This window comes from Cohnella kolymensis (assembly GCF_000829465.1).
Classification (GTDB): domain Bacteria; phylum Bacillota; class Bacilli; order Paenibacillales; family Paenibacillaceae; genus Cohnella; species Cohnella kolymensis.
Genome location: NZ_JXAL01000020.1, coordinates 1 through 57,671 on the forward strand (window position 1 = coordinate 1; position 57,671 = coordinate 57,671).

Genomic DNA, 57,671 nt, shown 5'->3' on the forward strand with positions numbered 1-57,671 from the left:
CTACGCATCGTCGCCTTGGTGGGCCGTTACCTCACCAACTAGCTAATGCGCCGCAGGCCCATCCGCAAGTGACAGATTGCTCCGTCTTTCCCAGCCCTCTCATGCGAGAGCACTGTTTATCCGGTCTTAGCATTCGTTTCCGAATGTTATCCCGATCTTGTGGGCAGGTTGCCTACGTGTTACTCACCCGTCCGCCGCTAAGCATCAGAGAAGCAAGCTTCTCATCAACTCCGCTCGACTTGCATGTATTAGGCACGCCGCCAGCGTTCGTCCTGAGCCAGGATCAAACTCTCCATAATAGAGAGCCATGAAGGCTCAAAATGCTGACTTAAAAAAGTAAATCCTTGTCTATCGTCCCAAAGGACGACAGGAACCGTATTACGCTCGATGTTCAGTTTTCAAAGAACAATGTTGTTTTTCTTGTCTGCCTCGTTTTCCGCGGCAGGAGTTATATCATATCGCGTATTGCCATCTCGTTCAACCCTCAATATTTTCCATTCCCATGAATTCCATTGAAATGTTTGATCTCAGGTACTTAACGCGCCCCGCCGTTTCAGCGGCAGGAGTTATATCATACCGCGATCGACCATCATTAGCAATCCTCAATATTTTCCAACTTTCATCGTTTCGTCCCTTATAAAAACTTACTGTTTGCCAAAGAAAATGGATTACTGTGGTACCGTTCCGGATGTCTCGCGTATTTTTGCCTGGAATGTTGTTTGATTGGCCTCCCGCTGGCAAAGCAAGCATAACTCCACTGTTTGTTACGATACTTATCCCATTGATGTTGATTCAATGTATGAACATAATCTTTACTCATGACGTCATATGGCGCACCTGACTCAGACATGGATCGGATGATTTCTTTCAAATAGGAATCCACTTGTGAAAAGTGGAAAAATCGCAACGGTCGATCATTTACGCAGTAACTTCCGTCAGGCAGCTTCCTAACCGTTCTCTCATACAAATTCCAAAATGCCACATTATAGCCGGGGTGTTTCAAAAAATATACGTCAAAATAGCATGGCGCTAAATCCAGCCACCGCTGATCGTCAAACAAACCTTCCTTTATGTCTTTGTAACAATAGCGTGCGAGTCTGTTTTTCCACCATTGGATAAAAGCAGTCGAATTGCCGTTTCTTTTCAGAGCAAAAAAACCGGCGTTGAACAGTCCGGTTTTCAGAATCCCAAGCTCTTTCCATCGGATGCTTTGGTATTTATTTACCGACGAAGAGACAGGATGAATTAACGGATAGATAGAGTGAGGAGTTAGTAGGATGGAATTTGTCTCTAACGTTTCGGCGATCTCGTCAAACGGAGAAAACAGTCGAGTGTCGGTATCCAGATAAACAAACATATCGTTGTGCTTATATGTCGTTAACAAATATTCCATGAGTACGGGTTTTAACGAGCAAGTCGCTTGAAGCGCATCATATTTGAATACATATCGATCAAAATCCTCGAACCCCATATCTTTTGCGAGCACCACTTCATCAAAAACAGGGCAATGCTTGAGCGGCTCATGCATTTTTCGTTCCACCAAGCAGAGAACCACTTTGGCATGCGGCATATGTTCTTTGATGGATTCAGCCATGACCAGGGCCTTAGGCAAGTGACTTTTGGTCGCTATTGTTCCAATGATCATGAGCGCCCCGCCTCCTCATGGAGAAATATCCTTATCCAATTGCTTTCTGGCAGCTGTTTCTGAGAAATAGCGCTCGATATAGACCTTTGAGCGGTCAGATCTTTCATTCCAACATCCTTTACTGCTGTAAAGGTCGATCACTTTGTCGGCAAACTCCTCCGATTCATCTGAAATCGAGATGAAGTTCTCAATTTCGGGCATACCTTCCGCTCCGATCGAAGTCGTAACTACAGGTATTCGGTAAAATAAGGCCTCCACGATTTTCCCTTTCACACCAGCGCCGAATCGCAGCGGAGCGACAACCAATTTGCACTCTGAGTAATAGCGTTGAAGTTCATGATCGGATATATAGCCGGTGATCACGACATGGTCAGAATGCAACCCTTTGATTTCCGGTGTGGGATTGGAGCCGATAATATACAATTTGATTTCGGGAAATTGTTTTAAAATTCTGGGGAATATGTCCCGGGTAAACCACATCACTCCGTCGATGTTCGGTTTATGCGTAAAAGCACCCACAAACAGAAGGTCTTTCCTGCGATCAAATGGTGCGATTTCAACATGCTGCTTTTCATCATATACATAAACTGGAATTTGCCTGATTCTTTTGGCCGGTAAAGCTTCGGCAAGGATTTTCCGTTCAAACATACTTACCACATGAATGGCATCCGCTTTTTCAAACAATTTGAACTCGCGATCCTTCCACCGTTGGGAGATTTCAGCAGCGCTCTATCCCCTGTTACTTCATAATTTCTTCGTTCACGCAGATAAAAAAGGTCGCTGGCATTATATATGGTCTTTGCGTTTGTATATTTTTCTAAGTGACCCATGTACTGTTCTGCAATAAAGGGGAAAATCAGGTATGCGTAGTTGATGTATTTGCCGTTCTTTTCTATCCATTGCTTAAGGGTCTTCTTTTGGTCCTGCTCATACAGCACCTGGATACCGGCTTGCTCAAGCATGGATGCATAAGGCTCAAACCGGCGGAAATAACCTGAATAGACGACGTGCAGCCCCATAGACACAAATAATTTTAAATAATGATACGTCATTCTGTTCGCAGTGGATTGGTCGAAAGCGGGCCCTTCCAAGCCGATTACCAAAATCGTTTTTTTGTCGCGGCTCCTGTCCCTCGCCCAGAACTTATCGCGGTATTTCTCCATATGCTCCGTGTTTAGGGTTTCTCCCCATTGTTCTCTGAATCGTAGTTCATCCTCTTGGGGTTGAGTTAGCTTTCTCGCGGAATGAGCTTTGACGCGATGATATTCAACAACAGAAGCTGGCTGATACATTACTTTGAATCCTTCTTTTCTGACTTTAAACGCAAGATCAATCACTTGGCGGGATCGTGAAACATATCGCGGATCAAAGCCGCCGGCCAAGCTCCATAACTCGGGACGAATAATGAAGCATGCGGAGCAGATGAAATCAACTTCTTTAACATAATTGTATTTTGACCGATTGGGATCGTCGCCCTCTCCATAGTTCAATCCATCCCCGTTATTCCAAATGACTCCGCCTGCTTGATACAGCTTCCCGTTTGGGCTTACAACTTTCGGCCCCCCCATACCGGTCGTCGGATGACGTTCCATAAGCTGCACTAGTTGTTGCAGCCAGTTATTCTGAACGATCGTATCCCGTCTCAAAAAGACGAAGTATTTACTGCGTTTTATTTCATCCCATTTCATGTCTATATACACATTGGGATCCTCACCGGCGAAATAAATTTGGTAGGACAGACTCTGGGTGTGCTTTCTCACGGATTGCTCGCATTGATCCGTAAGCTTCTTATCCTTATCGGCAAGGATGATGATGGAAACCTCGGGTACACGGAGCGACATTCTCATACCTCCTCAAAGGCAGCTTAGACGTCCGCTACGGCTTGTCCCTAGTGCATTGTACAAGTCAGTCAGCTGTTCGTTTTAATAAGCTCTTCTCCATTATATGTACGAAATACCTAAAGCGTTTGTATAAGTCGCTAACTCCTCCATGCCTTTTTTAAGCAAATAATGATGTCCATTCGAGGGAAGAATATACGAGGTGAGGAGGCTGGAGAAGTGGAATCCCAGTGCAGCGATTTATCCCCGCAGATCAGTGAAGTAAAAAAACAATTTACGAATGTCTACGAGAGTTTAGCCCAATTCACATCCTCTTTGGATCAAGAAGGAATTGACATGCTGAACGATCTCAAGAGCATTTCCAAAAAAATTACGGATGCAGGCAAGTTAGCGTCCGCTTATCATTTGAGTCGTCTACTCGTACCGTATACAAACAAATGCCACGAAATTTTCAACTCGGTGCGGCAGCTAAGCACTAAACGTAAAGGAGCACTCATTGTCGTCCAAAGAGAGGATCCGATTGATGATTGGATCACCAAAGGCACTCCTATATTTGCGGAAATTTCAAGCTCGCTTTTAGACTCCATATTTCATGTAGGAAGCCCTTTGCATGACGGTGCGGTATGGATCCAAAACGATATCATTGTTTCAGCCGCAAATATCCTCCCGCTCACCAAAAAAACCTATAAAAATAAAAAGTTGGGCACACGCCATCGGGCAGCAATCGGGTTGAGCGAGCTAACGGACGCATTAGTATTCGTAGTATCCGAGGAAACCGGGAAAGAATCGTTTTCCTTCAATGGATCCCTCTATCCGTTTCAGATGATCATCCAAAAATAAAGATCATATCGGAGAGAAACATATGAACGAAATTACTTGTGAGAGCGATTTTACTCATCTGCGTACGGAGATGACAAAGAAGCTTGCGGTAATTGCCAAAAAGCTTGAGCACGATATTTTGACAATCGACCAAAACAATATTCAAATCCTCAACGACATCGAAGAGATATCAAAAGGACTTGCCGATCTGGAATCGAGAACATCAACCTACTTTTTGAATTGTCTGCTGGCTGAGTACACGGAATATAGCGCAGAATTATCTCGAACAATACATAAATTGAGTCTAAACAGGCACGGAGCTCTGATTGTCATCGAAAAAAATGACCCCGTATCTCCTTTAATCAACGGAGGAACATCCATACAGGCTCGAGTTTCCAGCCAGCTGTTAGAATCCATTTTCCATCCGGAAAGTCCGCTGCATAAGGGAGCGGTTCTGCTCCAATCGGACCTGATCATTTCAGCCGCTAATCAACTGCCCTTTACCCAACAAATTTTTTGGGATCGGAGCTTTGACCCCCGTGAAATGGCGGCCGTCGGTTTATCCGAACAATGCGACGCGTTAATCTTACTTGTCTCCGATAAAGGATCCACCTCATTTTGTGTGGGTGGAAGACTGTATCCTTTCTCGGCAAAATAAACATTCCTCGACCTTGCCTCTATTCCTGCCGATTACGATTGCATCCGTCATATTTACAAATAAACCGTTCTCCACAACCCCAGGTATCCTATTCAATTCGAGATTTAAACCATTCGCATCATGAATTTCATCAAATCCGCAATCCAATATGAAATTTCCGTTATCCGTAATATACGGAGCTCGACCAGCAGTCCGTAATTTGGATTCACAACCCAATCCATCAATCCTGTTTCTTGTCATTTGCCAACCGAAGGGTACGATCTCAACCGGCAGCGGGAAGCTCCCCAAAGTCTTAACACACTTCGTCTCATCGACAACGACCAAGAACCGCTCTGCGAGTGAAGCAATCATTTTTTCGCGCAGCAAAGCACCCCCTCCGCCTTTAATCAAGTTGAATTCGGCGTCGACTTCATCTGCACCATCGATCGCTAAATCAATTTTCTTCGCATTGTTAATGTCGATTAAAGGGATGCCAAGACTCCGTGCAAGCTCTTCTGTTTTCGTCGAGGTCGGTACTCCTTTCATCTTCAATCCGTTCTTCACGAGCTGACCAAGCTTAACGATCGTCCAATAAACGGTGGAGCCTGTGCCAAGGCCTACCACCATCTCATCCTTCACATATTCCGCAGCTTTTTCACCTGCGATTTGTTTGGCATCCATAGACTGAGTTCCTGCCTTCAAAAGTATATTCAACGCACATAGTAAAAAAATAGGCTAATCCCAACAGGGGATTAACCTATGTTGTGGTGCAATTTACTTACCCCTGCATCCCTTTTCGAACCCAATCCGCGACGGTAACAACTCTTTTGGCTTGGTGAATGACTGCAGACCGGATGTCATTTTCATTTTCGCGAATTTTATTGTTTTGATCAACACTAACGCTGGTACCGTACGGGTTGCCTCCGGCTGCGAACAGTACCGGATCCGTATACCCCGGCGCCACGACAATCGCACCCCAATGGTACATCGTCGTGTAGAGATTCAGTATCGTTGCTTCCTGACCGCCATGGCTATTTTGTGCGGAAGTCATTGCACTGACAACTTTATTTACTGTTTTGCCCTGGAACCATATGCCGCCCGTCGTGTCCAGGAATTGTTTCATTTGAGACGCAATATTCCCGAATCGTGTAGGGGTGCTGAAGATGATTGCATCCGCTGCAACAATATCGTCAGGTGTAACAACGGGAATGTTTTTTGTTGTTTCTGCATGAGCCTTCATAGCCTTATCGCCTTCAATTACGCTTTCCGGAAGGATCTCCTGCACCTTGTAGATCGTGACATCCGCACCTGCTTCCTTTCCTCCCTCTTCAGCCCATCGTGCGAGCTGGTAGTTCGTCCCGGTCGAACTGTAATATACGACAGCTAATTTAACCTTAGACATTCTCGTTGATCATTCCTTTCCTCAAATTGCATCGGATTCCATGAATTCAACGCTTAGGGTTATAATTTGCTTTATAAAACAAAAAAAATCCCTTGCAAAGGCAAGAGATTTCAACTTTATGTATGGTGGAGTCAAGGGGGATAACGAAATCCAGATTTAACTTGCTGCCGAAGATTGATCGACGAAGCAGATCGCAGCGGTATATTTCGATGCCGTGCTCGTCCGCCTCCGGCTCCCTGCGCGCGGAACGCCCCCCGATTCGGGGTTCTCTCCCAACCCTAGTCCACCATACAAAAAACCACGTCAATTGACGTGGTTCGTTACGTATGTATGGTGGAGTCAAGGGGGATCGAACCCCTGACCTCATCGCTGCCAGCGATGCGCTCTCCCACCGGCGACTGTAATGAGGGACAATTCCTTCGCGATGTAAGGCAATTACTTATTGATCTGACTGTCAAAAGAAAATGTGTGTATTTAGAACTTGATGAGTAGCTTATCCAAGAAAATTCAAGAATCTCACTAAACTAAAAGTAAAACCAGAAGAAGGTTAATTGAATACTGTCTGCTCTTTTTGACCAAAATATTCTGTATATAACTTGACAGGAGGAGTTTGGGTGAGCAGAGTGCTTTTATTTTCCTTATTCATGATAATATCGCTATTTACATCAACTAACCCATTTGTGACCGCCAGCGAGTTGGATAATAATTCAGCGGCGTTACAACGGTTAGCTAAGAATAGTGGCGGTACACTGAAAGTCATATGGAATGAGCAAACAAACACTCCCTCAATACTAACCGGTACATTGTCGGTTCCTTCCATGCACTCACCTCAGTGGATCGCTTATGAATTTCTAAAGCAAGCAAAGTCAATCTATGGTCTCCATAATCCCGAAAGGGATATGAAGATCATCGATATTGAACGAAGCCAAGACAAGATTAATGTCCGTCTTCAACATCTGCTATTTGAAACACCTGTATGGGGAAATTGCCTTGTAATTGACATGGATATCGACGGTGTCATTCGACGTGTAGAGGGCACTGTGCACCCTAATTTGGAGAAACAATTGTTTAACCGCCCGATGCATGCAGCAATTACAAAAAATGAAGCCATTGCAACAGCTAAAGCAACTACTCAGGGACAACTTGCAAACGAACCAACAGTTTACAGTTATTACCTGCCCTCAAGAACTGGAACTCCGCTTATTTATGTCGTACAACTTCAATACAGCAATCCGGAAATTGCGACAACTACTTTAATACACTCTCTCACAGGACGAGTGTTAGAGCAATATAAAAAATAGTGAAAAGGCTGCTTTTTGCGGCTTTTTCACTACATTTTTCATACTGACGTTATTGACTTAAATCTAAACCCATTCGACGCTCCTCAATATCTGGCGTTCCATGAGCGCTAATATAAATTCAACGTAATAGTCCTTACGCACAATGACTTTATATTTATGATCCTCATATGCATAAAATAACACATCGGTATAGACACTGTTCTCCTCGAATTTCTTCTGTACTTCTTTTATCCCCTTTAACAAAATTCCATTTTGCAAAATCTTGATTTCGAATTCAATATCCGCACCATCTGCTGCTTCACGGATTTGTACACACTCCTGATCAAATCGATAAGTAAGCTGCATTTCTGTTACACTCCTTCTGGTTACATCAAATATCTGAAATAAACGTAAAAGCTCGAAAGAACAATTGACAGCAACATAAGTGGGAACCCGTATTTTAGGAACTGCACAAATTTTATCGGATGTCCTTCTTTACCCGACATACCCGCAACGATAAGGTTCGCGCTTGCACCGATCAAAGAGCCATTTCCGCCTAAACACGCACCGAGGGCAAGACTCCACCACAACGGCTCCAAATCACTTACACCCATATTACCCATTTCCTGAATCATGGGGATCATTGTCGCGACAAACGGAATATTGTCTAGAAATGCAGACGCAATAGCACTAAGCCATAAGATAAGTAAGGAAGTAGCGACTACGTCACCATTAGTCAACTCAATTGCTTGTGCCGCGAGCTTTGCGATTACCCCCGTTTCAATAAGACCCGAGACAAGAACGAACAAGCCTACGAAGAAGAATATCGTCGTCCATTCGACTTTAGTAAAGGCTTCCTCCATCATATGCTCACCAGTAAGGAGGAGGAGAACAAATGCCCCTGCCAGTGCAACGGTTGCCGACTCCAAGTGCAATGATTGATGAAGGAAGAATCCAAGGATAGTCAGACCTAGCACAGTCAAACACTTACGAAGCAATTTGTGATTAGTAATAAGCTCCTTTTCATCCAGATCCATAATACTTTTCGTCAATTCAGGTGTGGTTTGAATCTGTTTGCGAAAAAGTAGGACAAAAATGGGTATATAAATAACCATAACTAAAGCCGCGATAGGAGCCAGATTGTTGATGAAAGCCATGAACGTCAATTCTTTAACCGCGCTGCCTATCATGATGTTTGGAGGATCTCCGATCAGCGTTGCTGTGCCACCGACATTAGATGCAATAATTTGAGTAATTAAGAATGGTATAGGAGGCACTCGTAACTGACGTGTAATACTAAAAGTGACGGGTACCATTAGAAGCACTGTTGTAACGTTATCTAAAAATGCAGATCCTATTGCGGTAATAAGGGCTAGTGCAATCAGAATGCGAACAGGATTGCCTTTAGACTTCTTGGCCGCCCATACTGCAATAAATTTGAACAGCCCTGTGTCAGCTGTTATGCTTACAATGATCATCATACCTATAAGAAGACCGAGCGTGTTGAAGTCAATATGATGTAATGCCGTTTCTTGATCCACGATACCTAGCGCAACCATGAGTAACCCGCCGATCATGGCTACAATCGTGCGATGAACCTTTTCTGAAATAATAAGTGCGTAGATAACAAGAAAAATTCCGATTGCCCAGATGGCTTGTTGCTCCATTAGTTATTCCTCCGATTTCAGCTGCAGTTGACATTATTAATTTCCCCTTTAATACTTACACATAAACTCTGAACACACATGGTTCACTTTCTCAGCCCCCTTTCCAAGCCAAATTAGATGTCCCCATGAATCAAGTAGGCAGAGTTCTGACTTATGAATATTTTGATGCGCATGATATGCGTGATCAATAGGTACTGCGTTATCGTTCTTGGAATGCATAACCAGAGTGGGGCAGTGGATGGTTTGTAAGTCGATTGAATTGATTGTCTTTGTCTGGGAAACATCGATCAGAAAACCATGCCCAGAGCGCTGCCGATTTAACATCCTCCGAAACTTTTCGATATCTTCGGCATCAATATGAGTCCGTAACTCTTTAAAGGATAACTTGCTAAATGATAACGCCATTTTATTGAAGATAAATTCGGGGGTCACATTACTCATCCATTTGAGTGTTGACCATATAAATTTCTCTAACGAAGGACGAAATAATATTTGCGCTGCTATATATTCCCTGTTCTTAGGTGTAAGCCATTCTGTTGAAACAGCAGATTGTAAGATGAGACAACGTACCCGATCAGGAAAACGAGAAGCAAAATAAATCCCACTTGGACCACCAGCAGAAATTGCTATAACGTGAACTTTGTCAATTTGCAGATGATCTAATAAAGCTACATAAGCTTTGCATGCAGAATCTATGCTTGTGCCAATCAAGTGAGAAGTGCCTCCATAACCTGCTCTCGAAGGAGTAATCAACGAGTAACCATTCTTAGTTAAATCATCATACCCAAACTCCTCGTCACAATTTGAATGTCCTCCATGCATAACAAGAACAGGAACCCCTTCACCGACAATTGAATACTCGATAGGTACTTCTTTCTTGTAATAGAAGATATGTTTGCGTCTCATAGTACACCTCCTCTAACTTAGACTTTTTTATTGAATGACCTAAAAAAAACAAAAAAAGAGCCCTTGGTGCAGGCTCCTCCATTTTGTACAGATATTTAATTTTTCATGTAAACAATTGAACAACATGTGCAACTAATTTGCCACTCTGATAAGAGTACAATGTTCGTTAAAGTAAGTCAAGAAGCTTTGAAAAAAATGCCTCTGCCGAGAGTGGCCAGAAGCATACAGGGGAACTATTGATTAGCCGCAATTGCGCTATGGAATAATTTCTTATTGGTTTGATAGTCAATCTGACTTATAACATCCGATAAAATATCGGCTTGTGGCACTTCGTTAGAGTTCAGCATAACATTCCTCCGATTATGTATATTTTATGAAAGCTGCATAATCAAAAAAAATAAACGGCATCTCTGCCGTTTTCGTAGAAAGTGTTGGTGGAGAATAGGGGGCTCGAACCCCTGACCTCTTCGCTGCCAGCGAAGCGCTCTCCCAGACTGAGCTAATTCCCCGAGTTAAATCTTAAAGGTGATATTCAGTTCGACTACTTTGGTGGTAGTTAAACCAGTAATGGTGGACTCCCAGCTGAGCTATGACCCCGTATCACACGACAAAAACGAGTTTAACACAGGGACGGTCAGGCTGTCAACGGATGCCGGCGCCTTCGGACGCTGTAAAATTACACCTGAGTAAAAACATCCACCCTGAGTAAAATACACTTACAGCGCACCACCCTGTACGGTATACTTCAGCCTTACATGCCATGCTTGTTGATCAGCCCGTTAAGCTCCTTTAAGAACATGTTAATGTCCTTGAACTGCCTGTACACAGACGCGAAACGGACATAAGCGACCTCATCGACCCGATACAGATGCTCCATCAACAGCTCCCCGATGACACGGCTCTCAACTTCCGCCTGTGCTGTATTCCTCACGTCGCGCTCCACGTCCGAGACGATCACCTCAAGCTGACCGACAGATACAGGCCTTTTCTCACAAGCTCGAAGCAAGCCGCGCAATAATTTGTCCCGGCTGAATTCTTCGCGGCTGCCGTCCTTCTTGATTACCATGAGCGGCGTTTCCTCTATCGTCTCGAACGTCGTAAACCGGCGGCTGCATTTCTCGCATTCGCGACGGCGGCGGATGGACTTGTTATCGTTGGCAGGCCTCGAGTCTAAAACTTTGGTTCCGCTGTAGTCGCAAAATGGACATTTCATAACAGTGGTTCTACTCCTTTTTAAAAACTGCGAATTTTCCAAACCTTCCCTTACATGATCCTCCGAAAAAGACACATAATACAGTTACCAACCTTAAGGAGGTGAACAACAATGCCTGGAGGAGGACGAGGTCGTAACGGTCAGTATCTGGTACCCCAAGCAAGCGGGGCGCTGGATCAACTGAAGTTCGAGGTAGCTCAACAACTTGGTATTCCTATGACGCCGCAAGAAGGATACTTCGGTTACATGGCGACTAGAGATACCGGTGCTGTGGGCGGTAACATGGTCCGCACTATGATTCAATTGGCTGAAACGCAGCTGGCAAGCCAAGCCGGCGGATTCCAGAATCAATCGGGTTCTACAGCCCAAACAGGTGTAATCACTGCATCCGCTCCATTGGGTCCGCAAGGACGCGGCGGCCCGCAAAATCTTGCAATGCAAGGCAACTTATCCGGTCAAAGCTGACGCTCGTCGAAAATTGGCAGGACTTAATATTGGGAAGCTTTGGAGCTGAGGCTTCAAGGCTTCTCTTCCATTTCAAAGGGTGTCGTACAAATTCTGATACTTCTTATAATAATAGATCACACGTTGCACGTAATGTCTAGTCTCTCCGTAAGGATATTGCTCAATTTTTGCTGATCGCCGTCCCACGTTCCGTTCGCCAGCCATTGTCTGACTTTACCCGGACCGGCGTTGTAGGCGGCAAGCGAAGCGGCCAAATTTCCTTCGAACTGCCGCTGCAGCTCCTTCACGTACCAAGATCCCAAGCTGATGCCGGCCTCGACCTGCGAGCCCGCATCGTCCACTGTAAGCCCTCCGAAATTATCCTGCTGCAAAATCCAATGTGCGGTCTGGGGCATCAATTGCATGATTCCCACTGCCCCTTTGGGGGACAGTGCGTCCGGTTTATAATTTGATTCCACTCGAATGATAGCGGCAATCAAAAACGGGTCTACCTGATATGTCGAGGCGTTCCGCCTGATTTCATCCTTATAGTAAATCGGATAGATCCATCGCCCCATCCAATCCGACTGGACAAACAAAGCCGCGAGCACGATTACCAGGATCGGAAGCAGCACCCTTTTGCGCTTGATCCGTTGTCTCATCCCAGCCCCTTTTCCCGCCAGTATCGCTCAATTTGCCGTTCGGTATGAGCGAGACTACCGCTGTTGTCGATGATTATGTCCGCCCGCCGTTTCTTGTCCTCAATATCCATCTGTGCGGCCAGCCGTCTCTCCGCTTCTTCCACGGTCAGCTCGTCCCTCTGCATTAACCGCTTCAGCTGCTCATCCCGAGGTACGTACACAACCATAATTTGCTCAAAATAAGACTCCAGCTGCGACTCGTATAGCAGAGGCACGTCCACCACAACGAGTTGATCGGGAGTTTCTTTCTCATGATAAGCCATTCTGTCTTTCATAACCGCCCTGATAGCCGGATGCAAAATCTGCTCCAACGCTTTTCGCTCGGCCGGATCCGCGAATATGATGCTGCCCAGCTTTTTCCGGTTCAGTGAACCGTCATCATTCAGCACAGCTTGTCCGAACCGTTCGCCGATGCGCAGCAAGGAAGGCTGCCCAGGCTGGACTACCTCCCGGGCAATGCCGTCCAAGTCGATTAATATCGCTCCCCGTTCCGTCAACAGCCGGGCAACTGTACTCTTGCCGGTGGCAATGCCGCCCGTTAAACCGATATTCATGAGACCTCTTCCTTCTACAGCAGTTTGAAAATTCCCATCGTGATCAGAATGATCCCCGGCAGCATCGAGAGCCGCCGCATCCATCGCCAACCCGCGGCCCAGAAGCCGACCCGCGTTCCCGTCCACAGGAAGAACCCGCTTGAAGCGGCAATCAGCACAGCGGTCGCCAGCGGCGGGAAGCCCACGAGAGCCGCCCCGATCCCGGCACCGAAGGCATCCAATGAAAGTGCCGTTCCCAGTAAAAATGCTTCGCCCGCGCTGATGATTCCCGATCGGTCCACATCCGCTGCAGACGGGGTACGAAGAATTTGAATCATAATGCCGAATACCCGAAGCTCCAGCGTGAGAACCGGCTTATGAACCGATTCCGCATGGTCAGCCGGCGCGCTTGCCGGCCGTTCCGTCTGCTCGGCCGGCTCTCCGCTCCGCAGAAACTGAATGAGCGCCCAGCAGCCGATTCCGATCAATATGCATGCCCCTACCGCTGATGCGCCATGCGGTGACATCCAATTCGTCAACGCGACGCCAACCATCATCGACATTAAAATAATGAGTCCGGAGCAGGCGGAGATAATAAGGATCGAAGAAACCGGGATTCTTATTTTTCTCACGCCGTAAGTCAATCCGACACCGAATCCGTCCAAGCTGACGGCAAAAGAAAGTAAAACCATCGAGGCGACAGGTGCCAACATATTTGATTTCCCCCTGCATGGATGCTGCTCCCCGCCCTTCCGTCGGCCGGGTTGTGATTCATCCTATGCATAGCCCGGGGGGAATGCCCCGCTCGCTCCCTAATTTTCGCCCAGACGCTATCGGGTTCCCCCGTCAAGGCGGCGTTTAACCGCATGAGTGCGCGGTTTTATGATTGTTTGCGAGTTCGCCGTTCGCTTAGGCCCCTTCTGACAGCTGGGACAAATGTGCGTGCCTCTTCCGCCGACGACCGATTTCTCAATCAAGCTTCCGCAGATCTCGCACGGCTCCCCTGTCCTCCCATACGCTCTTAGTCGGTGCTGGAATAATCCCATTTCACCTTGTCCGTTGACGTAAGATTTGATAGATGAGCCGCCTGCTTCAACGGCAGCCGACAGCGTATCGAGAATGGCATGATACAGCCTGTCAATCTCCTTCGGCTTCAGCTCATCGGCTGCCCGCTCGGGATGAATGCCGGCAGTATGCAGCGCCTCATCTACATAGATGTTTCCCAAGCCGACGATCACTTCCTGGTTTAGCAGCAACGGTTTGATTTTGGTCGTCCGCTTGCCGATCGCCTTCTTAAAAGCGTCCAAAGTGAAGCCCTCGTCCAGCGGCTCCAATCCAAGTTTATTCAGCGGAGGAGCTTGAAATTCTTCTCCGGGCAAAAACAAATGCATCGTACCGAATTGACGAACGTCTTTATACCGCAGCTCCGTACCGTCCGTGAAATGGAAAATGACATGGGTGTGCGGCTCTACGGGTTCATCCTCTGAATAAACCCCGTAGCGCCCCTCCATCCGAAGATGCGAGACGAGCACCAGACCGTCCAGCACCATCCTGAGAAACTTGCCCCTTCGCTCGACCGATTGAAAGGTTCTTCCCTCAAGCCGGGCGGTGAACAATCCCGGGTCGTCCGGTTTTTGCAAAATACGGGGGAGCTTTACGGTGACCCGGTCGATCTTTTTGCCCGGTATCAATGTATTTAAAGTCCTGCGGACCGTTTCAACCTCCGGCAATTCCGGCATGGGCTTGCTTCACCATCCTATGCTGCCTTCATTATTTCGCCTCATACCAGTTGCTGCCCACACTCACATCCGCCAGCAGCGGTACATCCAGATCAAGCGCCGTCGCCATTTGTTCAGGGACGAGCTTCTTCATAATCTCCAATTCCTCTTCCGGCACTTCAAACACCAATTCATCGTGTACCTGCAGCAGCATGCGGCTCTTCAGGCCGTTCTCCCGTAGCGCTTTGTCCATCCGGATCATCGCAAGCTTGATGATATCCGCCGCGGTTCCCTGGATCGGTGTGTTCATTGCGGTCCGTTCCGCGAACGAGCGCAGATTGAAATTGGAAGCGCGAATGTCCGGCAAGTACCTGCGGCGATCCAGCAATGTGGTCACATACCCGTCTTCCTTGGCTTTCGCCTTTATGGAATCCATATAATGACGTACACCCGGGAAGGCTTCAAAATATTGTTCGATAAAAGCAGCCGCTTCTTTACGGGTGATATTCAGATTCTGCGAGAGTCCATAATCGCTTATGCCGTACACGATGCCGAAGTTAACGGCTTTGGCTTGGCGCCGCATGTTCGAATCCACCTGCTCGGCTTCCACGCCGAATACGTCCATTGCTGTTTTCGTGTGAATGTCCATTTCCTTAACGAACGCTTCTTTAAGACCTTCATCCCCGGAAATGTGCGCAAGCACCCGCAGCTCAATCTGCGAGTAGTCGGCCGCAAGGATCCGCCACCCCGGCTCGGAAGGCACGAACGCTTTGCGGATCTGACGGCCTTCCTCCAGCCGAATCGGGATATTCTGCAGATTGGGGAATTGGCTCGAAAGCCTTCCTGTAGCCGCGATCGTCTGACGGTAATACGTGTGAATTTTCCCGGTCTCCGGACGAATTTCTTTAAGCAGTCCCTCAATATAGGTGGATTGCAGCTTCGTCAATTGACGGTAATGTAAAATGAGCCTTACGATCTCGTGGTAAGGTTCCAGCTTTTCGAGCACTTCCGCATCGGTGGAGTAGCCGGTTTTTGTTTTCTTTACGACCGGCAGGCCCAGCTTTTCAAAAAGCACCTCGCCCAACTGCTTGGGCGATCCGATGTTGAACTCGAATCCGGCCAGCTCGTGAATCGCTTTGATCATTTCTTCTATGCGCCGTTGGAAATCCACGCCCAATTCTTTCAGGGCATCGGCGTTCACCGAGATTCCTTGCTTTTCCATCTCTGCAAGAACGCATGATAGAGGGTGCTCCAGCTCGTAATACAAGCGGTGCATACCGAGGTCTTCGAGCTCCTTCGACAGGTGCGGCTTCAGACGCCGAACGGCATCCGCTTTGGCTGCCAAATGCCGGGCCAGGTCCTCTGCAGCCGGAACGCGGAATTTAGCGCCCTTTCCATAAACCGCTTCATCCGAAGCGATCCCGGCCAGCTGATGGCGCTGAAGTAATCCGTTTAGCGAAGGATCCGACTCCGTCGGATCGAGCAAATAAGCGGCAAGCTGCACATCAAAGGCTTGTCCCCTCAGGTCCACTCCGCATCTGGCCAGTACCAGCTCAGTCCAGTGCAGCTCATACCCGTATTTAGGAGCATCGCCGTCAGCCAACCAAGCTCTGAAGCGTTCGCCTTCAGGCGTGCATAGCAATTCAAAAGGAATGACAAAACACTGGCTGCCGGCGGCGACAGCGACTCCGATGCCTTGCGCTTGATGAGGGTTCTCACCGTGCGCTTCTACATACAAAGCTTCAGCGTCTGCCAATTTATCGTGCAGAGCGTCCCAGCCGGCCGTGTCCACCCTGATCACTTCGTATTTTGCCGCCGCTTCCTCGATTTCCGCTTGTTCAACGCCTCCCGCCGCACTGAGGTCGAGCCGCTCGATAATGGACTTGAACTCAAGCTTGCGCAAAGCAGATACCAACTGGGCGGAGTCATAACCTTTCCATTCCACTTCATCCAGCGAATGCTGCAAAGGAACCTCACGGAAAATGGTCGCCAAGCGTTTGCTCATCCGTGCATCTTCACTGTGGGCTTCGATTTTTTCACGCATCTTGCCTGTCAGCTCGGAGGCATGATCCAGGACATTTTCCACCGTGCCGTACTCATGAAGAAGCTTTAACGCCGTCTTCTCGCCCACTCCCGGCACTCCGGGAATGTTGTCGCTCGCGTCACCCATAAGACCTTTCAAATCTATAATTTGCTCCGGCGTCAAGCCGTATTTCTCCCCGACCTGTTCCGGCGTATAACGCTCGACTTCACTTATGCCTTTGCGTGTAATCAGTACGGTGACCTGATCCGTGGCCAGCTGCAGCATATCCTTGTCGCCCGATACGACGACCGCGGTTTTCCCCTGCTCTTCCGCCACACGTGTGAATGTCCCGATGATATCGTCAGCCTCATATCCAGGCAGCTCGAATTGCGGAATCGAGAAAGCTTGCAAAAGCTCCTTCAAAAGCGGGAATTGTTCCGACATCTCGGGCGGTGTTTTTTGGCGGCCGCCTTTGTACTCCGCATAACCTTCGTGCCGGAAGGTCACCTTACCCGCATCAAATGCAACCATCACATGGCTTGGCTTTTCCTCGTCCAACACTCTGAGCAGCATCGTTGTGAAGCCCAGCACCGCATTCGTGTGCACCCCGCTGCTGTTCGTAAGCGGAGGCAGCGCGTAAAACGCGCGGTTAATAATACTATTGCCGTCGATCAACAGCAGCTTACCCGATCCTTTGCCCATGAACTCACGCCCACCTCACCGACATTATCTATTCCCTAATGATAACATACAGGTTATATCGCCGCATCCCGCATCGGGAGAGGCTTTCCAATAAAAAAGGCTCACCCGTTGGGTAAGCCCGCTGCCATCTCTATCCGAGGACTACTGATTCAGCTCAGGACGCTTTCCCGTCACCAAGTATACGACGCTTTCGCCGATGTTGGTCGCGTGGTCGGCAATTCGCTCGATATAACGGCCCACGAAACAAAGCAGCATACCTTGCGCAATCGTCTTGGTGTCATTGCTCATAATCGCCACCAAATCACGCAAGATTTGGGAGTACAGAGCGTCGACCTGGTCGTCGTCTTTCGCCATTTTGTAGGCAAGATCAACATTCTCGTCTACGTAAGACTGCAGCGATTCACGAATCATTATGGAGACCAAGGCTGCCAATCTCGGCAGATCCAGCAGAGGCTTGATCAACGCTTGCCCTTCCAGACGAAGCACGACCTTGGCAATGTCAACGGACAAATCGCCCATACGTTCCAAATCCGAGGAGATTTTGAAAGCGATCAGAATACGGCGCAAATCTTTGGCAACCGGCTGCTGTGTCGCGATCAGCCTTGTACCTATTTCCGTGATCGTTTCTTCCATTTGGTTCAGCTCCGTATCAGCCGCTACAATACGCTTGGCCTCTTCCACGTCCACATTTTTCAGTGCCTCTATGGATCCCGTGAGGGCCTTTTCTACTGTGTCACCCATCTCGGTAAGTCTTTGCGCAATCTCATCCAAAGCCTGATCGAATTCTAAACGTTTAACCATAGTGAACCATCCTCTCCCGATATCAACCGAATCGGCCGCTAATATAATCTTCCGTACGTTTGTCAGTCGGATTGGAGAACAATTGCTTCGTCTCCGAGTATTCAACGACTTCCCCGCCTAGGAAAAACACGGTTTGCTGAGAAACCCGGGCAGCTTGGTGCATGTTGTGCGTGACCATGACAATGGTATAACGGTTTTTGAGCTCTTGAACCAGCTCTTCGATTTTTAAAGTCGAGATGGGATCGAGTGCGGAAGTGGATTCATCCATCAGCAGAATATCCGGCTCTACGGCCAACGCCCGCGCGATGCATAGCCGCTGCTGCTGCCCGCCTGACATGCTCAGCGCCGAGCGCTTCAGATGATCCTTCACTTCATGCCAAAGCACCGCGGAACGCAAACTTTTTTCCACAATCTCGTCAAGCCTTTTTCGGTCTGTTATCCCGTGCAGCCGGGGACCGTAGGCGACGTTGTCATAGATCGATTTGGGAAAAGGGTTGGCTTGCTGGAACACCATTCCGACTCTTTTGCGCAGAGTTTCCACATCCACATCGTTAGAATAAATGCTCCTGCCGGCGATGGAGACGGTGCCCTCAACGCGCGTTCCCGGAATCATGTCGTTCATCCGGTTCAGCGTCCTCAGCAGAGTGGATTTACCGCAGCCGGACGGCCCGATGAAAGCGGTGATCGCTTTTTCCGGTATTTCCAGCGATATGTTACGAAGAGCCTGGAACTCGCCGTAATAGAGGTTTAAATCTTTAATCTCGATAATGGAGTTCAAGTTCGCATCCCCTTAATATATAGCGATATGATATTGCGGCATTCAACCGAACCGGCCGGAAATGTAATCGCTCGTTTCCGCTTTTTGCGGGTTCGTGAACATTTTATCCGTCGCATCGTATTCCACCAGTTCACCTAACAGGAAGAATGCCGTCTTTTGTGATACCCGGGCTGCTTGATACATGTTGTGCGTTACGATAATGATGCAGTAATCCTGCTTGAGTTCGCCGATCAGTTCTTCAATTTTAGCCGTCGACACCGGGTCCAGAGCAGAAGCCGGTTCATCCATAAGAATAATATCAGGCTGAACGGCAATCGATCGGGCTATGCACAGCCGCTGCTGCTGACCTCCGGATAGCGTCAGCGCCGAGTGATGCAGCCGGTCTTTGGTCTCGTCCCATAACGCCGCGCGCGTGAGCGATTCCTCCACAATCTGATCCAGCTGCTTCTTGTTCTTCACCCCGTGGTAACGCGGTCCGAAGGCGATATTCTCATAGATCGATTTGTGAAAAGGATTCGGGCGCTGCCACACCATTCCGATCTTCTGACGCAGTGAGACAACGTCCGTCGACGGGCTGTTTATATCATCCTCTTTAATCCAGATTTCTCCGGTAACCTTCGAGGTCGGGATCAGGTCGTTCATCCGGTTCAAGCTTCTTAGAAAAGTCGATTTACCGCAGCCGGAGGGCCCGATCAAAGCCGTCACCTGTTTAGCTGCAAAATCGAGCGACACATTTTTCACGGCCGGCCTGTCGCTATAATAAACGCTTAGATTTTTTACGGACAATCCGATTTCGTCCATTCAGGCAAGCCTCCTATTTGATTGCAGTAAATTTGCGGTACATATATCGTCCAAGCCATCTGGCCACGAGGTTAAATAAAAGCACCGTTAAAATGAGGACCGCGGAAGCACCGGCTGCGATCTCCGGAGCATCCGGAGCGAGTCCTTCCGAGTTTATTTTCCATATATGAACCGCCAATGTTTCCGCAGGCCTGAATGGATTTAGCGGAGAAACATCGTGAAGCGGATTCCAATCAGAGAAGTCAAGGCGGGGCGAGCTCATTCCCGCTGTGAAAAGCAGTGCCGCAGCTTCACCGAATACACGGCCGGCAGCCAGGATCGTGCCTGTAAGAATAACGGGAATCGCGATCGGCAGCATAACCGAAGTGATTGTTTTCCATTTCGTCAGCCCTAGAGCCAAACTGGCTTCCTTCTGCGCTTGAGGCACACTTCTTAACCCTTGTTCGGTAATACGCACCATCAACGGCAGGTTGAACACAGTCAGCGCCAGTGCCCCGGAGAATAAAGAAAAGCCGAATTCGAATAAGTTAACGAAAATAAGAAGGCCGAACAGGCCGACCACGATGGAAGGGAAAGAAGACAGTACTTCCACGACCAAACGGATGAAGGCCGTCACTCGATTCACCGGCGCATACTCACTCATATAAATTCCTGCACCTAGTCCAAGCGGAATTGTTATCAGCATTGTCAGAACCAGCAGGAACAGCGAGTTAAAAAGCTGAGGACCTATGCCCCCGCCCGCACGGATCGTTTCCGGAGCGGAAGTGAGGAAGTCGAAGCTGATGTGTCCCAGACCGCGCACGAGAATGTAACCCAGCAGTCCAATTAACAAGAGGACAATAAACGCCGCTACAGCGATAATGACGGCTGTTGCGATTTTGTCCGCCGTTTTCGCATTCATATTTTTGATCTCCCTTCCAGCCAACGGACGATGAACACGAAAATGAAAGTCATGAGCATAAGTATCAGTGCTAACGACCACAAAGCGTTGTTATGAACCGATCCCATAGCCGTGTTCCCCATGCTCAGCGTGATCGCGCTGGTGAGAGTAGATGTGGATTCGAACAACGACCTCGGGATGTGCGGTGCGTTACCGATGACCATCTGGACGGCAAGCGCTTCGCCGAAGGCCCGCGCAATGCCCAGCACGATTCCAGTCAGCAATGCCGGAAGAGTGGTCGGAAGTACAATTCGGGATATGGTTTGCCAACGGGTTGAGCCAAGCGCGTACGAGCCTTCTTTCAGCCCCGACGGCAGACCGGCCAGCGCATCCGTTGCTATTGTCGTAATTGTAGGAAGGATCATAATTGAAAGTACAAGAGCCCCGGCTGCAATACCAAGTCCTTGACCGGGGAAAATGTCGCGGAACAGCGGGACGATTACCGATAAACCTACGAAACCGTATACGACTGAAGGAATTCCCGCCAACAATTCGATTACCGGCTGCAAATACTTTCGCCCGAATCTCGGAGCAATCTCAACCATGAACACAGCGGCGCAAAAACCGAGCGGAGCAGAGATCAGCGCAGCCAGAATCGATGTGCTGAATGAACCGAATATGAACGGCAGTGCACCGAAAACAGCCGGTTCCCCTTCCGGATTCCATTTGATGCCGGTAAGCAGCTCAAGAACGTTAACACCATCGCCAAAAAACGTAGTAAGCCCCCTGGACGCAACAAAATAGACCATCGAAAATATGGTCGCAACAAGCAGGAAAATACAGAGCAGCGTATAAACCCTGCCTACCCATTCTTCTGTTACGTGCGGCTTCGCCTTTTGTCTCTCGAATGACTGAGCCATAGAACTCTCCCTTTATACAGCCAATCAAGAGGCAGTCAAATTCCTGCCTCTTGATCGACACTTAATTATGAAGTTATTACCCGTATCGTTTTATTTCGAAATGTTGCCTTCTGCGTCGCGTTTAACTTGCATTTTGTTTGCAGAGATGTAGCCGAGTTCAACAACGTCTCCGTTTTGAACATCGTCGCTCATCATGTAATCAAGGAAAGCTTTAGTTGCCGCATCCGGCTCGCCTTTCGTGTACATGTGCTCGTATGCCCAAACCGGATAGGTTCCGTTAATAATATTTTCTTCTTTTGCTTCTACGCCTTCATACTTAACGGTTTTAACGGAGTCGTCCAGGTAGGACAAAGCAAGGTAACCGATCGCGCCCGGAGTTTCTTTAACAAGCTTCTTAACTGTACCTGAGGAATCTTCTTGAATCGAACCTTGAAGGTCTTCCGTTTTCTCGCCAAGAGCGTACTTCTCGAATGTAGCACGAGTACCGGAGCTCTTAGGACGGTTAACAATTTGAATCTTTTCATCTTTACCGCCAACGTCTTTCCAGTTGGTTACTTTACCGGTGAAGATATCGATAAGCTGCTGTTTTGTTAAGTTATCAACCGTAACTTCAGGGTTTACGACAGCTGCGATGCCAACAACCGCAACTTGGTGATCGACAAGGCCTTTCGCTTTGTCAGCGTCAAGCTTTTCTTCAGCGAATACATCGGAGTTACCGATCGTCGCTTGGCCTTCAGCTACTTGAGTCAGCCCTTGACCGCTGCCGCCGCCTTGAACTTGAATCGAAATGCCTGAATTTTTATCCATGAACTTCTTGGAAGCTTGATCTACAAGTGGTTGCAGCGCGGAAGAACCCGCCGCAAGAATGGAACCTTTTACGTCTCCGCCTGGAGCTGCGCTGCCCGTTGGGCTTGCACCGTTGTCGTTCCCGCCGTTGTTGTCTTTACCGCAAGCAGCGAGCGCAAATGTCAGCACCAACGCCATGATCAAAACTACTGTCTTCTTCATTTCTTTGTGGTTCCCCTTCCAGCTCTCTTTTATTTTTGTGCTTACAGGATTCATTGTAGAAGCTTGTCGTTAAACTGATGTTTTCGTTTTGTTAACTGAGTGTAAAATAATTCGCGGAAGCTTTTCCTATAATCTCCAAATGAATCGGCATTATTCCTCAGGCCGTGATTAGACACGGACAGCGTAAGTCTCATTCATTTGAGCAGCGAGTTTATGAAATTCCCTCTTTATTTGATTGGTCGTTTCCCTTGCTTCATTAGAAGCAAGGATGAGACGCGCAGCCGCTTCATCATTTTGCGCCGAAGAGCTCCATAGCTGCGCAAATAGATTTTCCGTTTGCCTGACCTGGATAAACCCTTCATCCGCACCTGTCTTCCCCGCCGTCACCAGAGAGGCGGCATCTTTCACCGCTTCCCTCATCGAGCTGAGCAAACGTGTAATTTGCGCCGCCGATTGTTTGGTCTGATCGGCCAATCCGCGGATTTCGCCGGCGACGACACCAAAGCCGCTTCCGCTAAGGCCGGCGCGCGCCGCTTCAATCGATGCGTTAATCGCGAGCAGATTGCATTGCTCGGCCAGCTCGGCAATTAGCCGGATAATCCCGTCAGCTTGCGAAGTGCGCCCTGTCAACTCCTCCATTGCTTGTTGCTGCCTATCCGCTGTTTCCGACCACATTGTAAACAGCTGAAGCATCCTCTCAAGCTCGTTTCTTCCTTGCTCGGTGAACTCCGCAATCCGATCGCTGCATACCTGGGTGTCGACCGTTGCTTCAACAACTTTTTCGACAGATTGGTTAATGCTGCCGATCATCGATTCGGTATCCCGGATTGTCCTCATTTGCCGGCTGACCGCAGTCCTCTGCATGAGGCGGGATACGTTGAGCAGATCGTTCACCGTCAGAACACCGGCAAACTTGCCTCGATCAGTCAGGATAACGGCGTCGTAAAAACTTTCCTCTTCACGAGACAGCGCCCTGTCGATTAACTCCTGAGCATCAATGTCTCTTTCAGCGGTGAAAGGCTGCATGTCCATAATGGCGGTAACGGGTTTATTCGCATACAGCGACATCCCGTAAAGGGAGCCCAGCATACGAAAAAATCTGCCCCTCATGATCAACCCGGAAGGATGACGGGAATCATCACAGACGACAACGCACTCCAGCTCCTTTTTCACACGAAACAAGGACACCAGATCCTCACACATTTGATTCGGGGAAATGACCGGGCAGCTTCTGGCCCAATACCCTACGATAACCTGATCTTTCACCATATGAAGGCCTCGACTTTTATGTAGATAATTACAAAGAAAAGCATAATGTCTTAGTGTTAGTGGAATGTGATTTAAAATAGCGTGATTTGTAAATGTGTTGAACAACTGTCTGCCGATCTCTCCTTCCGGCGCAGAATCGATATATGCACTTAACTCAGGTCAGCAAAAAACGGTGCATACAAAAAAGCCCCGGGATTTCCGGGGCTTACTACAGTCCAACTTATACTTCGTCCACGCCGACCCAACTGCCGCGTTCGATCGACAGATCTACAGCTTCAAGTACCTCTTGGCACTTAACCCCGTCGCGGAAGCTCGGAGCGAACCCGCTGCCGCCGGTCATATGCTGAACGAATTCATACACGATATGAACGAAGCCATGCTCGTAACCGATGATATGTCCGGCCGGCCACCAGTTGCCCGCATATTTATGACTGCTATCCGTGACGGAGATCGTGCGGAACCCTGCCAGGTTCGGCTCATCTTCACGGAAATACACTTCAAGGTTGTTCAGATTTTCGAGATCCCAGCGGATGCTTCCTTTGCTGCCGTGGATTTCGAACGTGTTGCCGTTCTTGCGGCCGGTTGCGAAACGGGTCGCGATGAACGTGCCCATTGCACCGTTTTTGAACTCCGCCAGGAATGCCGTTGCATCGTCAACCGTCACTTCGCCTTTTTCAGAACCGCCATTGCCGGACAGACCGCTCGAAGATGCCGGAATCGGACGTTCTTTCACGAAGGTGCGGCTGTGTCCGATAACCCTGTCGAACTCGCCGACCAGGAACCGCGCAAGATCGATACAGTGGGCGTTCAGGTCGCCATGAGCGCCGGAGCCCGCCACTTCTTTCTTCAGACGCCAAGCCAGCGGGGAATTCGGATCCACCAGCCAGTCTTGCAAATAGGTAGCCCGGTAGTGATGGATTTCCCCAAGGCGGCCTTCCTCGATAATTTGCTTCGCCAATTGCACGGCCGGCAAGAAGCGATAGTTGAAGCACACACCATGCTTAACGCCCGCTTTCTCCGCGGCGTCAAGCATTTCGCGAGCGTCTGACAGGTTCAAGGCCAAAGGCTTTTCGCAAAAAACATGTTTACCGGCGGCGATTGCGGCAAGAGCGATTTCCTTGTGCGCATCGCTTGGAGCGTTGATATCGACCATGTCGATATCGTCCCGGGCGACCATTTTACGCCAGTCCGTCTCATAGCTCTCCCAGCCGAATTTGTCGGCGGCTGCTTTAACACCGTTCTCGTCACGTCCACAAATCGCTTTCATGACAACGTCCGCATTCAGATCGAAGAACATGCCCACATCTTTATATGCGTGACTATGAGCTTTACCCATAAATTTGTAGCCGACCATACCTACGTTCAGCTTCTGGTTGTTTACGCCCACCACATCTCACCTGTCTTTTCAGTCAGAATAAGACCGTTAAGGAAGTTGGCCGCTTTCGTGAATCCTTCGTTGACGCTCATCAAGCTGTCCTCGTGCTCAATGCTAATGGCGCCATCGTAGCCTACCATTCTGAGCGTGCTCACGAGATCTTTCCAGAACTCGTCATCGTGGCCGTAACCGACGGTGCGGAAAATCCATGAACGCTGAAGCTCTTCACCGTAGGGTTTCGTGTCAAGCACACCGTTGAGGGCTGTATTGCGGGCATCCATCTTCGTATCCTTCGCATGGACGTGATAGATCGAATCTCCGAGCGCTTTTACGCACTCAAGCGGATTCATGTTCTGCCAGAAAAGGTGGGACGGATCGAAATTCACACCGATGTTATCTCCCGCTTCCCGGCGCAGTCGAAGCGCTGTCTCCGTATTGTACACAAGGAAGCCCGGATGCGATTCGATGGCAATTTTCACACCGTGCTTGCGGCAAAACGCCGATTGTTCTTTCCAGTAAGGGATCGCCACTTCATTCCACTGCCATTCGAGAATGGTAAGGAAATCCGGCGGCCATGGGCAAGTGACCCAGTTCGGATATTTGGCGTTCTCGGAATCGCCCGGACAGCCGGAGAAGGTAATAACGGTATCGACGCCCAGCTTCTCCGCCAGCTGCACGGTAGCCACAAAATCATTATGGTGCTCCTCAGCAATCGCTTTGTCGGGATGAAGCGGGTTACCGTGGCAGCTCAGTGCGCTGATGGTCAGTCCGCGGGAATCGACGGCATCGCGAATGCGTCGGATGGCCGCTTCGTCGTTAAGGATACTTCGCGCGTTAACGTGCGCGGTACCGGGAAATGCGCCCGTCCCGATTTCCACCGCTTGCAGACCTGCTGCTTTTGCCGTATCAAGCGCTTTCTCAAAAGATTGTTGTTGGAATAAAACAAGGAATACACCGAGCTTCATCGTTCTTCCACCTAACCTCTCTTTGAAATGAAATGCAATTTCCTTTTCCGATTAACTGAAGCTGATCGCTTGCCCTTTTTTCGCGGATTCATATACCGCTTCGAGAATTTCCTGCACGACCATCGCTTGTTTGGCTGTGACGACAGGCTCCTGATCGTTCAAGATGGCATTGATCCATGCCCGCGCTTCATTCTCGGCCGGATCGTTCGGTACGGAACCGCCCCAATCCGCGTAGCCGGTCATTTGAATTTCGCGGGTGTAAAGCATGCCATGCTCTTCACCGTTGATCCGCAAACCTTTCTTCATGTCGGCGCCGGCTTTCGTTCCGCTTAATGAAACCTTCGCCTCATCCACATCAAGCGTATTCAATGCCCAGCTGGATTCCAGCCAGACGGTCGCTCCGTTTTTCATCGTGATCATCGCAAACGCGGAATCTTCCACCGTAAACTTCGCAGGATCCCAGGATCCCCACATATTCGCTTCGCTGCCCTGCTCGCCGAGCTTTCGGTATGAAGTGCCAAGCACCGTCTTCGGCTCGTAGTTGTCCATCATCCAGAGCGTAAGATCCAGCGCGTGCGTACCGATATCGATCAAAGCTCCTCCGCCTTGCTTTTCAACATCCAAAAAAGCGCCCCAAGTCGGAACGGCACGGCGCCGAATCGCATGTGCTTTGGCCAAGTAGATTTCACCGAGCTCGCCGGCACGGCACGCTTTGTGCAGCCAAAGGCTGTCCGCGCGATGACGGTTCTGGTAGGCAATGCTAAGCTTGCGGCCCGTTCTCTCTGCCGTTTCTACCATTTTCCGCGCACCTTCTGCAGTCTTTGCCATCGGCTTCTCGCACATAACATGCTTGCCTGCCTCGAGCGCGGCGATCGAAATTTCGGCATGCGTATCGTTCGGCGTGCAGACATGCACTACATGTACATCAGGATCATTGAGCAGCTCACCCACTTCCGAATACGTGCGCGCATCCGGTGTGCCGTACTTTTCTTTGGCCTCCTGCGCTCTATCCGGAGCAACATCGAAGAACGCCACCACTTGCGCTTCCGGGATTTTGGCGAGTGCCGGCAGGTGTTTGCCCATAGCGATTCCGCCGCACCCGATCATGCCTACGTTAACTTTTGACAAAATGTTAGTCCTCCTTGCGAGTTTACAGTAATCACTCTACAATTGAGTGTATCATATTTGCTAGAAAATCAAATCTTCCTAGGTGGGAGGATTTTATGCGATTTTGTCATTTAAGGGGGTGAGGGCTGTGGAAGCGACACGAGAGAAAATAGAATACGAGAATCCGCTGCTCTCCCTTAAGATATGGCAGATGACTCGCAGCGATCCCGGATATATTAATTGGCACTATCATCCCGAATGCGAGCTGCTTCTCGTACAGACCGGCCGGCTGGAAATCGATCTAAGCGATGAAAGCTACACGATGGAATCCGGCGACGTCGTGATTCTCGGCAACTCTCAGCTGCACCGTGACCGCAATACAGGCGGCGGGCTGCTCGATTACATCGTGCTGCAATTCGATCTGCACACTTTTTTTCGACCAGAGTACGATCCCCTACCTGCAGTATTTCAACGAAACGAAAGTCCCTCTCAGCGCAATGAATTATATTTTCAGACAGAACCCGAAGGCGAACGAAGAAGCGGCAGCCTGCATTCGCGAAATCCATAAGGAAGCATTGGACAAAGAAAGCGGCTACGAGCTGGCGGTCAATCTGCTGATCAAAAAACTGCTGCTTATTCTCATACGCAATGACACCCGCGGACTGCTGGCTGACCAAGACCGCGTGGAGCGCATCCGGCTAAAGCCCGTGCTCGATTATGTCGAATCCAACATCGACGACCGGATTTCGGTAGAAGACGCTTGCCGGCTGGCGAATATGAGTTACTATTACTTCGTGAAATTTTTCAAAAAGATTATGGGCTTGTCTTTCACGGAATACGTCAACATGCGCAAGATCAAACGGGCCGAGCAGCTGCTGCTCACGCGCGATCTAAGCGTTACCGAGGTCGGCGACCAGATCGGCATGGCGAACATGGCTCATTTCTACAAAATGTTCAAACGGTTTAACGGCTGCTCGCCCAAGGAATTTCAGCGCAAAATGCTCGCCTGGGGACGCAGATAAAATACGATGCAAAAAAAAGCTGAGGCCATGAACTTAATGGCTTCAGCTTTCTTATTCACTGCGGGTTGCTACTTCCCGCCGGTTCGGCCCGAACGGCTGACAATGAGCTTGTAGCCGACGCCGCGGATCGATTCGATTTGTACGGTTTGCTGGTTGAGTTCGAGCTTCTTGCGAAGGGAGCTCACATGCACATCGACGGTGCGCTGACCGCCGATATAGTCGAAACCCCAGACAACATTCATCAGGTCGTCGCGGGTGATGACAATTCCCGGCCGTTCCGCCAAATAGAGCAGAACCTCGAACTCCTTGGGTCTGAGCGTGATCCATTGGCCGTTCGTGAACACTTCGTACTTATCGGGATAAATTTGCAAGTCGCCGAGCGTAATGACTTTATCGCCGCCTTCGGACTTCGAAGGTTTGCTGTCTTCGTTACGTGTTCGCCGCAGCACGGCGGATGTTCGCGCGAGCAGCTCCGCAACGCCGAAAGGCTTCGTGATATAGTCGTCCGCGCCGAGCTTTAACCCTTGCACCACTTCTTCTTCGGCCGTTTTGGCGGTCAGTATGATGACGGGTGTTTTCACACCGTTCTCGCGCAGCTTCTGCAACACTTCAAAGCCGCTCAAGCCTGGAAGCATCAAATCCAAAAAAATAATCGCATAGTCGGAATGTAACGCTTGATGGAGCCCTTGCGCACCGTTCCCGACAACTTCCGCTTCGTACCCCTCTTGCGACAGGTTATAGCTCACAAGCCGGGCGAGCGTCGGTTCGTCTTCGATGATCAGCACCTTATCCGACATAGCATCCTCCGGTCCAGCAGAAAAATCTGCCTTTTTAACACTACAAAGCTAGTTTTATCATACCAGTGTAAATTAGACGTCAATCCCATGTTAACGCTGTGTTAATTGGAAACTTTCTCATCATGGCTGCAGAAACGGCAGCTCCAGAATAAACCGGGTTCCTGCACCTACTGTGCTTTCCACTCGGATCGTGCCATGGTGCAACTCAGTCAAGTGTTTGACGATCGATAATCCGAGCCCCGTCCCGCCGGAGCTGCGGGAACGATCCTTGTCCACCCGGTAAAACCGCTCGAAAATTCTCGGAATGTCTTTCTTCGGGATGCCGATACCCGTATCCGATACGGTAATCCGTACCTTCTCAGTCGGCTCTTCTCCGGTTTCTCCGCCCGCAGCGGAGATCAGCTCGGCACGGACCTTCACCTTGCCGCCATCAGGCGTATAGTTGATGCCGTTCTGGAGCAGGTTCATCAGAATCTGCCGCAGCCGATCCTCATCGGCTTCCAGAAACAAGCCTTCTTCCGCTTTCAAATCCAGGGATATCCCTTTCTTTGCCGCTTCGGAGGACATAAGTTCCGTCATACGGGCAAGGAAAACCGGAAGTTCTATAGGTGAGAACTGCAGCGGCGAACGCCGGGACTCGATTTTGGACAGCTCGAGAATGTCGCCGATCAGCCGGTTCAACCGTTCACTTTCATCGTGAATGATGGTCAGGAACGATCGGGCTGTTTCCGGATCTTCCATCGCGCCTGACAGCAGCGTTTCGGTGAAGCCTTTCACAGCTGCAACGGGTGTCTTCAATTCATGGGACACATTGGCGACAAATTCGCTCCTCATCCGTTCCAGCCGCCGGATGGCGGTCACATCCTGAAGCACCATCAGCAGTCCCGGCTCCTCTTCGACGTTCAGTTGCATCGGCACCAGGGAAACTTCAAGCAGCCTTTCTTCCGGCACGTACACGGTAAGCTCCGCATGATGAGGTTCCCGGTTTTCAAGCCCTTCGCGAATAAGACCCGTAAGCTCGTAATGCTGCCGGAACTCCTTGTAGCTTCTGCCCACCCGCTCTTTTACCGTACTGCCCAGCAAAATCTCCGCTTGCCGGTTATACAGGGTAATGCGGCCGTCATGCGCAATCATGACGACACCGCTTGTCATGTTGTCGAGCACGCTCTGCAGCCTGCTGCCGTTCAAGCGGATCTCGTCGAGCTGCTCCTGCAGGCTCGACGCCATCGCATTGAGCGTCCTCGCAAGCTCGCCGACTTCATCTTTGCCGCCTTCCGGAACACGAATGGAATAGTCCATATTCGCCATCTTTTTGGCTGCGGAAGTCATGCGTTCAAGCGGACGCGTCACACTGAACGCCACGCGGTAGCTGACTGCCGCCGCCAGCGCAAACAAGAGAAGCAGACCGAATACGAGAGCGAGCCACATGTTATTGAGGCTCCGCTCGACGTCGCTCAGGCTCATCGCCAGGCGAATGATGCCTTGAGCGGTGCCGCCTTCTTGCTGATTCACTTTAATCGCGACATACATCATGTTCTGCTCCAGCGTGTCGCTGTAACGGACGCTGCTTCCGCGGCCCGATGCCAGCGCCTCCTTCACTTCCTCGCGATCGCTGTGATTGTCCATCTCCAAGGGATCGTGGTCCGAGTCGCCCAGAACCGTACCGTCAAGGTTAATATAAGTGACGCGCATACCCGCGATTTCCTTGAACCGTTTCGCCTGCTCCTGCAAGTAGATGCTTCGGTGCACCTCTGCGGCACCGATAGGCCATGGGGCGGCGGCATTCAGAAGCTGGAGCTCGCGAATCATATGATCGCGCAGATCGTCCTGATGATTTTTCTTATAAGAGCTGCCGATCAATAAGCCTGCTGCCAGCACGGAAAATGCGATAAGAAGCATGAACAGCGCCGTCAGCTTTAATCGAAATTTACGCACGGAGGGCGGATGCCTCCTTCCATATTAAACGAATACGGGATCCTTGAATTGAGCCAGCTTCGCTTTCGAATCCTGTTCCACATCAGCATGAAGGCTGTTGCCGTGCGAATCCATCGTAACGATCGCCGCAAAGCCTTCGACGTTCAGGTGCCACATCGCTTCCGGAATTCCGAACTCCATGAAATCGACGCCTTCGACGTTCTTGATGCATTCCGCGTAATATTGGGCTGCGCCGCCTACGGCGTTAAGATACACGCCTCCGTGCTCCCGTAAAGCAGCAAGTGTTTTCGGACCCATGCCGCCTTTCCCGATCACCGCGCGAATGCCGAACCTTTTCATAATATCGCCTTGGTAAGGCTCCTCACGAATGCTCGTGGTCGGGCCTGCCGCTTTCACATGCCAGCCTTCCTCATCTTTGAGCATTACCGGCCCGCAATGATAGATGACGCCGCCGTTCAGATCGATCGGCGAATCGTGATCCATCAGATGCTTGTGAAGAGCATCCCTGCCGGTATGCATCGCACCGTTCAAAATGACGACATCGCCGACTTTCAGCTGTCGGACATCTTCCTCCGTCAAAGGTGCTCTCAGCACGATTTCAGGGCGCTTGGAAGCCGCTCCCGCTTCATCCGCAGCTGTATCTGCAGAGCCGGCAGACATTGGTACGGCACTGCCGCCTTCATAGATCCACTCTTTGATTTCGTGTGTGCTGCCGTCGAGCAGGACGCCTTGACGGCGGTAAGCCCAGCAGTTATAAGCTACGGACACGAAGAAGCTTGCCGGCAGTCGGTTCATCACTCCCGCTTTGCAGCCGAGAAGCGTGACGTTGCCGCCGAAGCCCATCGTGCCGATTCCAAGCTGATTGGCTTTATCCATAATGTACTCTTCAAGCTGCTGAAGTTCCGGGATCGGATTCACATCTTCCACTTCGCGGAACAACTGCTGCTTGGCCAGCTCGTACCCGGTTGTCCGGTCGCCGCCGATTCCCACCCCGATGAAGCCTGCGCTGCACCCTTGTCCTTGCGCCTGATATACGGCGTGAAGCACGCATTTGCGGATGCCGTCGAGATCCCGGCCGGCTTTGCCGAGCCCTTCGAGCTCGCAAGGCAGGCTGTACTGGATGTTCTTGTTCTCACAGCCGCCGCCTTTCAGAATCAGACGCACATCGACTTCGTCGCGTTCCCACTGCTCAAAGTGGATAACCGGTGTTCCCGGTCCCAAATTATCGCCGGTATTCGCACCCGTCAGGGAGTCAACGGAGTTCGTGCGCAATTTGCCGTCTTTGGTCGCTCTGGCGATCGCGTTCTTGATTTCCTTCTTCATGACGATCTGGTTGGCGCCAACCGGGGTGTGCACGATGAAAGTCGGCATTCCTGTATCTTGGCAGATGGGGGAAACATTGGTTTCCGCCATTCCGATATTTTGTGCAATTGTCGTTAAGGACAAACCCGCCCGGGTGGCGCGGTCCTCCGCCTCTCGTGCCGCACTGATGGCACGGCGGACATCCGCAGGCAGATTCGTAGATGTCTCGACGACGAGACGATAAATGCTTTCTTCAAAAGTGGACATGGTTGGAGCAGATTCCCCTCTCTAGTCGTTGGTTCGCAATAATTATATAATAGCATACAGACCAGGTTTGGGAGAGAAGGAGTCTATCAATGGGCAATCATTTCCTTGCTTACTTATATCGATTGCAGAATATCGAACGCTGGAGCCTCATGAGAAGCACGACGCCGGAAAATGTGGCCGAGCACTCCTTCCACGTTGCGTTGATCGCGCACGCCTTGTGCAGCATTGGCAGGGATATTTTCGGACATGACGTAAATCCCGATGAAGCGGTCACTTATGCTTTGTTCCATGACGCAACCGAAGTCATTACAGGCGACATCCCGACTCCGGTAAAGCATCACAATCCTCAAATATTGGCTAACTTTCGCGAGATCGAGTCTTTGGCGGCCGAGCGGCTGCTCGCAACGGTGCCGCAGGAGCTTCGTGAAGCTTATACCCCGTTGTTCAAGCAAAAACCGGCCAATCCTGCAACCGAAAAATACTTAAAGGCGGCGGATCTGTTGGACGCTTACTTGAAATGTTTGAGCGAAATGTCCGCGGGCAATCGCGAATTCGCAACCGCGCGGCGGCAGAGTGAGGACAAGCTGAGGCAGCTTAATATGCCGGAGGTGGAGTGGTTCCTGGATCATCTCGCTCCCGGTTTTGAGCGGACGATCGACGAGCTGTCGGAGGAAGAGTGATCGGGCAGCGGTCTAATAGAGGAACTGAGTTCCGCTAAAAGAAAAATGGATAGAGCGCCTGCATGGCATACTCTATCCATTTTCTTTTTAACTCAGGCTTCTAACGCCCGTTCCTCCGGCAGCTTCACGCTGTGATCAAAGCTCCTCACAACCCGGTACATCACTATCCCGGTCAGCGCCATTACAACCGCAAGTGCGGTAAACAACGTTTCTCCGCCGCCCCAGCTCAGCAGAATTCCGCCCAATATCGGACCCAGTCCACGCGACAGCAAATGGCTTGCGCCATAGACGGAAAAATAAAAACCGCGCTGCTCCGCCGGAGCCATAATGGAGATCACTTTTTGCATCTGCGGACCGTACATCATTTCTCCGATTGTAAAAATAAACTCCGCCGCAAACAGCCACACAATGATGTCGGCAAAACCGTAGCTGAGCGATACGACAGTGAACAGCGCATAAGACGCTCCGATGACTACATGCGACAACATCGACTCCGTTCGCCGCGCGATCCAGATTTGCAGAGCGATGACCATACTCCGTTAAAAGTGAGCAGCGATGCCAGTACCGTTTTGTAATGTTCGAAGTTCGATTGAAGATGCAGCGGAAACGTTGTTTCCACCTGCGCATACAAGATTCCGATGGGAAGGCTCAGCACGGTCATCAGGAGCAAAGGTTTGTGAAGCTTCCATGAAATACGTGCTTTCGCAGCAGGAACACCAGAATGTGATTGGGTTAGCGGCGCTGTCTCCGGTAATTTGAACAGAATAAGCAGAGCATTCAATAGAAACGAGAGAGCGGACAAGAGAAATACGGCGGACGCGTTCCACTGGAACATAATCAAGCCAAGTATCGGTCCCAGGGCCGCGCCGATATTGAACGACGTATGCATCAGCGCAAAAACCTCGGCACGCCGATCCTCTTCCACGATATCGGTAATTTGCGCGTTCGCCGCAGGCATGAATAAAGCGAAGCCGATCCCGTTGATGACGGAGATCAGTGCGTATTGCCACACATCCGACGAAAAAACATATCCGATCATGCACAACATCTGCAACAGCAATGCAGTCAGCATCAAAGGCTTGCGTCCGTATCGGTCGCTCAAGCCTCCGCCGTACCAACTGACGAACATGCCGCATAAAGGCTGCAAACCTACAATGATCATCGGCAGTATGATCGAACCTTCCATTTGGTCATAAAGATACAAAACCAGGAAAGGCCGGATCATAAAACCGGTAATGGTCGTCAATGCGGAACCGATAACGCGGATCCAAACGCCGCTGTCATATCTATTGATAATGACGTTCAGCCAATTTGTTTTCATATGTATTCCTACTTCTACTATGTATTAGGATGACAAAATGAGATCTTGCAAGCCGTCCCAGAACAGGTTCAGCGCAAAAGCCAGAAAGAGAACGGCGGACAACAGAGACAAAATCCGCATCGTGCTGCTGCCGACACGACCCGCCCGGCTCCCGAGCCAAGCGATCATTGCAGACCAGAGTATACCGGCCATAACGAATCCTGCGACAAAAGCGGTAAGCACTTGCGTTTGCCGAATGTCCAGATCGGCGACGACGGGACCTGCTATCGCAACGAATGATAGAATCAACGTCGGCGACGACACGGCCAAGCCGGCCCCCACCAATATGTCTCCCCAAGCGCTTCGTCCTTTGACAGGCTCTCCGTCGGTATTAAACTTTTTGGGTCTGACCGTATCCCTGACCATCGTGTACGTCAGCCACAAGAGCACCAACGTTCCTCCGATCCAGAGCAGCCAGCGAACCGCCAAATAATGAAACACCGCCGTCCATCCCAGCAGGGCAAGCAGCATATAGAACGCATCCCCGAAGCACGATCCGAAGCCGATCCGGAACGCCGCGGCAAATCCCCGGTCCAATCCTGTTTTCATAATGGCGATATTGACGACACCCAAATCCAAACAAAGAGCTAATGAAAAAAGAAACCCTTTCATAAACGCGTAATACACCGATTCCACTCGTGACCCTCCAGCATGCGGCAACAACTAAATCAGTATATCACATCGTGTTAAGAACGGAACCGGCATATGAATTGTTGCAAAGTAAAATAGGGTAAAAGAAAAACGCACACCTAGGTGTGCGTTCGGTAAGCCGTCGTTTGTCCGGATTATTATGCGTACCAACGATTTTCCATGATCCAAATCGTAATCAGGAACAGAACGAACAGGATGGTGCTTAGCGTTTGAACTTTAGAAATTGCTGCACTTGCATTTTCGCCGTTTGCCGCGGCACGGGCAATCCGCTTAAGCGGGCCTTGAATGATGCCCGACAGAGCGGCGAGCGCCAAGAACAGGACGATGGCGGTAATCATCCACCCCACTGTGTAATCGGCTTGCGAAATCAAATATCCGCCCGTCAATAGTTGGAGAACAAGAGCATACTGGCCGATGCGCCCTGCCGATACTAATCCGCTGGCCAAACCTTCCTGCGCAGCTCCCGACAGCTGCTTGAACTTACCCGCCACGAACGGCAAAACCGCGTAGATCCCCATTCCGACCGCACCTACCAGGTGCAAAAACAACATTACCTTATACATTCGCCGTTCCCTCCAATTGTTAGCATAACAATGACAAATCAAGTATACACAAAAAAGAAAGAGAATAAAAATAGAAGCCTTGCCCGGGTCGAATGACAGGCAAGGCTTCTATATGTTGATCTTAATTCGAACGATTACGCGTTCTCTACGATTTTAATGACATTCCGGACGGAGTCGGCGGATTTCTCCAGTGCTGCTTTCTCCTCGGCGGTCAATTCGATTTCGATGATTTTCTCGATTCCGTCGCCGCCTAGTACGGCCAACACTCCCATGAACAGGTTGTTGTATCCATACTCTCCTTGAAGAAGGGCGATGATCGGCAAAATGCGCTTCTTGTCTTTAAGGATGGCTTCCGTCATTTGAACGAGCGACGCTGCAGGCGCATAGTACGCGCTGCCGTTGCCGAGCAGGTTGACGATTTCGCCTCCGCCTACGCGAGTGCGCTGTACGATCGCGTCGATACGCTCTTTAGGGAGCAATTTCTCGACCGGAATTCCGCCGATTGTCGTGTAACGAACCAACGGTACCATGTCGTCGCCGTGGCCGCCGAGAACAACGCCGCGGACATCCTCTACGGATACGTTCAGTTCTTGAGCGAGGAACGTGTTGTAACGAGCCGTATCAAGTACGCCGGATTGTCCGATGACTCGGTTCTTAGGGAAACCGAGCGCTTTGTTAGCTACATAAGTCATCGCATCTACAGGGTTGGACAGAATGATCACGTACGCGTTCGGGCTGGTCGCCTTGATGTTCTCACATACCGACTTCACGATGCCTGCGTTCGTGTTGACGAGATCGTCGCGGCTCATGCCCGGTTTGCGGGCGATTCCCGCTGTAATGATAATGACATCCGAATTGGCGGAATCTTCATAGCTGGAAGTGCCGACAATGTTGGAGTCGATGCCCTGCACCGGTGTGGATTCCATCATATCCAGCGCTTTACCTTTGGTAGGGTTCTCAAGCTGTGGAATGTCCAGAAGAACGACATCGCCCAGTTCCTTCTGCGCCAGCATAAGCGCAGTGGTCGCACCGGTAAAGCCGGCGCCTACAACCGTAATTTTCGCACGTTTAATGGCCATTTGGAATTGCCTCCTATGTCCCTTAAATCAGGAATTACATATTTTTGATGACTTCGTCAGCGAATGCAGAGCATTTGACTTCGGTTGCGCCTTCCATCAGCCTTGCGAAATCGTAGGTTACCGTTTTGTTGTTGATCGACTGTGCCATGCCTTTGTAGATCAGATCGGCAGCTTCCAGCCAGCAAGGTGCTCAAGCATCATGACGCCGGACAGAATGACGGAACCCGGATTAACCACGTCTTTGTCGGCATACTTCGGCGCTGTGCCGTGAGTTGCTTCGAAGATAGCATGTCCGGTCAAATAGTTGATGTTTGCCCCCGGTGCGATTCCGATCCCGCCGACTTGTGCTGCGAGCGCGTCGGAAAGGTAGTCGCCGTTCAGGTTCAACGTAGCGATCACGTCAAAGTCTGTCGGACGGGTCAATACTTGCTGCAGCGCGATATCGGCAATCGCGTCTTTGACAAGGATTTTGCCTGAGTCAAGAGCTGCTTTCTGAGCTGCGTTGGCAGCTTCCTCGCCCTTGTCCGCTTTGATGCGGTCATACTCGGACCAAGTAAATACTTTGTCGCCGAACTCTTGCTCAGCCACTTCGTAGCCCCAGTTTTTGAACGCGCCTTCCGTGAATTTCATGATGTTGCCTTTATGGACAAGTGTCACGGATTTACGCTTGTGCTTGATCGCATATTCGATTGCCGCGCGAACGAGGCGCTTGGAGCCTTCCGAAGAAACGGGCTTGATGCCGATACCGGACGTTTCAGGGAAGCGGATCTTGTTAACGCCCATTTCCTGCTGCAGGAATTCAAGTACTTTTTTCACTTGCTCCGTACCGGTTGATACTCGATACCCGCATAGATATCCTCGGTATTTTCACGGAAAATAACCATATCCACCAGCTCGGGACGTTTTACCGGTGAAGGCACGCCGTCAAAGTAGCGGACAGGACGCAAGCACACGTACAGGTCAAGCTCTTGGCGCAGCGCCACGTTCAGGGAGCGGATTCCGCCGCCGATCGGAGTGGTCAAAGGACCTTTGATCGCGATGATCATCTCACGGATGGCCGTCAGTGTATCGCCGGGCAGCCACTCTCCGTAAGTATTAAAGGCTTTCTCGCCTGCGAACACTTCATACCAGGCAATTTTCTTCTCGCCGTTGTAGGCTTTCTCGACCGCTGCGTCCAGAACGCGCTTGGCAGCCTTCCAGATATCGCGGCCGGTGCCGTCCCCTTCGATGTACGGGATAATCGGATTGTTAGGAACGTTAAGAATTCCATTGTCGACGGTAATTTTCTCACCGGAAGTCGGTGGGGCGAATTTTTCGAGTTGCATGTTTTTTTCCTCCTTATTTTTCGCAAGAAACCGGCGCGCCCATCTCCCGAAACAGGAGGCGGCCCGCCGGCAAAAGCATGAAATTTAGTGCGAGCGCAGCTGGTTACGCGCGTTTGGCCATCGGCAGGTAATGAGCGTTAACAGGACCTACATACTCTGCACGAGGACGGATGAGGCGGTTGTCTTCAAACTGCTCCAAAATATGCGCCGTCCATCCAGAAACACGGCTGATCGCAAAAATCGGCGTAAACAGGTCGCGAGGAATGCCCAGCATCGTATAGCAGGAAGCGGAATAGAAGTCCACGTTAGGCTTCAAGCCCTTTTGACCTGTGACGAGCTCTTCGATCTTGATGGACATCTCGTAAAGCGTCATATCTCCGTTCAGCTCACCAAGCTGGCGGGACATCTGCATCAGGTGCTTCGCGCGCGGATCGCCATTCTTGTAGACGCGATGGCCGAAGCCCATGACCTTCTCTTTGTTATCCAGCTTATTCTGAATATAAGGTTCCAGGTTAGCCGGCGAACCGATTTCGTCGAGCATGACCATGACGGCTTCGTTCGCACCGCCGTGCAGCGGGCCTTTCAGCGCGCCGATGGCGGAGGTTACGCCGGAATAGATGTCGGAAAGCGTTGCCACGGTCACCCGCGCAGCGAAGGTCGAAGCGTTCAATTCATGGTCGGCATGAAGCACAAGCGCCTTGTCCATCGCTTCAATTGCGACTTGAGCCGGCTCTTCTCCGGTCAACATGTACAGGAAATTATGGGCGATGCCTACACCTTTCTTAGGCGCGATCGGTTCCTTGCCTTCCCGGATTCTCGCGTAAGCGGCTACGATCGTGGGAAGCTGGGCTTGCAGTTTAACGGCCTTGCGGATATTCGCCTCGCGGCTCATATCGTTCGCTTCGCTGTCGTATAACGCCAGACTTGATACTGCGGTTCGCAGCGCGGCCATAGAGTTGCTATCTTTGGGATACAGGCGCAAGCCTGCGATTACGTCAGCCGGCACCCCCGCATATTGTCCGAACTGATCGATCAGACCGTCCAGCTGCGCTTGTGTCGGGAGATGGCCATGCCAGAGCAGATAAGCGACTTCTTCGAATGTCGCATGCTCCGCCAGCTCGTCGATATTAATACCCCGGTAAGTCAGAACGCCGTCAATGATCGAACTGATGGATGACGATGCTGCGACGATGCCTTCCAAGCCTTTTGTTGCCGTCATGTTTCTCTCTCCTTTATCGGAAAAATGCAGATAAATCCGTTAAATTAGTCGTGCCGGATGTCTCCAGAAATGGTCTGCGCGTGAGCATATAGTAAAAGAGGCTCAAAAAAGCACGCAAAACGCATATAACTTAACATTTTCTGACCTTTTTTAATGATAATCGATTTCAACGGGGAATGGAACCGAAAGCGGAATCAATTTTTTTTATCAGTATCATAAAGGTTCTTTTGCCAAAGCGGATTCTTTTTAAATAATTTTATTTTAAAAACGGTTCGGCCCGCGGTGTATTCGAAAGGATCCGTTGCGCACCTTCCGTTCCAGCCAACGATACAATACGAAGCGGTAAAATGGGCGTGTAACGGGCAGCAGAAGGGTGAGTCCGATAATGTCGGATACAAAGCCGGGTGCCATGAGCATGATTCCTCCGGCCAGCACACATAAGCCTTCGAGCATAGTGTGCCCGGGAACTTGTCCGGCCTGCATCTGGCGCTGCGCCTGCTGCCACACTTTCCGGCCTTCCGAACGAGCCAATCCGGCACCCAAAAAACCGGTTAACAGCAGCAACGCCAGCGTCGCCCATCCGCCGATCCAATGGCCCATCTGGATAATGCCCCACATCTCAACCGCGGGAACGATAATAATGAGAGCAAGCAGCCATTTATACATCATAAATCCCTCCTACTCACTAATACGTCCGCGCGCTCGCCGCCGTTGCGTCTGCAATCAGGCAAATTTCGGCAGCGGACTCAGGCGTTGACCAAAGCGGCAAGCTTTTCATACCACTCCGGCGCTTCACGCTCCAACCGCACCGGCTTCCAGTCCCGGCTAACCCACATATGATTCGTACCTCCGCGCACGAGCAGCACACCCGGCGGTTCTTCGCCTTTATAGCGGTCCCCTTCGGTTTCTGTCAAATTGCCGCTCATGACCCGGGACTCGAATCTCACGCGAACGGATGTCATTTGCGGCACATGCGTACAAACCGTAATCCAGTCATCATACAGCGCAGGTTTGCGAAACGAAGCCTCGACATCCAGCACGGGCAGCAGCATGCCGCGCGCCTCCATGTCCTTATAGGCAATGCCCGCATGGCGTACCCACTCGGTCCGGCCGATTTCGAACCAATTCAGATAGTTGACGTGGTAGACGACCCCCATCTGATCCGTTTCCTGATACCTTACCCTCAAAGGATGCAGAAACCACGTTCTCATTATGTAACCTCCGTTCCTTAATAAAAATCCCCGCAGCAAAGCTGCGGGGCTCGTTGATGTCGCGGGTTACTTACAAAACCTTGGCTTGTCCGGAGTAGATGACGCCATGTTCGGCGTACAATGTGATCTCGGTGCCGTCCTTCAGCACGTCGAATGCATCGGCAACGCCTACGATGACCGGGATGCTGAGGTTTAGGCCGACAACGGCCGCGTGGCTCGTGATGCCGCCGCTCTCCGTGATGACGGCCGCCGCTTTCTCGAATGCCGGCATATACTCTTTGTCGGTTGACGGGGCAACGAGAATGGCGCCGGTGGACATTTTGCGCACGGCTTCTTCAGGTGTGCTCGCAGTTACGACTTTACCGGTAGCGCTCTGGGAACCGATGCCTTGTCCTTTGGCGATCAGCTCGCCGACATTGTGGATCTTGATCAGGTTCGTCGTTCCCGAACGTCCGACCGGAACGCCTGCCGTAATGACGATCGTATCGCCGAGCCGAACAAGGCCGGACTCGATTGCGCCTTTAACGGCGATATCGAACATTTCGTCTGTAGTCTGGGCTGAAGTGCCTTTAACAGGGATGACACCCCATACCAGCTGCAGCCGTCGCATAACCTTCTCAGACGGAGTAACCGCGACGATCGGCGATTTCGGACGGTACTTGGAAACCATCCGCGCGGTATAACCGCTCTCCGTCGAGGTTACGATGGCTTTCGCATCCAGATCGAGTGCAGAGTTGGCGACCGCTTGGCTGATCGCTTCCGTTACGGAGGTCTGCTGCGCTTCGGCTTGCTTGGTGAATATTTCACGGTGATGAAGCGCCGATTCCGCGCGCTCGGCGATGCGGGACATAGTTATTACCGATTCAACAGGATATTTGCCGGCGGCTGTCTCCCCCGAAAGCATGGTAGCATCGGTGCCGTCGAAGATGGCGTTGGCCACGTCGGATGCTTCCGCACGTGTAGGACGCGGGTTGCGCTGCATGGAATCCAGCATCTGTGTCGCCGTGATCACCGGTTTTCCTGCGCGCTTACACTTCTCGATCATGCTTTTTTGCACAAGCGGAACTTCTTCGGCCGGAATTTCAACTCCCAAGTCGCCGCGGGCAACCATGAGACCGTCCGAAACTTCAAGAATTTCGTCGAGGTTGTCGACACCTTGCTGGTTTTCGATTTTCGAAATGATCTGGATATCGCGCGCATTGTAACGCTCCAGCAATTCGCGAATTTCCAGCACATCGCTTGCGCGGCGAACGAAAGAGGCGGCGATGAAGTCAACGCCCATCTCGATGCCGAACTTGATGTCGTTGGCGTCCTTCTCCGTAATCCCGGGCATCGAAATGGCGACGCCTGGAACGTTAACGCCTTTTTTGCTCTTGATCGGACCGCTGTTGACGATTTGAGTCTTGATTTCCGTACCTTGGATGTCGACTACCGTCAAGCCGATGAGCCCGTCGTCAATAAGAATCGTTGAGCCGACATGAACGTCGCTCGGTAAATCCTTATAGGTGACCGGAACACGATTTTTATCACCTAAAATCTCTTCGGTCGTCAAGGTGATGTACTCGCCCTGCACCAATTCGATCGGTTCTTCCTTCATTTTGCCCAGACGAATTTCCGGACCTTTCGTGTCCAGCAGGATCGCCACGGTCTTGTTCAATTCCTGGCAAGCTTGGCGGATATTCTTGATCCGGTTGCCGTGCTCTTCGAAATCCCCATGCGAAAAATTCAGGCGGGCAACGTTCATCCCTGCCATGATCAGCTTCTTGGTATCTTCTAGAGCTTCGCTGGAAGGACCGATCGTACAGACGATTTTTGTTTTGCGCATGATTTCTTTGCCTCCGTTTTATCCATCCACTGTCTCTTTATCTATTGAGCTAGTCCTGTTCTGCGGTACCGAAACGGCCGACCTTGCGGAATTTCAGGTACCGGTCTTCCATCAGTTGTTCGGGAGTCATCTTGAGCAGCTCCTGCAAATGACGCTTTAACGCTTCGCGGATCGACTCCGCTTGCATGGCCGGATCGCGATGCGCTCCGCCCTGCGGTTCAGGAATAATATCTTCAATTACTCCAAATTCCAACAGGTCTTTGGCTGTAATTTTCATCGCTTCGGCTGCCTGATCGGCTTTGGACGCGTCCTTCCACAGAATTGAAGCGGCTCCGTTCGGCGAAATAACCGAATAAATCGCATTTTCAAGCATCAGAACCCGGTTGCCTACCCCCAGCGCCAACGCCCCGCCGCTTCCGCCTTCCCCGATGACGACGCAAATAATCGGCACACCGAAAATCGCCATCTCGCGAAGATTGCGGGCAATCGCTTCGGACTGTCCGCGTTCCTCTGCGGTATCTCCCGGGTATGCGCCCTTCGTATCGATGAAAGTGATGATCGGCCGGCCGAATTTATTCGCTTGCTGCATAAAACGCAGCGCCTTGCGAAAGCCCTCCGGATGAGGACTGCCGAAAAACCGCTGAATGTTGTCCTTTGTATCTTTACCCCGCTGATGGCCGATAACCGTCACGGGAACGCCATTCAGCTTGGCGATGCCTCCGACGATCGCCAAATCGTCAGCGAACAGGCGATCGCCATGCAGCTCGACGAAATCCGTGAAGACGGTATTTATGTAGTCAAGCGAGGTTGGCCTCTGATGATGGCGTGCCATATGCATAATCTGCGCCGCGGTCAAGTTGCTGAACAGTTCTTCTTCCAGCTGTTTGTAACGCTCTTCCAATCTGCCGATCTCATCTGTGAAATCGATGTTTTTTTCGGAGCCGAACCGCTCAAGCTCATCGATCTTCTTACGCAGTTCGGCAAGCGGCCGTTCAAATGGCAGCTCATTGGACATCGGCCGGCTCTCCTTTCCACGCATGCATATCCAGCAGCTTGGTCAGCATCGATTTCATTTCTTTGCGATGAACGACTTTATCCAGTTGACCGTGTTTCAGGTTGAATTCGGCGGTTTGGAAATTGTCGGGCAGCTTCTGGCGAATGGTCTGTTCGATCACGATCCGTCCGGCAAAACCCACAATGGCTCCGGGCTCCGCCAAGTTGTAATCGCCCAGGCTTGCGAAGCTTGCCGAAACGCCGCCCAAGGTAGGATCGGTGAATACCGAAATAAACAGGCCGCCTTGGTCATTGAACTTCGCAAGCGCCGCACTGGTCTTGGCCATCTGCATCAAGCTTAAGATGCTTTCTTGCATCCGGGCGCCGCCGGAAGTTGAGAAAAGGATGAGAGGGAGCTTCTTCTCGATCGCCAGCTCGATCGCCCGGGTCACTTTCTCGCCTACGACCGAACCCATGCTCCCGCTGAAGAAGTCGAAGCTCATGACGCCGACAACAACCGGGAATCCGCCGATTTCACCATGGCCGGTAATAACGGCATCCTTCAGCCCGGACGCTGCTTTCTGCTGTGCCAGCTTGGAGGCATACCCCGGAAAAGTAAGCGGATCTTCCGATACCAAATCTTCGTCAATCTCAAAAAGACGCCCCTCATCGAGCGTCATCGCAATGCGCTCCCAGGCGTTCAGTCGAAAATGATGTCCGCAGTTGGAACAGACTTTGAGGTTCTTCTCCAGCTCTTTGCTGAACTGAATCGTCCCGCACTTCGGACAACGGTTCATTAATCCTTCGGGAATATCTCTTTTCGTCCGCTCCGATGGAACGACGGCATATTTTTTCTTTTGAAATAAATCCTTAAACACAGCGACACCTCACAAACGGAAAATGGCGGCCGTCCTGATCACACGGATTCGCCGGCTCTAAGAAGGCGGGGCATCGTCTCGGCAGTCTATCGTTTATAGATAGACTTTCGTGGAATACATCCGCATGTCCGGTGCTGCAAATGACGGAACGACTGCTGGCTTACAGGTGCAGAATACTGACGAGCACCTCTTTCACTTCCCGCACTTCTCCGGATGGAACCAATATCTCGTACTGGGGTTTGGTAAGGTTGATGGGGCGTACCTGCACAAGAAATCCTTCTTCGGTCAGTCGCTTCTGAATTCGTTCGGCGATCTTAGCGGTCGGCGCAATGTAGATGACCGTCCACATGAAGCGGTACCCCCAATTTCGTATTCAATCATTAGTAAGAAAATCGTGACGCAATAAAGAAATCATAGCACAGGTGCCGCTAGACTAGCAACCAAACGAGACTCAGCGCCGCAGTGGAAGCCAATCCAGAACCCTCTGTATTTTCGTATCCCAGTAGCCCCATTCGTGATCGCCCGGCTCTTCTTCATACGTCAACGGAAGCCCGATCTTCCGGCAATGGTCGCGAAAACGAACGTTATCTTCATACAGGAAATCTTCCGTGCCGCAGCATTGATACAACAGGGGAATCGGCCGTCGGCTCACAACTTGTTCAGCCAGAGTGAACAAGTCCGCAGGCGATCCCGGGATGGAAGAGGCTTCCCCGAACACATTGCTCGCATCTTCCCCGCCGCGTTCGTCCGCCCAACTTTGCACGTCAACAGCTCCGGATAAGCTGGCAACCGCCGCCAACCGGTCAGGATGAGTCATTCCCCACTTCATGGCGCCGTAACCTCCCATGGATAATCCCGCAGCAAAGTTATCCTCTCTTTTCGAAGATAAAGGAAAGAAAGACCTTGCCAGCCCGGGCAGCTCTTCGGTCACAAAGGTCCAATACTTGGCTCCGTGCTTCATATCGGTATAAAAGCTCCGGTTAACCGCAGGCATGACTACCGCAATTCCCCGCGACAGAGCATAACGTTCGATCGAAGTTTGCCGCACCCATGCCGAATGATCGTCCGACAGGCCGTGCAAAAGATACAGTGTCGGGAACAGCCGGTCTTTGTCCTGCGGTAAAATGACATTCATCGCAGCCGAGATCTGCAAAGTCTCTGAAAAAAATTCACATTGAATGAACGCCATAAATTTCACTCTCCCACCAAATGTAACGAGCTCATACGCCCAAAATGTCCTTAAGATGGACGATGTATTACACCGATTCATACAGATGCGGACAAAATGGACTTATCAGCAGGCTTTGGACTCAAGATGAACCATTATGCCCGGAGGATACGCCCAAAATGACCTTAAACGCAGCATGCCGTAATCAATTTCCCGCTGATGCGGACAAAATGGGCTTATCAAGTCCGCCTCTTTTCCAGCACCATCACTTTACCTTCACACTGCCTTCGCCCATCAGTTTCTCGATCGCTGACAACAGCTCCGGCGACGGCTGAACTTTATAGTCATCGCTCAGCGCCACGGTGCGGCGTTCGCGCTGGTATCGCAAAACCGTCGGCAGCTGGCCCGAATGTCCGGTTAAAAGCGACTTCAGACTGGTTAAGACGGCCGGTTGCTCGCGGTCTTCGTCGATCCGGATGAACACACGCTGCACAGCCGGTTTCGCCGCAGCCGGCGGCTTTCCGGCAGACGAACCGGCGCCATTGTACCGAGGCTGCTGCGCAAGGCGCCGAAGCCTTGCGGCTTGAGCGCGCAAATCCGGCGCATCCAGAGGCAGGATGTCGTCCGCGAGCAGCTTGTAATCCTCATCTCCCTGCTGCACTTTCGCCCTGACGAGCACGAGCGAGCCTTTGCCCACGAACGATGCGGCAGTTTTCCACACCGTCGGGAACGCCACCAACTCCGCTCCCATAATGCGATCTTCCAGCTCGAGGAAGGCCATCGATTGTCCCTTCCGTGTAATAAAGGGCTTCATCGACACAATCATCCCGGACGTGAACACGGTTGCGCCGTCCGCCGCTTCAGCGAGATCGACCAACCGGTCCAGCTTCAATTCATCCATTAAATCGTCATAAACATCCAGCGGATGACCTGACAGATACAGTCCCATCAAATCCCGCTCAAATTCCAGCGTCTGCGATGCCGTATAGGGAGGCACCTCCGGCAAATCCACATTCCAATTCGGCGATTCCTCGAAATCGAACAGCTCGATCTGCAGCTCTTCGCGCTCCTTGCGCCAGGCGGCCGCCGCTTCCAATGTCGGCTCCAATGCGGCCAATTGCTGCGAACGATGGCCCGGCAGCGAATCCATCGCGCCGGCCAACAGCAGCGATTCAATAACCCTTTTGTTGCAAACCCGCGGATCCACACGCCTGCAGAAGTCGCTAAGGCTTTCGTACCGCCCCTTTTCACGCTCCCGCAGAACGCTGTCAATCGCTTGGGTCCCAACATTCTTCACCCCTGCCATGCCATACCGGATCGCACCCGCATCGGCGTCCCGGGCTCCGGCAGCCTGACAGGCGTGAACAGGACGCCGCTTTCGTTAACATCCGGAGGCAGAACGGCAATGCCCATTCGCCGGCATTCGTCCACGTATTCCGCCGTTTTGCGCTGGTTGCCGATCACTGCGGTTAACATGGACGCCATAAACGGAACAGGATAGTGCGCCTTCAAGTAAGCCGTCTGGAACGCCAGCACCGCATAAGCGGCAGCATGCGCGCGGCAGAAACCATAGTCCGCAAACCGGACGATCAAATCATACACCCGGTTGGCGTCCTCTTCGCTGTGACCCTGCTTGACGCTCCCGCGCACAAAAAATGCCCGCTGCTCATCCAGCACTTCCCGTTTCTTTTTGCTGACCGCACGCCGCAGCAAGTCCGCTTGACCTAAAGTGAAGCCGGCCATGACGGATGCGATCTGCATGATTTGCTCCTGATAGACGATAATGCCGTAGGTGTCCGCAAGAATAGGTTCCAGGATCGGATGCGGATATTCCACCTTGATCAAGCCGTGTTTTCCCTGAATAAACTGCGGGATGAACTCCATCGGCCCCGGGCGGTACAACGCAACCACCGATACGATGTCCTCGAAAGAGGACGGCTTCATTTCCTTGAGTACCCGCCGCATTCCGGAAGACTCCAGCTGAAAAATTCCCGTTGTATCTCCCCGGCCCATCAGCTCGTAAGTCTGCTCGTCCGAATACGGGATTTTGTCCCAGCGCAATTCCTCGCCGGTCTCTTCGCGTATCCAACGCAAAGTGCGTTCGATAATGGACAATGTGCGGAGCCCCAAGAAATCCATCTTGAGAAGTCCTACCGCCTCGAGATTCTCCATCGAGTATTGGGTTAACGGAACGCCGTCCGTACCTTCCTGAAGCGGCACATAATCGGTCAAAGGATCGGACGAGATGACAACTCCGGCCGCATGCGTCGAAGCATGCCGGGGCATGCCTTCGACCCGGCGAGCCATCGCGACAAGTTCGGCAGCATCCGATGTCCCTTCCGCCAAAGCGCGGAATTCCGGACTTTCCTTCATCGCGCGCTCGATGGACATGCCCGGCGCTCCCGGGATCAGCTTCGCCGTCTTGTCCACTTCCCCGTAAGGCAGGTTCATGACCCGTCCCACATCCCGCACTGCGGCCCGCGCGGCCAACGTTCCGAACGTAATAATCTGCGCCACATGCTCGCTTCCGTACTTCTCGACGACGTAACGGATGACCTCGTCCCGCCGTTCGTCGCTGAAATCGATATCGATATCGGGCATGCTCACCCGCTCCGGATTCAAGAACCGCTCGAACAGCAGCTTATGCTTCAGCGGATCTACGTCGGTGATTTTGAGCACGTAAGCAACCAGGCTGCCTGCAGCGGATCCGCGTCCCGGTCCCGTCACAATTCCCTTCTCATGCGCAAACCGGATGAAGTCCCACACGATCAGGAAGTAATCGTCGAATCCCATCTCGCCGATTACTCTCAGCTCATACTCCAGTCGCTGCTCAGCGTTCGTGCGGAACTCGGCATTCTCCCATTCCGCCGTGCCCGCATAACGTTCCTGCAAGCCCTTGCCGCACAGCTCTCTCAAATAATGACCGGCGGAACTCCCTTCCGGCAGCGGAGAGAAAGCAGGCAGGATATGCCGGTCGAAATCCAATTCAAGGCTGCATCTGTCGGCAATTTTCACCGTATTGGCCACCGCTTCAGGCACGTGACGGAACAAAGCCGCCATGTCCTCGCCGCTTTTCAGATACAGCTGATTGGTGGTGATTTTCATCCGGTCAGGATCGTCCAAAGTTTTACCGGTTCCGATACACAGCAATACATCCTGAAGAGCGTGGTCGTCCTCGGACAAATAGTGCGAGTCGTTCGTCGCCGCCAGCGGAATTCCCGTCTCCTCCGCAATCTTCAGCACACCCGCCGATATTTTTTTCTGGTCAAGAATCCCGTGATCCTGAAGCTCCAGAAAATAATCCTCACCGAACAAATCCCGATATCTGACCGCCGTAGCCTTTGCCTCGTCATACCGATCCGCCAACAGATGCTGTGACAGCTCCGAGCTCATACATCCGCTCAGACAGATGAGCCCTTCCGCGTACTGCGACAATACCTCGAAATCGATTCGCGGCCGATAATAGAAACCTTCCAAATGCCCGATGGAGCTCAGTCTCATCAGGTTGCGGTAACCGATCTCGTACTTCGCAAGCAGCGTCAAATGATAGATCGGCTGCTCCTTGCGGGAATTCTTCTCCAGCCGGGAACCCGCAGTAATATAAGCCTCCATACCGATGATAGGCTTGATTCCCTGCTCCAGGCACGCTTTATAAAAAGGGATCGCCCCATACATAACGCCATGGTCGGTGAGCGCGAGCGACTTCATCCCGAGCTCGGCCGCCTTGGCCGTCATCTGGCGGATGCGCGACGCGCCGTCCAGCAGGCTGTATTCGCTATGAACGTGTAAATGAACGAAATCGCACATCCGCATACCCCTTCTTTTCCGTCATAAACTCTCTTTTATTAATTGTATCATAAGGGCATAGACCCGTCCCATAGGATGATAGTGAAGATCAAGCGCAGACGTTGCAGGCGCTGCTTGCTGCGGTCGCACTTAAGTGGAGGCGATGGACATGGAAGATTTCTATACGAAAGCGGCATTCTGCTTTTTTATAGCATTCGGGGTGGTGATGGGCGGTGCTTTGCTGGCGGGTGTGGGATCGGTATTCTTGTGGGCCCCTCCGAAAGTCAAGATGCTGCAGGTCGCGGGGCATTTGAAAATATGGCGCTCGTAGCAGCCGTCGGAGGAACCATCGATCCGATGCGGATCATCGAGCACCACGTAGCGGAGGGGCAGCTGTCGCCGGCCATCCAGCAGATCGGCATCATACTTTTTGCTTTTCTCGGTGCGCACATGGGCACTGAACTCGTTCAATGGATGTGCCGGGACGGGGGGTGACGGCTGCCGATGCGGGTGCCTTCATTCGATAGATTTCAGAAGCTTATGCAGATTACGGCTTTTTTCGTCTGCGGAATCGTCGTCGGCAGCGCCGTATACAGCGGACTGCAGAACGATCAATTTAACCGTGTCATTGAGGAAAAAATCAAGCTCGAGGAGCAGCTGAACATTCTCCGGGAAGATCTTAAAATCGAGAAGAACCGGAATCAGAATGTAGTGAAGAAAATAATAGCGTACGTCGTAGAGCCGACGGGCAAGACGAAAATCGACATACTGACGGAGACGGAATTGAAAAAGAGGCTTAAAAGGGACTTGGAGATCTTCGTCGGCCGCAGCATATACCATATCGATTCCGACGCCTCGTTCGCCCGAACATTGTTGCATGAGAAAATTTATGATGATATTGAAGGTAAGGACTACATGGTAATCGTAAAAACGGTGCTTGTGGTCGACGGTGTTCTGCAGATTTGGGTCGAGGCGAGAGTACATGTATCTTAATAACCCGCTATCGCGACAAAGAGCGCTGACCCGGCTCCTTATGTTACAATTAGTGGCGGTATTGACGACTGTCCATGAAGGAGTTGTTTGTTGTTGGTTGATGTATTGTTATGGGTGTTCGCCGCCCTCATTGTCGTTACTTCTGCGGCTTCCGCCGTGTTCAGCTTCCGTGCGCGCCGGACAGCCGACGCAAGACTGCGCGGATTGTATGCCGCCCGTATGAACATAAGCATGGGCCTCATGCTGATCTTCATCGCAGTGATCCAGATGTTCCTGTTCAGCGGGTCCACGGTGCGGGTTGTCATCGGCGCTTTGTTCATGCTGCTCGGGCTGTTCAACCTGTTCGCCGGGCTGCGCAACCATTCCCATTTCAGCAAGTCGTGATTATTAAACAGGATCGATCGTCTGCGCCGTCATCATCGCCTTGGCGACGACATCCCCGTCCTGCACCGCTTCGATTTCCACTTTTACATATCGCCTGCTCGCTTCAATAATGTGCGGGACGAACGAGATGCTTGCATCGATCGGCACCGTGCGGAGGAAGTAAGTCGTCATATTATCCATGATGTGTTCCCTTTTCAGCAGATCCCCTATAGCCCGAGCCGCGGCCTGCTGCATAAGGGCAGCGAGCACGCCTTCGGATATCGTGCCGAGCGGGCCGGACATCTGCGGAGTCGCCGGGCCGGCGAAGGACAGCCGGTTCTCCTCATCCCTGCGCTCCGTGAAGCCGCTCCACATGAGAGCGTCGAACGTCTCGCCCATTTGGGCCGGCCGATTGGTGAACTGCAAGGCGCGCAGCACCTGAGTCCGGCTCACCGAGCCGACCAGCTTACGCTGCCGGTCTACCACGGGCAGAAGCTCGATGCCTTCGGATAACATCCGATGAGCCGCCGCAGCGAGCGGAGTGTTCAGCGTAACCGTCATCGGACGGCGAGTCATCAGCTTGTCCACCGTTTGCCCGGCCGCAGCGCCCGCCGTATCTTTGGCCGTAATCATGCCTACAACCCTGTTCCACTCGTCGGTTACAGGGAAACGCCCGCTGCCCGTCTCCGCGCTCAGCTTCAAAAAATCCGCAACGGAAGCGGATTGTTTCAACGTTCCTTGCCTGTCTGAAGGCTCCATCAAATCCGCGATCATGGCAATCTTGCGCTTGATCAGCCGGTCATACATCGCTCTATTGATCATAGAGGCAACGGTAAAAGTGTCATGCCGGCACGTCAGGATCGGAAGCTGGCGTTCGTCAGCCAGCGTTTTCACTTCTTCGCTCGTTCCGAATCCCCCCGTCACCAGCACCCCCGCTCCATGCTCCAAAGCCACACGGTGCGCGCTCTCCCGATTCCCTACGATCAGCAGGCTGCCTGCATCGATGTAACCCATCATTTCACCGAGCTCCATAGCTCCGATAACGAATTTATGCAGCGTTTTCTCGAGTCCTTCGCCACCGCCCAGCAAGCTGCCCTGAACGATGTCCAGAACCTCCGAGAACGTTAATTGATCCGGATTGCTGCGCCGCTTCCGATCCACACGCACCGTGCCGATCCGTTCTTTCGTGCTCACATAACCCAATTGCTCGGCTTCCTTCAGAGCTCGATAGGCGGTGCCTTCCGATACTCTCCGATCCTTGGCCATCTGACGGACGGACACTTTCGTGCCGACAGCCAGCTCGCGTATATATTGGAGCAGCTGCTCGTGTTTCGTCAGTTCTGCGGTATTGTTCTCATTACCGGACATCGCGCGCCCCCGCTTTTTTGACTCTATTATAACAAAAAGCTCGCCAATGATATGGCAAGCTTTGCTTCACAGCCTCAATAAGCTTCAACGAACAAGGATACTCCCATTCCCCCGCCCACGCAAAGTGAGGCGATTCCTTTCGAAAGCCCTCTGCGGCGCAGTTCATGGACAAGGCTCACGGTAATTCTCGCGCCTGTACATCCGATCGGATGACCCAGGCTTATTCCGCTTCCGTTTACATTGACCTTGCTTCGATCAAGGCCCAGCTCTTTTTCGACTGTCAGGTACTGAGCCGCAAACGCTTCATTGATCTCGATCAATTGGGCGTCCTCCAGCTTCCAGCCGACTCGTTCCAAACCCTTCTGTATGGCAGGCGTCGGGCCGCGTCCCATCATTCTTGCGTCTACCCCGGCTACCGAGAAGCCGGAGATTCTGGCTAACGGCTGCAGCCCTTTCTCTTGCGCCTTCTCTTCGCTCATAAGAATGACAGCGGCCGCTCCGTCATTGAGGCCTGATGCGTTGCCCGCAGTAACCGTGCCGTTCTTGCGGAACGTCGGCTGCAGCTTGGCGAGCTTCTCAAGGGAAATATCCTTCCGCGGATGCTCATCCGTGGTCACAATCTCGTCCCCCGACCGTTTTTTCAGCGTAATCGGAACGATCTGCGACTCGAAATAACCGTTGTCGATCGCGTGAAGCGCCCGTTGATGGCTTAACAGTGCGAGTTCATCCTGTTCTTCCCGGCTGATCTGATACGCTTCCGCCAAGTTTTCCGCCGTTTCGCCCATCATGATTTTATGAATCGGATCTTCTAAAATCTCCCAAACGGTATCAGTGACTTCGCCATGCTTGATCTTCGCGCCGAAACGATGGTTCTTCAGCACATAGGGGCTTGAGCTCATCGCTTCCACGCCTCCGGCGATCACGATGTCCGATACTCCCGTCTGGATTTGCATGACGCCGGAGATGATCGCCTGCAGGCCGGATGCGCACTGGCGCTGAATCGTGTACCCCGTGGCCGTATCCGCCAGACCTGCTGCAAGCGCCGCGGTACGTGCCGTATTCGGCATGTCGGTGCGCTGAATGCAGTGCCCCAGAATGACTTCGTCGGGATCCTCTGGACTTAGCCCATTGTGCTCCATCGCCTGCTGAATGACCGGCACGATCAGATCCAAAGGAAGCAGATCCTTGAACACGCCGCCAAAAGAACCGACAGGTGTACGCAACGCGCTTGTGATTACGACATTCCTCATCTTGCTCTCCCTCCCAAAATTAACGGATTACTCACCAACCGCCCGACACACTGATGGTATCGCCTGTGATGGAGGCCGCCCCGTCCGAAGCCAGAAAAATACAGCAAGCGGCAACTTCCTCCGGCTTGATAAACCGCTTGATCGCCTGCTTCTTCAGCAGGTGCGTGTGCAGAGCTTCTTCCTTTGACGTGCCGTCTTCGTCGGCCAGCTTCTGCAGCTGATCCTGAATGAGCGTCGTATCTACGACGCCGGGCATTACCGCATTCACGGTGATATTGTCCTCGGCCAGCTCTATCGCGGCGGTCTTCGTCAAGCCCACAACTCCGTGTTTGGCGGAGATATACGCGGACTTGTACGGGGAAGCCAATTTGCCGTGCACGGAGGATATATTGATGATTCTGCCGTACTGCTGGCTTTTCATCTGCGGAATCACATATTTCGTCATCAGAAAAGGGCCTTTTAACATGACATTAATCAACTTATCCCACTGTTCAACCGGAAAATTCTCGATCGGATCCACGTGCTGCAATCCGGCGTTGTTGACGACGACGTCAATCCTTTTCCATTTGTCGGTCACATTCTTAACGAAAGCCTGCACAGATTGCGGATCCGCAACATCGAGCTCATACGCCTCCGCCCTGCAGCGGTATTTTTCAGCCAGAATTCCTGCCGCATTCCGTGCGTCGGCTAAAGCTAAATCCGCTATGATCGGCTGATCGCCGTTCGCGGCGAAAGCTTCGGCGATGGAATACCCGATTCCTCGAGCCGCTCCGGTGACCAATACGATTCTTTTTTGCCTCGACATTTGCCGCACTTCCCTTTGATTTGAAATTATGCGAACGGGTGTGGTTAAAATGCATCCAATACGACGTTCTCCCCAACCCTCACCGGCGGCTGCGTCGACTGAAGGATATCGTCCACGGTGAAGCCCGCAGCAACTTCCGCCAAGCTGAGACCTTCCGGTGTGACGTCAAGAACCGCCCTGTCCGTAATGATGCGGTGCACCACGCCTTTACCGGTAAGAGGCAGCGAGCATTCGTTCAGGATTTTCGGCTGACCGTCTTTATTGACGTGCTCCATAATGACGATTATCTTCTTGGCTCCGTGAACAAGGTCCATCGCTCCCCCCATTCCCTTGATCATCTTGCCGGGTATCATCCAGTTGGCCAGATCCCCGCTCGCGGAAACCTCCATGCCTCCCAAAATCGCAATGTCGATATGGCCGCCGCGGATCATCGCGAACGACTCCGCACTGCTGAAATATGCAGCTCCGGATATGGCGGTAACGGTCTCTTTCCCGGCATTGATCAAGTCGGGATCGACGTCTTCCGTGCGCGGATACGGCCCGATGCCGAGCAGCCCGTTTTCCGATTGAAGGATCACCTGCTTGTCACCGCTTATAAAATTGGCCACAAGCGTAGGCATGCCGATTCCCAGATTGACGTAACTGCCGCTTTGGATCTCTTTTTCGGCGCGTTTGGCGATTCTCTCCCTCATATTGCCGTGACTCATCGAATTCCCTCCGTCCCGCTTAATTTTGCACGGTGAGCCGCTCGATCTTTTTCTGCTGGCGGCCTGCAATGAGCCGCTGCACATAGATGCTCGGCGTATGGATCCGATCCGGATCCAGTTCCCCTGTCTCTATCAGATTTTCTACCTCAGCTATCGTTACTTTGCCGGCGGCCGCAATCATCGGATTAAAGTTTCTGGCGGTTTTGTTGTAGACCAGGTTACCCATACGATCGCCTGCCATCGCCCTTACCAGACTGAAATCCGCGGTCAGCGCTTTTTCCAGCAAATATTCCTTTCCGTCAAACTCACGTGTTTCCTTGCCTTCCGCCACTAAGGTCCCGACTCCTGCCGGCGTATAGAAGGCGGGAATGCCGGCGCCTCCGGCACGCAAACGTTCCGCAAGCGTCCCTTGCGGGATGAGCTCAATCTCGATTTCACCCGCCAATACCTGGCGTTCGAACTCTTTATTTTCGCCGACATAGGAGCCGACCATCTTTTTGATTTGCTTGTTTTTCAAGAGTAAACCCAGTCCCCAATCATCAACGCCGCAGTTATTGGAGATCACGGTTAACTGCTTCACACCTTTGTCCACCAATGCCAGGATAAGGTTTTCGGGAATGCCGACAAGACCGAAACCGCCTACCGCGATCGTCGCTCCGTCCGGAATGTCCTGAACCGCTTCTTCATAGGACGTAAAGACAGGCTTCATCTGCTCAACCCCTCTTCGCATTTTTGCCGGCATTACCTTTGTCGTTGAATGACACCACGATCTGCCCGGCCATCACAGCGTTCCCGTCCGAATTTACCGCTTCCAATGAAAAGGTGATCCATCCCCTGGATTGTTCAATATCGATCACTTCCGCCTTCAGGCAGATCTGCTCGCCGAGCCGGACACTTTCGATAAAGATAACCTCCTGCTGGATCGGAACGATCGGGAATCCGCTGCAAAGATCCGCAACTCCGGCGAAAGCCCGGCCTGCCAGCAGCTGCGGCTCTACCAAACCGCCCGCTCCCGTTAAGGGCAAGCTGACGGGCAGCCCGATCATCTCCCGAAACCGGCTCACTTCCTGCTCGCCGAACATGACGTTATCCTCTTTCTGATCACCCAGCGACAAATCGAATATGATTGACTTCATCGGATGAGTCCTCCATGGTCTTCGCGACGGTTAGGCGATACCCAAGTACGTCTTGATAATCTCGTCATTTTCAAGCATTTCTTCCGATGCGCCATGGGTTTTCACTTCTCCCGATTGCAGCACATAAGCTCGATCCGATATCGACAAAGCGGCCATTGCCAGCTGTTCGACGACCAGGATCGTTTTGCCTTCCTGCTTGAGCTGGATCAACGTATCGAAAATATGCTTCACATACAAAGGCGAGAGACCCATCGAAGGCTCATCCAACAATAAAAACTCGGGTTCCGACATGAGCGCGCGCGACAAGGCCAGCATCTGCTGCTCACCGCCGCTAAGCGTGCCCGCCGCTTGGTCGCGTCTTTCTTTTAATCTCGGAAAACGCTCATACTCTTTCTCCATCAGCTCTTTCACTTTTTTCCTGTCGCCCCGGATGGTGAACGCGCCGAGAAGCAAGTTGTCCTCTACCGTCTGGTCGCCGAATACTTGCCGTCCCTGCGGCACATGAGAGATACCCTTTCTCACAATGTGATGGGCGCTCAGACCGCTGATCGATTGCCCGTCATAAGATACTTGTCCGCGCGATTTGACCAAGCCGGTTATCGCCTTAAGCAGCGTCGTCTTGCCTGCGCCGTTGCGTCCTACGACAGCTACGACTTCACCCTTCGCCACATGGAGATTGATCCCGCGCAAAGCTGAGGCATGCCCGTAATTAACCGATAGATTTTTTACCTCTAACAAGCTCGTTCACCTCTTCTCCGCCGAGATACGCTTCGATTACTTTCGGATGGTTTTGAATGAACTCCGGGGTGCCTTCACACAGCTTTTTACCGAAATCCAGAACCGTGATCGTGTCGCAGATGTTCATGACGATTTCCATGTGATGCTCCACCAAGATGATTGAAAGCCCTGACTTTTTGAGACGCCTGATGACATCGTTGATCTTGTCAATTTCCACGTTGCTGGCGCCTGCCGCCGGCTCGTCAAGAATGAGCAGCGAAGGCTGCAGAGCCAAGCCTCTCGCGACTTCTACCAAACGCTGTTCGCCGTAAGAGAGATCCGCGGCGGTCTCATGAGCCCTGTCTTCCAAACCGACGATCCTCAGCAAGTCGTAAGCTTTGTTGTAAAACTCTTTCTCTTCTCTCGATACTTTGGCCGTGTGCACCAGATTGGCTAGAAAACCGGAACGGAAATGACGGTGAAAGCCGATCAATACGTTTTGAATGACAGTAAGCTCATTGAACAGCTGTAAATTTTGAAAAGTTCGGGTAATGCCATGTTTGGCGATCTGATGCGGCGCAAATTTGGTGATGTTCTTGCCTTGCCAGACGATAGATCCCCCTGTCGGCATGTACACACCGCTCAGTACATTCACCATGGTGCTTTTGCCGGAGCCGTTCGGACCGATAATCCCGTGAACGGTACCGCCTTTTATTTCTATATCCACATCGTCTACAGCCTTGAGTCCGCCGAACTGCATCCGAATTTTACCCAATTCAAGAATAGTGCCGTCCTTTGCTTCAGGAAGCTCCATGAGCGGCGCCGCTTTATTCAGTTCA

At 51.4% G+C, this 57,671-nt stretch carries 55 protein-coding genes, 2 tRNA genes, 1 rRNA gene and 5 pseudogenes (1 of these 63 running past the window's edge); 10 read left to right on the forward strand and 53 right to left on the reverse strand.

The features are described 5' to 3' along the window. The 4 genes from SD71_RS12765 to SD71_RS22280 all read right to left on the reverse strand — a co-directional run. A 16S ribosomal RNA gene (locus tag SD71_RS12765) occupies positions 1-299 on the reverse strand; the annotation flags it as partial. Between the two features lie 335 nt (positions 300-634). Further along, positions 635-1,645 (reverse strand): hypothetical protein, encoded by a 1,011-nt coding sequence (locus SD71_RS12770; protein ID WP_041063812.1) that lies wholly within the window; start codon positions 1,643-1,645, stop codon positions 635-637. A 15-nt stretch (positions 1,646-1,660) separates the two neighbouring features. Next, positions 1,661-2,293 (reverse strand): glycosyltransferase family 4 protein, encoded by a 633-nt coding sequence (locus SD71_RS22275; RefSeq protein ID WP_235427105.1) that lies wholly within the window; start codon positions 2,291-2,293, stop codon positions 1,661-1,663. Positions 2,294-2,295: 2 nt separating this feature from the next. Beyond that, positions 2,296-3,486: a glycosyltransferase family protein gene (locus tag SD71_RS22280; protein WP_052476225.1), complete on the reverse strand. Its 1,191-nt coding sequence runs from the start codon at positions 3,484-3,486 to the stop codon at positions 2,296-2,298. A 216-nt stretch (positions 3,487-3,702) separates the two neighbouring features. Between SD71_RS22280 and cdaS the strand changes: the two genes are divergently transcribed. Further along, a complete protein-coding gene (gene cdaS, locus SD71_RS12780) occupies positions 3,703-4,323 on the forward strand; it encodes a sporulation-specific diadenylate cyclase CdaS (RefSeq protein ID WP_041063814.1) in 621 nt (206 codons plus the stop codon). A gap of 22 nt (positions 4,324-4,345) precedes the next feature. Beyond that, complete coding sequence (locus tag SD71_RS12785; protein ID WP_041063816.1) at positions 4,346-4,960, forward strand: diadenylate cyclase; 615 nt, start codon at positions 4,346-4,348, stop codon at positions 4,958-4,960. On the opposite strand, the gene rpiA is transcribed toward SD71_RS12785, so the two are convergent. The 3 genes from rpiA to SD71_RS12800 form a co-directional block, all read right to left on the reverse strand. Beyond that, positions 4,916-5,620 carry a ribose-5-phosphate isomerase RpiA gene (rpiA, locus tag SD71_RS12790; protein WP_041063818.1) on the reverse strand — a complete coding sequence of 235 codons (705 nt, stop codon included), beginning with the start codon at positions 5,618-5,620 and terminating at the stop codon, positions 4,916-4,918. The genes SD71_RS12785 and rpiA overlap by 45 nt on opposite strands. A 97-nt stretch (positions 5,621-5,717) precedes the next feature. After that, on the reverse strand, positions 5,718-6,341 hold the full coding sequence (gene wrbA, locus SD71_RS12795; RefSeq protein WP_041063820.1) for an NAD(P)H:quinone oxidoreductase: 624 nt from the start codon (positions 6,339-6,341) through the stop codon (positions 5,718-5,720). Between the two features lie 331 nt (positions 6,342-6,672). Further along, positions 6,673-6,759 (reverse strand) — tRNA-Ala (locus SD71_RS12800). A 196-nt stretch (positions 6,760-6,955) separates the two neighbouring features. Here SD71_RS12800 and SD71_RS12805 point away from each other — a divergent pair. Further along, positions 6,956-7,642, forward strand: a complete 687-nt coding sequence (locus SD71_RS12805) for a hypothetical protein (RefSeq protein WP_041063822.1) — start codon at positions 6,956-6,958, stop codon at positions 7,640-7,642. Positions 7,643-7,705: 63 nt separating this feature from the next. Here the strand turns inward: SD71_RS12805 and SD71_RS12810 are convergent, their stop codons facing one another. The 5 genes from SD71_RS12810 to nrdR all read right to left on the reverse strand — a co-directional run bounded on the left by SD71_RS12810 (position 7,706) and on the right by nrdR (position 11,407). Beyond that, the gene (locus tag SD71_RS12810; protein ID WP_041063824.1) at positions 7,706-7,987 is read right to left on the reverse strand and encodes a hypothetical protein; all 282 of its coding nucleotides are present in this window, start codon (positions 7,985-7,987) and stop codon (positions 7,706-7,708) included. Positions 7,988-8,007: 20 nt separating this feature from the next. Further along, complete coding sequence (locus tag SD71_RS12815) at positions 8,008-9,288, reverse strand: ArsB/NhaD family transporter (RefSeq protein WP_041063826.1); 1,281 nt, start codon at positions 9,286-9,288, stop codon at positions 8,008-8,010. 48 nt (positions 9,289-9,336) lie between these two features. Further along, on the reverse strand, positions 9,337-10,194 hold the full coding sequence (locus SD71_RS12820) for an alpha/beta fold hydrolase (RefSeq protein ID WP_041063828.1): 858 nt from the start codon (positions 10,192-10,194) through the stop codon (positions 9,337-9,339). A gap of 432 nt (positions 10,195-10,626) precedes the next feature. Beyond that, positions 10,627-10,703: transfer RNA gene (locus SD71_RS12825), tRNA-Ala, on the reverse strand. Between the two features lie 242 nt (positions 10,704-10,945). After that, positions 10,946-11,407: a transcriptional regulator NrdR gene (gene nrdR, locus SD71_RS12830; RefSeq protein WP_041063830.1), complete on the reverse strand. Its 462-nt coding sequence runs from the start codon at positions 11,405-11,407 to the stop codon at positions 10,946-10,948. 111 nt (positions 11,408-11,518) lie between these two features. Here nrdR and SD71_RS24965 point away from each other — a divergent pair. Then, positions 11,519-11,737 (forward strand): annotated as a pseudogene (locus tag SD71_RS24965) (small, acid-soluble spore protein, alpha/beta type); the annotation flags it as partial. 207 nt (positions 11,738-11,944) lie between these two features. Here SD71_RS24965 and SD71_RS12840 read toward each other — a convergent pair. The 15 genes and pseudogenes from SD71_RS12840 to SD71_RS12910 form a co-directional block, all read right to left on the reverse strand. Continuing rightward, positions 11,945-12,513 (reverse strand): annotated as a pseudogene (locus SD71_RS12840) (lytic transglycosylase domain-containing protein). Then, positions 12,510-13,106, reverse strand: a complete 597-nt coding sequence (gene coaE, locus SD71_RS12845; protein WP_041063832.1) for a dephospho-CoA kinase — start codon at positions 13,104-13,106, stop codon at positions 12,510-12,512. Before coaE ends, SD71_RS12840 begins: the two are co-directional and overlap by 4 nt. 14 nt (positions 13,107-13,120) lie before the next feature. Further along, complete coding sequence (gene ytaF, locus SD71_RS12850; protein ID WP_200889599.1) at positions 13,121-13,798, reverse strand: sporulation membrane protein YtaF; 678 nt, start codon at positions 13,796-13,798, stop codon at positions 13,121-13,123. 117 nt (positions 13,799-13,915) lie between these two features. Continuing rightward, positions 13,916-14,824: a DNA-formamidopyrimidine glycosylase gene (mutM, locus tag SD71_RS12855; protein WP_041063834.1), complete on the reverse strand. Its 909-nt coding sequence runs from the start codon at positions 14,822-14,824 to the stop codon at positions 13,916-13,918. A gap of 31 nt (positions 14,825-14,855) precedes the next feature. Continuing rightward, positions 14,856-17,528: a DNA polymerase I gene (gene polA, locus SD71_RS12860; RefSeq protein WP_041063836.1), complete on the reverse strand. Its 2,673-nt coding sequence runs from the start codon at positions 17,526-17,528 to the stop codon at positions 14,856-14,858. 141 nt (positions 17,529-17,669) lie between these two features. Beyond that, positions 17,670-18,329: a phosphate signaling complex protein PhoU gene (gene phoU / locus SD71_RS12865; RefSeq protein ID WP_041063838.1), complete on the reverse strand. Its 660-nt coding sequence runs from the start codon at positions 18,327-18,329 to the stop codon at positions 17,670-17,672. Between the two features lie 22 nt (positions 18,330-18,351). Beyond that, positions 18,352-19,107 (reverse strand): phosphate ABC transporter ATP-binding protein PstB, encoded by a 756-nt coding sequence (gene pstB, locus SD71_RS12870; RefSeq protein ID WP_041063840.1) that lies wholly within the window; start codon positions 19,105-19,107, stop codon positions 18,352-18,354. A 42-nt stretch (positions 19,108-19,149) separates the two neighbouring features. After that, positions 19,150-19,908, reverse strand: coding sequence for a phosphate ABC transporter ATP-binding protein PstB (gene pstB / locus SD71_RS12875; RefSeq protein ID WP_041063842.1), 759 nt, complete (start codon positions 19,906-19,908; stop codon positions 19,150-19,152). 13 nt (positions 19,909-19,921) lie between these two features. Continuing rightward, positions 19,922-20,809: a phosphate ABC transporter permease PstA gene (gene pstA / locus SD71_RS12880; protein WP_041063844.1), complete on the reverse strand. Its 888-nt coding sequence runs from the start codon at positions 20,807-20,809 to the stop codon at positions 19,922-19,924. Continuing rightward, the gene (gene pstC, locus SD71_RS12885; RefSeq protein ID WP_041063846.1) at positions 20,806-21,708 is read right to left on the reverse strand and encodes a phosphate ABC transporter permease subunit PstC; all 903 of its coding nucleotides are present in this window, start codon (positions 21,706-21,708) and stop codon (positions 20,806-20,808) included. The genes pstA and pstC overlap by 4 nt, the downstream gene beginning before the upstream one ends. Positions 21,709-21,798: 90 nt before the next feature. After that, on the reverse strand, positions 21,799-22,716 hold the full coding sequence (locus tag SD71_RS12890; protein ID WP_041063848.1) for a phosphate ABC transporter substrate-binding protein PstS family protein: 918 nt from the start codon (positions 22,714-22,716) through the stop codon (positions 21,799-21,801). Positions 22,717-22,884: 168 nt separating this feature from the next. Then, positions 22,885-23,985: a methyl-accepting chemotaxis protein gene (locus tag SD71_RS12895; RefSeq protein WP_041063850.1), complete on the reverse strand. Its 1,101-nt coding sequence runs from the start codon at positions 23,983-23,985 to the stop codon at positions 22,885-22,887. Between the two features lie 220 nt (positions 23,986-24,205). After that, entirely contained in the window at positions 24,206-25,339 is a 1,134-nt protein-coding gene (locus SD71_RS12900) for a Gfo/Idh/MocA family protein (protein ID WP_041063907.1), read from the reverse strand. 23 nt (positions 25,340-25,362) lie between these two features. After that, complete coding sequence (locus tag SD71_RS12905) at positions 25,363-26,325, reverse strand: sugar phosphate isomerase/epimerase family protein (protein WP_041063852.1); 963 nt, start codon at positions 26,323-26,325, stop codon at positions 25,363-25,365. Between the two features lie 51 nt (positions 26,326-26,376). Beyond that, on the reverse strand, positions 26,377-27,453 hold the full coding sequence (locus SD71_RS12910) for a Gfo/Idh/MocA family protein (protein WP_200889600.1): 1,077 nt from the start codon (positions 27,451-27,453) through the stop codon (positions 26,377-26,379). A gap of 127 nt (positions 27,454-27,580) precedes the next feature. Between SD71_RS12910 and SD71_RS25910 the strand changes: the two genes are divergently transcribed. Together SD71_RS25910 and SD71_RS25915 are read left to right on the forward strand one after the other, a co-directional pair. Further along, a complete protein-coding gene (locus SD71_RS25910) occupies positions 27,581-28,000 on the forward strand; it encodes a cupin domain-containing protein (protein ID WP_326998745.1) in 420 nt (139 codons plus the stop codon). After that, positions 27,930-28,454 carry a helix-turn-helix domain-containing protein gene (locus SD71_RS25915; RefSeq protein ID WP_326998746.1) on the forward strand — a complete coding sequence of 175 codons (525 nt, stop codon included), beginning with the start codon at positions 27,930-27,932 and terminating at the stop codon, positions 28,452-28,454. Before SD71_RS25910 ends, SD71_RS25915 begins: the two co-directional genes overlap by 71 nt. Before the next feature lie 68 nt (positions 28,455-28,522). On the opposite strand, the gene SD71_RS12920 is transcribed toward SD71_RS25915, so the two are convergent. From SD71_RS12920 to SD71_RS12930, 3 genes are all read right to left on the reverse strand, one after another. Then, positions 28,523-29,251 carry a response regulator transcription factor gene (locus tag SD71_RS12920; protein ID WP_041063854.1) on the reverse strand — a complete coding sequence of 243 codons (729 nt, stop codon included), beginning with the start codon at positions 29,249-29,251 and terminating at the stop codon, positions 28,523-28,525. 120 nt (positions 29,252-29,371) lie between these two features. Continuing rightward, entirely contained in the window at positions 29,372-31,186 is a 1,815-nt protein-coding gene (gene pnpS / locus SD71_RS12925) for a two-component system histidine kinase PnpS (protein ID WP_041063856.1), read from the reverse strand. Between the two features lie 24 nt (positions 31,187-31,210). Continuing rightward, positions 31,211-32,755 (reverse strand): fumarate hydratase, encoded by a 1,545-nt coding sequence (locus SD71_RS12930; protein ID WP_041063858.1) that lies wholly within the window; start codon positions 32,753-32,755, stop codon positions 31,211-31,213. A gap of 89 nt (positions 32,756-32,844) precedes the next feature. On the opposite strand from SD71_RS12930, the gene yfbR reads away from it, so the two are divergent. Then, positions 32,845-33,435 (forward strand): 5'-deoxynucleotidase, encoded by a 591-nt coding sequence (gene yfbR, locus SD71_RS12935; protein ID WP_041063860.1) that lies wholly within the window; start codon positions 32,845-32,847, stop codon positions 33,433-33,435. Between the two features lie 92 nt (positions 33,436-33,527). Here yfbR and SD71_RS22285 read toward each other — a convergent pair whose 3' ends face one another. From SD71_RS22285 to SD71_RS13005, 15 genes and pseudogenes are all read right to left on the reverse strand, one after another. After that, a complete protein-coding gene (locus SD71_RS22285; protein ID WP_052476226.1) occupies positions 33,528-33,923 on the reverse strand; it encodes an MFS transporter in 396 nt (131 codons plus the stop codon). Further along, the gene (locus tag SD71_RS12940) at positions 33,908-34,756 is read right to left on the reverse strand and encodes an MFS transporter (protein ID WP_052476227.1); all 849 of its coding nucleotides are present in this window, start codon (positions 34,754-34,756) and stop codon (positions 33,908-33,910) included. Before SD71_RS12940 ends, SD71_RS22285 begins: the two co-directional genes overlap by 16 nt. A 24-nt stretch (positions 34,757-34,780) precedes the next feature. Beyond that, positions 34,781-35,431, reverse strand: coding sequence for a LysE family translocator (locus SD71_RS12945; RefSeq protein WP_052476228.1), 651 nt, complete (start codon positions 35,429-35,431; stop codon positions 34,781-34,783). A 152-nt stretch (positions 35,432-35,583) separates the two neighbouring features. After that, positions 35,584-36,009 carry a hypothetical protein gene (locus SD71_RS12950; protein ID WP_041063862.1) on the reverse strand — a complete coding sequence of 142 codons (426 nt, stop codon included), beginning with the start codon at positions 36,007-36,009 and terminating at the stop codon, positions 35,584-35,586. A gap of 134 nt (positions 36,010-36,143) precedes the next feature. Next, entirely contained in the window at positions 36,144-37,088 is a 945-nt protein-coding gene (gene mdh, locus SD71_RS12955; RefSeq protein WP_041063864.1) for a malate dehydrogenase, read from the reverse strand. Positions 37,089-37,122: 34 nt separating this feature from the next. Further along, positions 37,123-38,413: pseudogene (icd, locus tag SD71_RS12960) on the reverse strand (NADP-dependent isocitrate dehydrogenase). Between the two features lie 103 nt (positions 38,414-38,516). Continuing rightward, positions 38,517-39,632 carry a citrate synthase gene (gene citZ / locus SD71_RS12965; RefSeq protein WP_041063866.1) on the reverse strand — a complete coding sequence of 372 codons (1,116 nt, stop codon included), beginning with the start codon at positions 39,630-39,632 and terminating at the stop codon, positions 38,517-38,519. A gap of 261 nt (positions 39,633-39,893) precedes the next feature. Further along, positions 39,894-40,301, reverse strand: a complete 408-nt coding sequence (locus SD71_RS12970) for an FxsA family protein (RefSeq protein WP_326998747.1) — start codon at positions 40,299-40,301, stop codon at positions 39,894-39,896. Positions 40,302-40,378: 77 nt separating this feature from the next. Continuing rightward, positions 40,379-40,843 (reverse strand): acyl-CoA thioesterase, encoded by a 465-nt coding sequence (locus SD71_RS12975; RefSeq protein ID WP_041063869.1) that lies wholly within the window; start codon positions 40,841-40,843, stop codon positions 40,379-40,381. A 70-nt stretch (positions 40,844-40,913) separates the two neighbouring features. Next, positions 40,914-42,668 (reverse strand): pyruvate kinase, encoded by a 1,755-nt coding sequence (gene pyk / locus SD71_RS12980; protein ID WP_041063871.1) that lies wholly within the window; start codon positions 42,666-42,668, stop codon positions 40,914-40,916. Between the two features lie 49 nt (positions 42,669-42,717). Next, positions 42,718-43,683: an acetyl-CoA carboxylase carboxyl transferase subunit alpha gene (gene accA / locus SD71_RS12985; RefSeq protein ID WP_041063874.1), complete on the reverse strand. Its 966-nt coding sequence runs from the start codon at positions 43,681-43,683 to the stop codon at positions 42,718-42,720. Continuing rightward, positions 43,673-44,539: an acetyl-CoA carboxylase, carboxyltransferase subunit beta gene (accD, locus tag SD71_RS12990; protein WP_041063876.1), complete on the reverse strand. Its 867-nt coding sequence runs from the start codon at positions 44,537-44,539 to the stop codon at positions 43,673-43,675. Before accD ends, accA begins: the two co-directional genes overlap by 11 nt. Positions 44,540-44,699: 160 nt before the next feature. Beyond that, positions 44,700-44,888: a glutamate decarboxylase gene (locus tag SD71_RS12995; RefSeq protein WP_041063878.1), complete on the reverse strand. Its 189-nt coding sequence runs from the start codon at positions 44,886-44,888 to the stop codon at positions 44,700-44,702. 102 nt (positions 44,889-44,990) lie between these two features. After that, the gene (locus SD71_RS13000) at positions 44,991-45,728 is read right to left on the reverse strand and encodes an alpha/beta hydrolase (RefSeq protein ID WP_041063880.1); all 738 of its coding nucleotides are present in this window, start codon (positions 45,726-45,728) and stop codon (positions 44,991-44,993) included. A gap of 244 nt (positions 45,729-45,972) precedes the next feature. After that, positions 45,973-49,514 (reverse strand): annotated as a pseudogene (locus SD71_RS13005) (DNA polymerase III subunit alpha). Between the two features lie 148 nt (positions 49,515-49,662). Between SD71_RS13005 and SD71_RS13010 the strand changes: the two are divergent. From SD71_RS13010 to SD71_RS13020, 3 genes and pseudogenes are all read left to right on the forward strand, one after another. Further along, positions 49,663-49,988, forward strand: a pseudogene (locus SD71_RS13010) (YtrH family sporulation protein). A 9-nt stretch (positions 49,989-49,997) separates the two neighbouring features. Continuing rightward, positions 49,998-50,486 carry a hypothetical protein gene (locus tag SD71_RS13015; RefSeq protein ID WP_041063882.1) on the forward strand — a complete coding sequence of 163 codons (489 nt, stop codon included), beginning with the start codon at positions 49,998-50,000 and terminating at the stop codon, positions 50,484-50,486. A gap of 93 nt (positions 50,487-50,579) precedes the next feature. Next, positions 50,580-50,870, forward strand: coding sequence for a YtpI family protein (locus SD71_RS13020; RefSeq protein ID WP_041063883.1), 291 nt, complete (start codon positions 50,580-50,582; stop codon positions 50,868-50,870). 3 nt (positions 50,871-50,873) lie between these two features. Here the strand turns inward: SD71_RS13020 and SD71_RS13025 are convergent, their stop codons facing one another. The 8 genes from SD71_RS13025 to SD71_RS13060 all read right to left on the reverse strand — a co-directional run. Further along, a complete protein-coding gene (locus SD71_RS13025) occupies positions 50,874-52,217 on the reverse strand; it encodes a DRTGG domain-containing protein (protein WP_041063885.1) in 1,344 nt (447 codons plus the stop codon). A gap of 74 nt (positions 52,218-52,291) precedes the next feature. Beyond that, positions 52,292-53,467 carry an acetyl-CoA C-acetyltransferase gene (locus tag SD71_RS13030; protein ID WP_041063887.1) on the reverse strand — a complete coding sequence of 392 codons (1,176 nt, stop codon included), beginning with the start codon at positions 53,465-53,467 and terminating at the stop codon, positions 52,292-52,294. A 31-nt stretch (positions 53,468-53,498) separates the two neighbouring features. Further along, positions 53,499-54,272, reverse strand: a complete 774-nt coding sequence (locus SD71_RS13035; RefSeq protein WP_041063889.1) for a 3-hydroxybutyrate dehydrogenase — start codon at positions 54,270-54,272, stop codon at positions 53,499-53,501. Positions 54,273-54,316: 44 nt separating this feature from the next. Beyond that, entirely contained in the window at positions 54,317-54,979 is a 663-nt protein-coding gene (locus SD71_RS13040; RefSeq protein ID WP_041063891.1) for a 3-oxoacid CoA-transferase subunit B, read from the reverse strand. A gap of 19 nt (positions 54,980-54,998) precedes the next feature. Further along, on the reverse strand, positions 54,999-55,688 hold the full coding sequence (locus tag SD71_RS13045; protein ID WP_041063893.1) for a CoA transferase subunit A: 690 nt from the start codon (positions 55,686-55,688) through the stop codon (positions 54,999-55,001). 4 nt (positions 55,689-55,692) lie between these two features. Beyond that, on the reverse strand, positions 55,693-56,115 hold the full coding sequence (locus tag SD71_RS13050; RefSeq protein WP_041063895.1) for a hotdog family protein: 423 nt from the start codon (positions 56,113-56,115) through the stop codon (positions 55,693-55,695). Positions 56,116-56,145: 30 nt separating this feature from the next. Beyond that, positions 56,146-56,853, reverse strand: a complete 708-nt coding sequence (locus SD71_RS13055) for an ABC transporter ATP-binding protein (RefSeq protein WP_041063897.1) — start codon at positions 56,851-56,853, stop codon at positions 56,146-56,148. Further along, a protein-coding gene (locus tag SD71_RS13060) for a branched-chain amino acid ABC transporter ATP-binding protein/permease (protein ID WP_041063899.1) crosses the window boundary here: on the reverse strand, positions 56,825-57,671 show its end. Its footprint extends 965 nt past the window's final position; the window shows 847 of its 1,812 coding nt (coding positions 966-1,812); the start codon falls outside the window, past its right edge — the gene reads right to left on this strand; its stop codon occupies positions 56,825-56,827. Before SD71_RS13060 ends, SD71_RS13055 begins: the two co-directional genes overlap by 29 nt.

Excerpts from the sequence above, each read along its gene's own strand:
- mutM (WP_041063834.1), bottom strand. The coding sequence starts at position 14,824 with ATGCCGGAATTGCCGGAGGTTGAAACGGTCCGCAGGACTTTAAATACA.
- mdh (WP_041063864.1), bottom strand. The coding sequence starts at position 37,088 with ATGGCCATTAAACGTGCGAAAATTACGGTTGTAGGCGCCGGCTTTACC.
- SD71_RS13030 (WP_041063887.1), bottom strand. The coding sequence starts at position 53,467 with ATGAGGAATGTCGTAATCACAAGCGCGTTGCGTACACCTGTCGGTTCT.
- SD71_RS12785 (WP_041063816.1), top strand. The coding sequence starts at position 4,346 with ATGAACGAAATTACTTGTGAGAGCGATTTTACTCATCTGCGTACGGAG.
- SD71_RS25915 (WP_326998746.1), top strand. The coding sequence starts at position 27,930 with ATGAATTATATTTTCAGACAGAACCCGAAGGCGAACGAAGAAGCGGCA.
- yfbR (WP_041063860.1), top strand. The coding sequence starts at position 32,845 with ATGGGCAATCATTTCCTTGCTTACTTATATCGATTGCAGAATATCGAA.
- wrbA (WP_041063820.1), bottom strand. The coding sequence starts at position 6,341 with ATGTCTAAGGTTAAATTAGCTGTCGTATATTACAGTTCGACCGGGACG.
- SD71_RS12995 (WP_041063878.1), bottom strand. The coding sequence starts at position 44,888 with ATGTGGACGGTCATCTACATTGCGCCGACCGCTAAGATCGCCGAACGA.
- SD71_RS12895 (WP_041063850.1), bottom strand. The coding sequence starts at position 23,985 with ATGGTGAAAGATCAGGTTATCGTAGGGTATTGGGCCAGAAGCTGCCCG.
- SD71_RS13045 (WP_041063893.1), bottom strand. The coding sequence starts at position 55,688 with ATGAAGCCTGTCTTTACGTCCTATGAAGAAGCGGTTCAGGACATTCCG.
- SD71_RS12950 (WP_041063862.1), bottom strand. The coding sequence starts at position 36,009 with ATGTATAAGGTAATGTTGTTTTTGCACCTGGTAGGTGCGGTCGGAATG.
- pstB (WP_041063842.1), bottom strand. The coding sequence starts at position 19,908 with ATGGACGAAATCGGATTGTCCGTAAAAAATCTAAGCGTTTATTATAGC.
- SD71_RS13040 (WP_041063891.1), bottom strand. The coding sequence starts at position 54,979 with ATGAGTCACGGCAATATGAGGGAGAGAATCGCCAAACGCGCCGAAAAA.
- polA (WP_041063836.1), bottom strand. The coding sequence starts at position 17,528 with ATGGGCAAAGGATCGGGTAAGCTGCTGTTGATCGACGGCAATAGTATT.
- SD71_RS12890 (WP_041063848.1), bottom strand. The coding sequence starts at position 22,716 with ATGAAGAAGACAGTAGTTTTGATCATGGCGTTGGTGCTGACATTTGCG.
- SD71_RS13000 (WP_041063880.1), bottom strand. The coding sequence starts at position 45,728 with ATGGCGTTCATTCAATGTGAATTTTTTTCAGAGACTTTGCAGATCTCG.
- SD71_RS12770 (WP_041063812.1), bottom strand. The coding sequence starts at position 1,645 with ATGATCATTGGAACAATAGCGACCAAAAGTCACTTGCCTAAGGCCCTG.
- SD71_RS22285 (WP_052476226.1), bottom strand. The coding sequence starts at position 33,923 with ATGTTGTCGCATGTAGTCATCGGAGCGTCTTATGCGCTGTTCACTGTC.
- coaE (WP_041063832.1), bottom strand. The coding sequence starts at position 13,106 with ATGAATATCGGTTTAACGGGCGGCATTGCCACCGGCAAGAGTACAGTT.
- SD71_RS12970 (WP_326998747.1), bottom strand. The coding sequence starts at position 40,301 with ATGATGTATAAATGGCTGCTTGCTCTCATTATTATCGTTCCCGCGGTT.
- accA (WP_041063874.1), bottom strand. The coding sequence starts at position 43,683 with ATGTCCAATGAGCTGCCATTTGAACGGCCGCTTGCCGAACTGCGTAAG.
- SD71_RS12810 (WP_041063824.1), bottom strand. The coding sequence starts at position 7,987 with ATGCAGCTTACTTATCGATTTGATCAGGAGTGTGTACAAATCCGTGAA.
- nrdR (WP_041063830.1), bottom strand. The coding sequence starts at position 11,407 with ATGAAATGTCCATTTTGCGACTACAGCGGAACCAAAGTTTTAGACTCG.
- SD71_RS13050 (WP_041063895.1), bottom strand. The coding sequence starts at position 56,115 with ATGAAGTCAATCATATTCGATTTGTCGCTGGGTGATCAGAAAGAGGAT.
- SD71_RS12940 (WP_052476227.1), bottom strand. The coding sequence starts at position 34,756 with ATGAAAACAAATTGGCTGAACGTCATTATCAATAGATATGACAGCGGC.
- pstA (WP_041063844.1), bottom strand. The coding sequence starts at position 20,809 with ATGAATGCGAAAACGGCGGACAAAATCGCAACAGCCGTCATTATCGCT.
- SD71_RS12900 (WP_041063907.1), bottom strand. The coding sequence starts at position 25,339 with ATGGTCGGCTACAAATTTATGGGTAAAGCTCATAGTCACGCATATAAA.
- pstC (WP_041063846.1), bottom strand. The coding sequence starts at position 21,708 with ATGGCTCAGTCATTCGAGAGACAAAAGGCGAAGCCGCACGTAACAGAA.
- SD71_RS12930 (WP_041063858.1), bottom strand. The coding sequence starts at position 32,755 with ATGTCCACTTTTGAAGAAAGCATTTATCGTCTCGTCGTCGAGACATCT.
- SD71_RS22275 (WP_235427105.1), bottom strand. The coding sequence starts at position 2,293 with ATGTTTGAACGGAAAATCCTTGCCGAAGCTTTACCGGCCAAAAGAATC.
- SD71_RS12815 (WP_041063826.1), bottom strand. The coding sequence starts at position 9,288 with ATGGAGCAACAAGCCATCTGGGCAATCGGAATTTTTCTTGTTATCTAC.
- SD71_RS22280 (WP_052476225.1), bottom strand. The coding sequence starts at position 3,486 with ATGTCGCTCCGTGTACCCGAGGTTTCCATCATCATCCTTGCCGATAAG.
- ytaF (WP_200889599.1), bottom strand. The coding sequence starts at position 13,798 with ATGTTGGCACCTGTCGCCTCGATGGTTTTACTTTCTTTTGCCGTCAGC.
- SD71_RS12905 (WP_041063852.1), bottom strand. The coding sequence starts at position 26,325 with ATGAAGCTCGGTGTATTCCTTGTTTTATTCCAACAACAATCTTTTGAG.
- SD71_RS13025 (WP_041063885.1), bottom strand. The coding sequence starts at position 52,217 with ATGTCCGGTAATGAGAACAATACCGCAGAACTGACGAAACACGAGCAG.
- SD71_RS12975 (WP_041063869.1), bottom strand. The coding sequence starts at position 40,843 with ATGAGAACGTGGTTTCTGCATCCTTTGAGGGTAAGGTATCAGGAAACG.
- pyk (WP_041063871.1), bottom strand. The coding sequence starts at position 42,668 with ATGCGCAAAACAAAAATCGTCTGTACGATCGGTCCTTCCAGCGAAGCT.
- citZ (WP_041063866.1), bottom strand. The coding sequence starts at position 39,632 with ATGACGGCAACAAAAGGCTTGGAAGGCATCGTCGCAGCATCGTCATCC.
- SD71_RS12820 (WP_041063828.1), bottom strand. The coding sequence starts at position 10,194 with ATGAGACGCAAACATATCTTCTATTACAAGAAAGAAGTACCTATCGAG.
- phoU (WP_041063838.1), bottom strand. The coding sequence starts at position 18,329 with ATGGTTAAACGTTTAGAATTCGATCAGGCTTTGGATGAGATTGCGCAA.
- rpiA (WP_041063818.1), bottom strand. The coding sequence starts at position 5,620 with ATGGATGCCAAACAAATCGCAGGTGAAAAAGCTGCGGAATATGTGAAG.
- SD71_RS12920 (WP_041063854.1), bottom strand. The coding sequence starts at position 29,251 with ATGTCGGATAAGGTGCTGATCATCGAAGACGAACCGACGCTCGCCCGG.
- SD71_RS13035 (WP_041063889.1), bottom strand. The coding sequence starts at position 54,272 with ATGTCGAGGCAAAAAAGAATCGTATTGGTCACCGGAGCGGCTCGAGGA.
- SD71_RS13015 (WP_041063882.1), top strand. The coding sequence starts at position 49,998 with ATGCGGGTGCCTTCATTCGATAGATTTCAGAAGCTTATGCAGATTACG.